The following is a 57,671-nucleotide window of genomic DNA, read 5'->3' as shown; positions in this document are numbered from 1 at the left end:
TGTCTCGCGGATAAGAGATGAGGCGATCGGGCAGAGTCGGCCGAAGGCGCATCGGCGTCCGGCGGCACAGGCCGCACCGATCGCGCGAGGCCGTTCTCGTAGTCAGGCTCGCCATCGTATAAGACATGTACTCGACGATGCGATGCGCAAAGCCGTTGCAAATCGTCGTCGTCCACGTCGGCGTTATGCTTCAGCGTGAGCAACAACCCTCGCCCGTCGTCGGCTGCCAGTCGAAAGCGATCTTCCTGCACGATCGTGATATAACCCGAAATCGTTTTCATGCAAGCGAACGGGAGAGCAAATCAGGTGCCATTGACGTCCCCGCGAGTGAAGCGACGAGGATTAGCCGATCGTCCGGGCCGGCACCGGCCGCGCTGCCGGAAACTGGCGGGCGCCGACCCATTCTGGCGTTGCATGCACCGGGATCCACATGCCGCGGAACAACCTTTGCGCGCCTGCCGAACCTGATACGAGGGATTGATGTTCAACCACGGCGCCGCTCCCTATATCACCACCGCCCTCTTCGCGCTGACGTACATCGGCTTGGCGATCGGCAAAGTGCCCGGGCTGCGGCTGGATCGAGCGGGGATCGCGCTGGTGGGCGCGATCTTGATGCTGATTACCGGCATGCTTTCGCTTTCTCAGGCGGTGGCCACCGATTCGATCGACTACAAAACGCTGGCGCTGCTGTTTGGCATGATGATCGTCATCGGGTCCTTGCGGCTTTCTGGCTTTTTTCAGCGGCTCGCGGCGACCGCGCTGGGGCACATCAGCACGCCAATGGGGCTGTTGGCCGCGACGGTGCTGCTCACGGGCGTCCTGTCGGCGTTTTTGATTAACGACATCGTTTGCCTCACGCTGACGCCGCTGGTGCTGCATCTCGCGCGGCGGCTGCGATTCGACCCAGTGCCGCATCTGGTGGCACTGGCCACCGCGGCGAATATCGGCTCGACCGGCACGATCACGGGGAATCCGCAAAACATTTTCATCGGTTCGCACTCTGGAATTTCGTATCTGCGCTTCACGGAGCGATTGCTGCCGGTCGCCTTGATCGGTTTGGTGTTGGATTTTCTCGTGATCGCGGTGGTCTATCGGCGGAGCTTGCGGGCGGGGATGCGGCCGGCGGTCCAAGGCCCGCCGGAGAACGGTGCGGTCGCCGGCAAGGGCCCGGCGGCGGAACTCCTTGCCGACGACGAACTCGACCCGGATTCGCCCACCGACCAGCGCGAGCGCCGCTGGCTGCAACGGAAGAGCGTCGTGGTAACGCTGGCGGCGGTCGTGCTCTTCTTTACCGGTTTGCCGCTGGAGATGGTCGCGCTCGGGGCCGCGGCCGTGATGCTCTTCGGCCGGATCGAACCGGAACAGGTATACCGGAAGATCGATTGGGGATTGCTGGTCATGTTCACCGGGTTGTTTATCGTCGTTCATGCCTTTCAGGTGCATGTCGTGGCAAGTTGGGGGATCGACGGCTGGAGTTGGCTGCTCCGCCGGCCGGTGGATTTGTTGAGTCTTGTGTCGGCCGGATTGTCGAATCTGGTGAGCAACGTGCCCGCGGTGCTTCTGATGCAGCCGATGATGAAGGCCGTTCCGGAAGCCGGCCGGGAGACGGCGTGGCTGGCCCTGGCGATGTCGAGCACATTTGCCGGCAATCTGACAGTGCTCGGTTCGGTGGCGAATCTGATCGTCGTCGAAAGCGCTCGACGCGAGGGGCTACACATCTCTTTCTGGGAATATTGCAAAGTCGGGCTGCCGACCACAGTGCTCACCCTGGCGCTGGGCATTGCGTGGCTCGAGTTCGTCCGCTACTGAAATGAGCCCCTGAATTCGCCCCCGCGCGAGCAGGCGTCCACTCGCCCGGGTCGCAAGATGCATGCCGCTGAGAATCCGAAAGCCCGTTGCTTGCCATTTCCCACGTCCGGGCACTACAATTAGTGCGTTCTCACTGGGCGACGGCGACGAGGCGCTGGTGGTTTCATGGATGCAATCTTGTGGATCTCGGCCGTAGGCCTATTGGCCTGCGCGTTTGTGGCAATTGCGGTATGGCGGCCGTTGCGGGCAGCGCACCGCGAGCGGCAGTTGGCGCGGGCGCGGCGCGAGTTTCATCGCCAGCGAGAATATCTCGAAGCCCGATTCATTCAACGGGCCGCGGCATGCGGAAAGCCGCGCGGGCTGCGTTGGGCCGATTGCAATTTCGAAGATGACGTGACCTACGCCCGTGATCGTCGCAGCGGCCAGCTTTCGGCGTTTGTCGCCGTGACGATCGGCTTCGAAGCGATCGAGGGGGGCGGTATGGAAGACAACGAGAATGTTGCCAACCTGCGCGCCGCCACGGCCGTGTTCAACTACGACCGCCGCCGCTGGTGGACCGAAGGCCGTTCGATCCAGAATCTCAATCCGACCGAGGCCGTGCAGTTTTATCAGGCGAACCTGGAACTTGTCGCCCAGGAATCGGCGCCGGAGCGGTAGCGAGATTTCAGTTCGGTAGCTGGCGAATGCGCGAAACCGCAAGCGCGCTGGCAAGCCGAGCGGCAATCGAAGCGCGCTTGCGGTTTCGCGCCTCGAAGATTTTTCGGCGTACCCGCCAGCCGCTTACGAATTATTGGCCGGATTTGGTGCGCTGCTAAGCTGCGCCAAGACTTGAATCACGCCATTCAAGTGGGCCAGCCGCGGGCCGAAACGATCGACGAATTCATTCAACAGAAATTCGCCGTCGAGCAATTCTTCGGCATTCTCATTGACCTCGGCCGTCAGCGATTCGAGAAACTGCGTCTGCACTTTGCTCAACGCATCGGCCGCCAGCCGGCAACTCCGCGCCAGCCGGGGATTGGCTTGCTTCCATTGACCCAGTTCGGTGTTCCGCTGCCGCTGCGCCGCGCTGAGCTGCGAAACCAGCTCCTCGAGCAACTCATTCTGCCGGTCTTGCGAGGCCACAAGATCGCGCAACAGCCGCGTCTGCTCATCAGCGGCGCACAGGGCCGCCATTGCGGGTTGCGATGCCGGACTGATGTCAACTTGCGTGAACAAAGGCGAGGCATGAGAGTCGTGCGCCATTTTCGCCGATCTCGCTTTCTGTCTGGATGCATCCATTCGTAGAAACGACCGCCGATTCCCTAGTGTAATCGAAGCCTGCAGGGAATGCTATTACTTCGCAAGCGGTTCTTCGGGCATCGGGAATGTCAAACCTTAACGACGATAGCAAGGCCGAATTGTCGGTCGGGCTTTTCCAAACCGCCCCGCCGCGATCGTCTTTGCCACGGCGTCGGCCTGCCTCTAAAGTCGCTTTGCCGCCGCGCCCGATGGCTGTTTTGTGAGTCGCAGCGCACAGCCATGCCAGCCGACACGCCCCACCCCTTCAAAGCGGTCGGACGGCGATTAGACCGGCGAGCGGCCCGAGCGATCCACACCCTCAGAATCCGCGCAATCGCATTCTTCGCACGAGTGTCCGTTCCACAGCAATTCTTGAAATCGCACCCCAGAGGAACCCGTGGATGGCAACCGGCCAGCGGAAATCGCCTACTGCCGTCGGATTTTTGACCGTGCTGGATCACAGCCAACATGGATTAATGGGAGGCTACCTCGTTCTGAACACTACCGGACGCCCGCTTGAATTTCATTGCACCGCGCCCCTAAAACCGAACCGTGCTCAGCAAATTCTTTACGGGCCGACGCTGGAACCGTATCTCTACGGCGAACAGATCGGGCATGCGCTGGTGAGCAAATCCTCGCTGGCGCCGCTGGTGATTTTTACCGATCGGCCGCCAGCCTTAGCGGTGCGCACGATGGTCGACGTTCCGTTGGCGCTTGTGTTGCTCCCGAATAATTCGCCGGCCGAACAGAATCAGCCGGACGATCGGCACAATTCCGATTTAAGCTCACCACGATCGGCGGACACGAACGCCGCGGATTATCGCATCGACGCGGCGCACGAGCCGTCGATGGCTGCCGGTGGCGCGCCGTTCCCACTGTTTATGTTTGGCCGAAACCGCTTGTCGGTTTCGCCGGATCGCGATTCCGATCGAGCGATGATCCAGGAGCGGCTGGCCGAGCTTAGCGAATCGTTCGACCTTGCGGAGCCATTCGACCGCATCCGGGAAGCCATCGAAGAAGCCCAACGCGTCGGCCGGTAGAAAAGCGTGAGCGAGGAGTGTGCCACTGGCAAGCACGGTCGCCGGCGTGTGTGCCACTGGCAAGCATCGTCTGCCAGTGTGTGTGCCACTGGCAAGCACCGTCTGCCAGTGTGTGTGCGAGTTAAGCCCGGCACCCAAATTCGTGCAGCCGGCCGGATCAAACGTGCGAATCAACATCAACTAGCCCCGCCACTGGCCGACTGCGCTGGCCAGTGGCACACGATTGCTACTGGCACACGGAGGGAACTGGAAATGCCGGATCGCGACCAAGCCGCCGGAGCAGCCATCGAACGGAGTTGGCAGTCCTCGGGAAATGTCGAAGTAGTTTCTGTTGCGCTTCCGGCAACAACGCTGGCAATTGCCTCGCGATCTCTTACCGAGCTGATTTCGGGCTTATCGCCCGAGTCGATCGGGATGTGCGTCGCGGCGGGGCAAGTGGAACTTATGTCGGTTCCAATTGCGCGCACGTTTGCGAAAGTCGCCAGTTTTCGGTTCGATAGAGCAGTCGAGAAGGAATCCGAGGCCACACCAGGAAACATTGCCGTCGATGGGCTGATCGCCAAATCGGAATCGGACGAAATTAAAGCGGCGACGGCAATCGCGCAAACGGCGCCATCGCCCGCAACCGATGCGAAAAAAACCGTCACCCGCATCAAGCCCCCGCGCGACGTGGTCAAGCTAGAGGATCGGCTGTTTTATGTGTTGCAGCCACCGCTGGAAACGCAGCTCGCGGGCAGTTCGCTCGAGTTTCCGTTTGTGCCGTTCCCCTATCAATTCGAGGGTGTGGCATTCCTCTACCCGCGAATCGCGGCCGTCTTGGCCGACGAAATGGGGCTCGGCAAGACGATGCAGGCCATCACTGCAATCCGCCTGCTGCTGCATTCGCGGCAGATCGAGCGCGTGCTGCTCGTGTGCCCCAAGCCGCTGGTGACCAACTGGCAGCGCGAATTTGCGCTGTGGGCGCCGGAAGTGCCGCTGACGGCCATCGAAGGCGACCAGGCCAAGCGACAATGGCAATGGCAGTTGCCCGATGTGCCGGTGAAGATTGCCAACTACGAACTTTTGAACCGCGATCGGCGGATGATTGCCGATCCGGCAATGCGTTTCGACTTGGTAGTGCTCGACGAATCGCAGCGGATCAAAAATCGAAATGGGGCCACAAGCCAGGTGGTGCGGTCGATTTCACGCACCCGAAGTTGGGCCCTGACCGGCACGCCGGTCGAAAACAGCCCTGAAGATTTAGTCGGGATTTTCGAATTCGTCGCCCCGGGACATCTTTCTTCCGATATGAAACCGCGAAGCATGGGCCGGGCGGCAAGCGATTTCGTTTTGCGGCGCACGAAAGACAAAGTGCTTGCCGATCTGCCGCCGAAGCTTTTTCGCGACGCCGATTTGGAACTGACCCCCGAGCAACGCTACTCCTACCAGTTAGCGGAAGACGAGGGCGTGCTGCGGCTCGCGGAAATGGGGCGCTCGGCGACGATCCAGCATGTGTTCGAACTGATCGTGCGGCTCAAGCAAATCTGCAATTTCGACCCGGCCACCTCCGAAAGCGCCAAACTAGAACGCCTCGATGCCGACTTGGAAGAAATCGCCACCAGCGGCAAGAAAGCGATTGTATTCAGCCAGTGGGTGGGAACGCTTTCGGCGCTCAGCCGGCAGTTGCGGCGATTCGGAACGCTCGAATACCACGGCCAGATCCCGTCCAAAAAGCGCGATGCCATCATCAACCAATTCCGCGACGACCCGCGACGGCGAGTGCTGTTGATGAGCTACGGCGCCGGCGGCGTCGGGCTGAACTTGCAGTTCGCCGAATATGTGTTTCTCTTCGATCGCTGGTGGAACCCGGCCGTCGAAGACCAGGCGATCAACCGTGCCCACCGCATCGGGGCGGCCGGGCCCGTTACCGTGTCGCGATTCCTCATGCTCGACACGATCGAGCAGCGAATCCACGAGATCCTGGAAGAGAAGCGCGCCCTGTTCGACACGATTTTTTCCGACGCGATGCCGCAAGCGCATCTCGGTCTCACGCAGCAAGAAATCTTCGGCCTGTTCAAACTGCGTTCGCCCCACGGCCCCATCCGCATGGCCGCGTGAATCAGGGGTCAGAGAGATCAGAAAGAACGCAACCCAAGCCCAGGGAAGGCCCACCCCGCGTCGTCCACTGCAACCCGCCCTCCAGGCCTTCCCTGGGCTTCGCCCCCCCGTTGCCACTTTCCGCGCCCCCTCCAGGCCTTCCCTGGGCTTCGCCCCCCATTGCCCCTTTCCGCGCCGCCGCCCCCCGGTTAGACCTCGAGCGGCGATCGCCCCAAATAGAGTTGCAAGATCTGGCTCTGCACTTTGATGGCCCGGATCAGCACCCAGATCTGCTCGGCCGTGAATGTTTTGATGTCGGTTTGGGCCAGTTGCTCGAGTTCCTCGGTCATCGCGGCGTGTTGATCGGTCGCAGCTTGCAGCCGGAGGCCCATCTCTTGCCAGGCGTTGGACAGTCGGCTGTCGTCTTGCAAGGTGTCGAGATTGTCGATCGAATTCGTCAACAGCAGGCAAAGCCGCGCCACATCGCGAGCCGGCGCCGTGGGTTGATATCGCTCGATCGCCTCGGCCAGATCATGACAATTCATCGAGCGACCTCATGGTGTTTGACGAACGCTGGAAAATCCGCCCGAAGCCGCGCCGCGCCAACGAACACACCCGGCCGCAATGGCATGCGCCAACGGCGGTTTGCTCGAAAAAATCGCGATGGAAAACCGATCGAGATACGACGCCGTGGCCGCGAACGCAGCCGTCGAAGGGCGGCAATCCCCTGTGAGCCCTGCAACGTCGATCGCTGCACCGGCCGTATTGGAAACATAGCCCAAAACGACGGACTTGGCGAGAAAATTTTCCGCTAGCGGAAGGTTCGAAGTTTCTCAAGGATTTAGGGACTTGAGGGCAGTGCGATCAGACGGAATCGTTTCGACGCTTCCAAGGCTCGAACGCAAGACAGAATGCAAGGCCCGCTTGCTCCGCCGCCGCGCTAACGCTTCGGGCTAGTGTTCGTAATTGTGATTGTCGCGCCGCGGCGGAGGCGGTCGCGAACGGCCTGCCATTCTTCCCCCGGCGGGGGCAGGTCGACGAGGATTCGCTCGACCCCCGCGGCGTCGAGTTCGTGCAAAGCGGCGTAAAGCCGCGCCGCATAAGCGACGGGATCGCGTGGCATTTTCACGACAACCGCTCCCCCCGGCACGTCGCGCGTGTCGCTATTCAGCGTTAGCCAGCCGGTCCGGCGTCCCTCCCGAGTCAAGTCTTCCAGCCGCGACCGGTTTGGCGACGGATGGCATTCCATCGGTGCGCGCGGCGCGTAATGCCGTGGCTGGGTGCCGGGAGACGGCAACGCCGCCGCCGAATCGGCGATCGCGAATTCCGGGCAATTGATCGGGCCGATCACGCGTTCGATTTCGCTCGGCCATACCAATCCTGGCCGAAGCAATCGCGGCGGATCGGTCGACAGGTCGAGCACAGTCGATTCCAATCCGCCGCTGGCCGCTCCGCCGTCGAGCAAAACATCGACAAGATTATCGGTCGCCGCACACAAACCGCGGATGACATGCTCGCCCGTGGTCGGAGAAACCTGATTGCTCCGATTCGCACTTGGGGCCGCGATCGGTCGATTTGCCGCCTCCAGCAATGCTCTCGCAACCGGATGCGCGGGAATTCGCAAAGCCACGGTCGCGGCCCCGGCCGTAACGATCGCCGGCACGATTGCTGCTCGCGGCACCACCAGCGTCAGCGGCCCGGGCCAAAATTCGGCGGCCAGTCGTTCGGCGGTTTCCGGCCAGTGCGCGGCAAGCTGCCGGGCCCGATCGATTCGGTCCACATGCACGATCAGCGGATTGTTCGCGGGCCTGCCCTTGGCCGTGAAAATGCGTGCAACCGCCGCCGGGTCCAACGCATTCGCTCCCAATCCGTAAACGGTCTCGGTCGGGAACGCGACCAGTCCGCCGCGTCGCACCACCTCGGCCGCGTGGCGTAGCGCAGCGACCGACGCAGCATCGGCGATGCTCGACGGTTCAAGGCGGTAAATGCTCGTTGATGACGCCATCGACATGCTTGGCTGCGTCGCTGGGAAGTGTGGCATTGGGGACTGGGGAGCGATTGCCAAGCCGGTTACAATCGCCGTTTCGTCAGTCCGTTTTCAAACACCCGAAATCTGAAGTTGCAACAGGGCCAAGACCATGGAAAACACGGTGCCGCTGGTACTGATTATGATGGGAAGCAAATCGGATTGGGAGGTCATGCGCCATTCGGCCGAGACACTTCGGCAATTCGACGTGCCCTGCGAATGCCGGGTTGCCTCGGCACATCGCACGCCGAAGCTCGTGGCCGATTTGGTCGCGGGGGCAGAAGAACGCGGGGCCGAGGTGATGATTGCAGCGGCGGGAGGGGCGGCACATCTGGCCGGCGTCGTGGCGGCGCATACGGTCTTGCCGGTGCTCGGCGTGCCGATGGAAAGCGCCTCGCTAAAGGGCTTGGATTCACTTCTTTCCACGGTGCAAATGCCGGGCGGAATTCCAGTCGGCACGCTCGCCATCGGCAAGCCAGGGGCCGTCAATGCGGCGCTACTGGCCGTTGCGATTCTCGGCAACTCGCGCCCCGAGCTGCGTGACAAACTGCGCCAATTCCGCGCCCAGCAAGCGGCGAAAATCGAAGCAGAGCGGCTCGAATAGAACCATCTCGATGCAATGTCCTGCCGCGGGGCGTCTCCCGCTGCCGCTTCGCCCCTAGTGTTTTGGGACACTAGCTGCCCCGAAGCGTTAGCGAGAACCGCGAGGCCGCATTCCGAAGCGATTTGTCCACAGCGCTGGACCGGGCGTCAACCGGTGGCGGCGGCCGGTCTTCGCACCTGCAGCCTGCAGCCTGCTACCAGCCTATTTTCCTACCCGGAACGAATCCAGAAACGCGTCGGTGTCGGCAGCGTTCACTTTGTCTTTCGGGCCGCTCACTTCGATCATGTAGAGCCGGTTGCCTGCGAGCGCCATGCGCACGCGGCGAATCGTTTTGCCGTCGATGTCGATATCCACCTCGCGGCCCGGCACTCCGCCGACGATCAGCGGCTTTCGGTCGCCCGTGTGCTTGCCCTCTTGCAGCGTGAGATACGTTTCTTCTTCGGCATCTAGCTGTTGCTCGGCCTGATCCGTGTCGGAGGTGCCGGGCGGAAGTTGCAGTTCCTGGTAGCTCACGCTATACGTCATGCCGTCGGAGCTTGAAGTCCACATCTTGCCGTTCGTGCCGAGCGGCGTTTCCGTAGGCGTGCCTGGCATGGCGACGGTGAATTTGCCGTTGTCGGGATTAAAGCCCGACCATCCCGGCGCGCTCGGCCCGGATTCGGCCTTCTTCCAACAGCCGAGCATCAGCATCAACCCCAACATTCCGCTGATCAGCAAAGCACGTTTCATCGTCGCGTACTCCCCACGAAGGGACCAAATATTCGGGAAACGCGGGGATGCCGACACTCGGCTCCACGCGGAAAACGGCGCTAAAAACACGGCTGCCACGAGCGCATTATAGGACAAATCTACATCATCATCTTGCGGGGATGAGGGTTTTTCATTGGGGGTTGCCGAAGCGAATTGCGATGGAGGAATTTTCGGCCGGATCCGGCCCAGGGAAGACTGGCAACCTCACTGCCAATTGCGGAATTCGGCTGGCGCCTTCCCTGGACTTGCGCCCCGGAGGAGATGCCCAGCCCTCACTTACCGCGACGCTATAGATGAGACATTCCGAAAAGATGCACCAACCGGCCTCCGACCCACGCACCCGCAACCTTTATTCTAATCCAATTCCTCCAGCCACAAGCGAATTTCGTTTTCATATTCGCTGGCCAGCCCGCCGACGATGAGCTGCCGATGGAACGCAGCCGCCCCATCTTTCACCAGGTCGGCCGCCTCGGCCGTCGGGTAGCGACGCATCGGGTCGGGCGCGATCAACGTGCGGCAGAAGTTCATCAGCAATTCGTTGCACACGACTTCTTGCGGCAAAATCAGCGGCAATCGCTGGGCCAAGAATCGCTTCGCTTCGAGCAACTCGCGATAGCTCGTCAGCCCGGCGAACGGCGGCCGGCCCGAGAGCATTTCGATCAGCACATAGCCCAAGCTGGCGAGGTCGGATCGCGGCGTGTAGTCGCCCCCTTCGAGCACTTCCGGCGCGGTGTAGACCGGCGTGCAGGTGCGCTGCGGCGGCACCGCATCCAGGGCAAACGCCGACCCGATGTCGACGATCTTGGCATTGCCTGTCCGCTTGAGCATGATGTTCGACGGCTTCACATCGCCATGCACGATGTCTTCGCGATGCAGCGCCGCGAGCGCCGCCAGGCATTCGCGCACGATCGCCACGGCGATGCCCGGCTTGAGCCGCGGCTGCGAGGGCCCCGCCGTCACGATCACGTTGTTCAAATATTCCCAGCGATGCGGCGTCATCCGATCGCGGAAGCGATCGAGCATGCTGTGCGTCAGCAATCGGCTCAGATCGTAGCCGTCGATCCATTCCATTTCCATGAGCCGGATGCGGCTGCGATCGACGAAGTTGTGCACGTCGAGCAGGTTGTCTTGCTGGATCTGCGCGACCCGGGCCGCGACGCGAGCGATCCGCCCCATCGCTTCATCATAGGCACGGGCGTCTTCGTAGCGTTCGGGCGAAAAAATCTTGAGCGCCACCGGCAGCGTGAATCCATCCGTGCCGCGGCGCTGCGAAAGATACACGACCCCCTGGCCCCCGGATCCGAGCAGCCGCAGCAGCCGATGATGCTCGGTCCAATTCATCCGCTGATCTTCGACCAGCGACGTGTAGCGGGCGAGCAATTCGTCGGGACAGCGCTTGGCCAATTGGCCGCCGAAGGTCAGCGTCGCCTTGCCGTCTTGGAATGTGGTCGTGTTGTTCATGGCGTGCAAATTCGGCTTGGCCTGGGGTGTCCGTGCCGATCGTCCTTCCGTTGACAGAGGTTCTATCTTAGGCACACGCCCTTTGAGCGGTAAAGGCCGTCAATCAAGCGGCAACCCGCATTCCTTGCAATTGCGGTGGGCGATTGACTGCGCGCCGATTGTGTGCCGGATCGGGCGACGTGTGGATAGTGAGCGGCAAGGCGCTTGGCCGCCGGTTCTTCGACCGTTGCGCCGCATTCGACCGGCGGGCTAGCGCCTTGCCGCTCACGGATCCCGACTTACGGACTGCCTTCGTGCGACTCACTCTTTCCCCGCAGCGTTTCGCACCGGGAAGCCCAGCCGCTTGTCCACTAAGTTTAACAACGGTTCGCCGGATTGATAGCGCCGCAAATTCTCGCAGAAGAAATCGGTCATGTCGTCGATGCGCCGCGCGCTCTGCCCGCCGACGTGCGGCGTGACGATCACATTCGGCAAATCCCACAGCCGGCTCGCGGCAGGCAACGGCTCTTCCGCGGCGACATCCAATCCCGCCCCGCTCAAATGCCCCGAATCCAGCGCCCCCACCAAATCGGCCTCGACAATCAATTGCCCCCGCGCGACATTCATCAGCACCGCGCCGGGCTTCAGCATCGCCAGCCGGCGGGCGTCGATCATCCATCGCGTCTGGTCCGTCAGCGGCACGCTCAGAATCAACACGTCGACCAGCCGCAACAGATCGTGCAGTCGATCGGCGGGCCACAGCGATTCCACATGCGGCGGCCGGTCGACCGGGAACATGTCGGTCGCCAGAATCCGCGTCTTGAACGGCGCGAGCACTTCCGCCACGCGCCGGCCAACGCCTCCCAAGCCGACGATGCCGATCGTCTTGCCGTGCAGATCGCTGGTCGGCCGGCGAATGTATTCCTTCTTTTGCTGGGCTCGAAAAAAGACCGGCAGGCTCCGCAACAGGCCGGTGAGCAGGGCCACGGTGTGCTCCGCCACCTGATCGGCCAACACGCCCGAGGCACTGGTCACGATGATCTCCGATTCGACCACCGACGGCACGAGGCAATGGTCCAACCCCGCGGCCGACGATTGAATCCACCGCAACCGACGGCCGCGCACGACCTCGTCCCACGGCACCGGCACTTTCGCATGCCCGCAAAAAAGATCGGCGGCCGGCAATTCCTCGGCCACGCGCTGTTGGCCGGCGTCGACAATTTCCGCCCCCGGCGCCGCGGCTTGAATCTGCGCGACATGCCGCTGTTCAACCGGATAGCAGAGAACGATTCGCATTGACGACTTTGATAATTCGATTGAATGAATGAATTTGAAAGGCCTGTTTCAGCCCGGTTCGCCGGGCTTCCAGCGAAGCGGTCGTAGGCCCGGCATTCATGCCGGGTACTCGGGAGACCAATTAAATTTCCCCCCCGTAGGGCCATGCTCGGGGCTCGGCGACAACGAATTCTCTAACCGCGAAACCCCCCGTAAACGGCGGGCCTAATATCAAGCGACCATACCAGCGGTGCATTTGCAGGATGTGCGGACGGATCGGTCCGTTTTCTCAGCAACGAAACCGATCGTAAAAAGCTCGCCGAAATGCTCGATCTCGACGGCTGTCCCGACTTGTCGGCGAATTGATGCGGCAGCGAAAGAAATTCGCACAGCCGGCGAATGCCTTCGCCGTATTCGCGTCGTTCGCGCATTTCGTGGTTTCCCTGCTTCGTCGCGCCGCTCAGCCGGTGACGGGCTTGCGCTCGAAGCGGTCCCAGCCGGCTTGCATCCAGTCGAGCAGTTTGCCGGCTTTGTTTTTGGGGCGGAATTTCCACACCACCGATTCGTAATTGAATTTCACCGTCTCTTCCGGATCTTCGCCGTCGGAAATGTCGACGCCGAATTCGCTGATGTAGACGTTCTTCATCTCGATCTTCAAATAGAACTCTTTTTCATCCGCGCGGCTGAAGACGAGATTCACGCCTTTGAGCAATTCGCCGCTGGAACACGTCGATTGCAAGAACAGCGAGCCGCGATCGAACGTACGCTTGACTTCCACATCCCCGGCTTCGGAATACGGAACATGCCGAGCCTTGCCGGACGCTTCGAATTTGCCGACCTCGGTGGTCACCGATTGGCTGATGCTCTTGACCGGCAGCCAGCCCTTGTCTTCGAAGGTGCCGGCGGGTAGATCGAGGATTTGCAGGAATGTAGGCATGGGGCAATAGGCTTGAGGCTGAAGGCTTGAGGCTTGAGGCTACATGGACGAAGACAATGAACGCGTGGGGCGGGGGCTTCCTCGCTGACGCTTCGGGCTAGTGTTGCGCCTCGCTGACGCTTCGGGCGCGTGGGGCGGGGGTTTCCTCGCTGACGCTTCGGGCTAGTGTTGCGAACGCTAGAGGTTCCTGCGCTGGCCGCGAAGCTGGCCATACTAGCCCGAAGCGTTAGCGAGGGACGAACCGCCGCAAGACAATGCTTGTTCTTGACTCTCTCAACGGCCGAAAAACTTATTCGATTTCGTAGGCGAAATTGCCCGATTTGTCGACGCCGATGTGTACGCCGCCGATCGAGCGGCCCTCGGCCATCCGGCTCAAAAATTCCGACGACAGCTCGGGCAGCAGCGTGCGCGAAATGATGTGGTCGATATTGCGGGCCCCGCTTTCGACTTCCTTGCAGCGCCCGGCGATCATCGTCACCACGTCGGGCGAATAGCTGAACTCGGCGTCGTAGTTGTCTTCCACCCGCCGCTGCACCTGCTTGAGCTTCAGCTCGATGATGTTGCGCAGGGCTTCGTCGGAAAGCGGGAAATAGGGGATGATCGAGATTCGGCCCAAGAACGCCGGCTTGAACACCTTCAATAGCTCCGGCCGCAGCGCCTCGGCCAGGCCGGCGGCGTCGGGCATCGTGTCGGGATCGGCGCAGAGCTTCATCACGGTGTCGGTGGCCGCGTTCGAGGTCATCAGGATCACGGTGTTCTTGAAATCGATGTCGCGCCCTTCGCCGTCGCGAAGCTGGCCCTTGTCGAACACCTGATAAAAGATTTCCTGCACGCCGGGATGCGATTTTTCCAACTCATCCAACAGCACCACGCTATACGGCCGGCGGCGGACCGCCTCAGTGAGCACGCCCCCCTCGCCATAGCCGACGTAGCCCGGCGGCGAGCCCATCAATAGCGACACTTTGTGCTCTTCCTTGAATTCCGACATGTTGATGACGGTCATATTCTGCACGCCGCCGTAGAGCAACTCGGCGAGCGTGATGGCCGTTTCCGTTTTGCCGGTGCCGCTGGGCCCGACGAGCATGAACACGCCGACAGGCCGGCGCGGATCCGTCAGCCCGGCCCGCGACGTGCGGATGCTTTGGGCGATGGCTTCGAGGGCATGCGATTGGCCGATGATCCGCTCTTCCATCTTTTGCTTGAGATTCAGCACGGTCTGAATTTCATTCGACACCATGCGGCCGACCGGGATGCCGGTCCAGGCGGCGACGACATCGGCCACAGCCTGGCCGTCAACGCACACCTGCAACAGCGGCGTTTCGCCTTGGATCTCGTGCAAATCGGCATTGAGCCTATCGAGCTCGTGGCGCAGCTTTTCGCGCTCGGCGGCCGTTAGCGGCGCGGCGCTAGCCGCCGGTTTTTCAAGCGTCGCCGTGGCGGCACCGCTGGACGCGCCCGCAGCGGCGCCGGCAGGGCCCGCGGCCGGTTTTCCGGCGTCCGGCTTGCTGATCGCCGGCTTGCTGATCGCCGGCTTAGCCACGAGCGGCCGGCCTTCGAGGCGGTCGCGGATTATGCGAATCTGCGTCACCAATTCCTTTTCTTTTTCCCAGCGCTTTTCCAAGGCATCGAGTTCGGTTTTCACTTCGGCGCGCTGCTCGGTGAGTTCGGCGACTTGCTCGGCGTGATCGCCGCCGGTGACATTCTCCCGCTCCAGCACGGCGATCGACACGCCGAGTTGCTCATAGCGGCGGCGCAAATCTTCGATCGCCGGCGGAATGGCCGCATGGCTCATCGCCACTCGGGCACAAGCCGTGTCCAAGAGGCTGACGGATTTGTCGGGCAATTGCCGGCCGGAGATGTAGCGATTCGAGAGCCGCACGGCTTCGACGACCGCTTCGTTCAAGATCCGCACGCCGTGATGTTTTTCGAGCGTATCGACCAGGCCGCGCATCATTTCGACCGCGGCTGCCTCGCCCGGCTCTTCGATTTTCACGACTTGGAATCGCCGCGTGAGGGCGGCGTCTTTTTCGAAGTATTTCTTGTACTCGGCCCAGGTGGTGGCGGCGATCGTGCGCAGCTCGCCGCGGGCGAGCGCGGGCTTGAGCAGGTTGGCGGCATCGCCTTGCCCGGCCGCGCCGCCGGCGCCGATCAGCGTGTGCGCTTCGTCGATGAAGATCACGATCGGCGTGGGCGAGGCCTTCACTTCGTCGATCACCGAACGGAGCCGATTCTCGAATTCCCCTTTGACCCCCGCGCCGGCTTGCAACAGGCCCAAGTCGAGCGTTCGCAGCGTGACGTTTTTCAAGGCATCGGGCACATCGCCGGCCGCGATCTTCAGTGCGAACCCTTCGACGACGGCCGTCTTGCCGACCCCCGCCTCGCCGGTGAGAATCGGGTTGTTTTGCCGGCGGCGCGTGAGGATGTCGATGATCTGGCGAACTTCCGTATCGCGGCCGAGCACCGGATCGATCTTCTTGCGGCGGGCCAGATCGGTGAGATTGGTGGTGAACTGATCGAGCGACGGGGTTTTGGAATCGGCCGCAACCGGCCGGCCATCGCCGCCCGCTGGCGCCGCGGCGCCGCTCGGTTGCGATCGGGCCAGTTCGGCTTCTTCCGCCGTGCCCGACGTGAGCGCAGCCAAATCCTTTTCCAATTGTTCGGCAGGAATCTTTGCCAACTCGGGCGAACTCGATCGCAGCCGCCCGGATAGATTGCGGTCGCTGAGCAATGTCACCAACAGATGGCCGGTGCGGATCATCGGGCTGCCATATTTCAGCGACGCGGTGACCCAGGCTTCGCGCGAGAGATCGACGATTTCGGGCGAAAGTTCCGGTGCCCGAGCGTTGCCGGTTTTCAGGCCGTCGAGCGATTTGGTCAATTCGCGATTGGCTCGCGAGGTGTCGACATCGTAGTGCTTCAGAATGCGCGTGAGGTCGGTGTCGGCCGGCTCGAGCAGCTTGAGGAGCCAATGCTCGATTTCGACGTTGTAGTTGGTGCGAGAAAGACAGAGCCCGGCCGCTCCTTCCAAAGCGCGGCGGGTGATGGGATTCAATTTTCCGACGAGCGACTTAAGATTGATTGCAGCCATGCCGATTCGCACCTGACGGGATGAGAAGTTAGAAATTGATGGTTCGAAAGCATCGAACAGACGCGTGCGCCGCAGCGGTGCGGGTCGCCGGCGCCGCGGTCCGTGCCATACTAGCCCGAAGCGTTAGCGAGGAAGAGATTCTGCGGCGGTTCGTCCTTGCTAGCGCTTCGGGCTAAAGGGGCACGCCCTTGCAGCGCAAGCGGTCTTGGAAGCCCGGCCAGCCGAGCGGCGCTATTTATCCGAATCGTCGTCCTTGCCGTTCAATGCGTTGCGATCTTTGTTCTTCTTATCGGCGCCGGTGACCGACGCCTCGCCCTTGTTGACGCCTTCGTCGGCTTTGTCCTGGACGTCGCCAGCGGTCTTGCTCAATGCGTGCTCGAATGTTCCTCGGCCCGTTTCCACGATCTTGCGTTTCACGTCGTTGCAGCCTGCAACCACCAAGATGCCCAGGCCGAGCGATAACAATAATGTAATGCGTTTCATAACCGATCCTCTCACGTAAGAACATGTTGCGCCTGCGGCGCCATGCGGGCGAGTTTACCACGCTCGCCGAGCGGCACGCAAGGAGCCGCGCCCGGCACATTGCTTAGCAACCCGTTGAAGTATTGCTTACGGCTGATTGTTTGGGCGCCATTGGCTCTGCCGATGCGCGAAATTGTCGGTGGTCCAAAACAGTGCCCGCAGGCAAATCTGCGACCAAGTTTCGAATTGGCTCAGATCGGCCAGCATTTCCTCGACCGGCCGGAACCCGGCCTTGATGATTTCGCTCTCGCGCGGAAAGACGGCCGGCCGCTCGACGTCGACCAAATGCACGACGCCCAAATGGACTTGGCCGACGGGGGACTCATCGTCGTTGATCAACCCGACGCATCGCTCGGTCGACGGCGAATCGACGATCACCTCTTCGCTCAATTCGCGGCGCATTCCTTCGAAATAGGGCGCCGCGGCGTCGCTGGTGCGATCGTCGGCCGAGATATGCCCGCCGACGCCGACGCTTCGCTTGCTGTGCAGCCGGGCCTCGCCCATGCCGCTGCCCCGCGTGTACTGAAACAGCGCCGTGCGGCCTGCGGCATCGCGATGCCGAAAGATGACGTAGGGGATCAACTGCTTGAAGCTCGGGTTCTGCTCCACCTCCGGCCGCGGCCGATAGCTGGTGTGCTCCGGGCTCAGCAGTTCGGCAAGATAGCGCTCGACATCGGGCGAGAAGCCCTGAAAATGCCCGAGCCGGTGAAACAACTCCGTGGGCACGACCAACACGTGTTCGGTTTGCGCTTCCAGCACGAAAAAGCCTCCATGGCAGATGGTCGGAGCGATTGCCGCAGCGACTCAATCGCCACGGCGCCGCCGCAGTATACGCGGAGACGCCGCAGTCGTGCTAGCGGCCTCGGGAGGAGGAGAGACCACGAATGAAACGAATCACGCGAATCGAGAACGAGGACCAACGCGCTGTTTGCCTCGTCTCTTCTTCGCGTAATTCGTGTAATTCGTGGTTTCGATCTGCTCTTCAAACGATCAGCATTGCGTCGCCATAGCTGTAGAAGCGGTAGCCGTGGGCGATTGCTTCGGCGTAGGCTCGCTTCAATAGCCTATCGCCGCCAAAGGTGTGGACTAGCACCAAGAGCGTGGTGCGCGGGAGGTGAAAATTCGTCAGCAGCGCGTCGACCAATCGGAAACGATACGGGGGCCGAATGAACAAGTCGGTCAACCCGCTCCAGGGGGAAACCGATTCGGCCGAACCGCTGTTTCCTTGAGCGGCGGTTTCGAGCACACGGACCGACGTAGTCCCAACGGCTACCGCTCGGCCGCCGTGGGCGCGGCAAACGTTGATTTTTTCGGCCGTGGCTTCGCCGAGCTCGCCCCATTCGCGGTGCATCGAATGGTCGGCGAGCCGCTCGGCGGTGACCGGCCGAAACGTGTCGAGGCCGACGTGGAGCGTGACGAAACAAGTGCCGATTCCGGCCGCTTCGGCGCGGCGAAGCAGTTCGTCGGTAAAATGCAGACCGGCGGTTGGGGCGGCGACGGCTCCCGGTTGCCGGGCGAACACGGTTTGATAACGCTCGCGATCGGCCGGCGCCATTTCGCCATGCCGGATGTAGGGCGGCAGCGGCACCCGGCCGACGCGATCGAGCACCTCGAGCGCTGGCCGATCGGATTCGGCATGCATGATCCAAACGCCGCCCTCGGCCCGCTCGACCAAGCGGAGGCGAATATCGTCGCGGCCCTCGGCATTGACGAGCGTGATGGTTTCGCCGATGGCCATTTTTCCCCGTCCGCGAGCCAACAGACGCCACAACCCTTGCTCGTCGACGCTCAGAAACAGGCCTTCCCAGCGGCCGCCCGTCATCGTGCGATGGCCCACCAGCCGGGCGGGAACGACCCGCGTGTCGTTCAGCACCATCAAATCGCCGGCCCGCAGAATTTCCGGCAGATCGCGGACATGGCGGTGCGATAGCTCGTCCCGCGCGCGGTCGACGACCAGCAGCCGCGCATCGGCCCGATGCGCGAGCGGCTCCTGGGCGATCAATTCATGCGGCAGTTCGTAGTCGTAGGCATCGAGTTCAGACATTTTCAAGGTTCAGGCAATTCCCAGGTTCTGACACTTTCCCGCCGGCAATCGGGCATGCCCGAATTCCGTTACGGCTGTGGTTCGAGTATAAGGCATTGGGCTCGTGCTTCGATATTGCAGCAAGCGGGCGAACGGACGGCCGATGGCAGGCGCAAAACATCCAGCGAGCGAAGGCCGCAACAGTGAACCTTTCGACCGCGAACGCCTTCCCAATCGCATCGCTTTTTGCATCACCGACCTGGATGTTGGCGGGGCCGAGCGATTTCTCGTCGAACTGGCGACGCGAATCGATCGCCGCTTCTTCGAGCCGATGGTTTTTTGCCTCGAACCGCGACCGGTCGGAGCGGGCGAATCGCTTGTCGCGCGTCTTGGGGTTGCGAATGTGCCCGTATGTTTCTTGGGCGCTCGCAGAATTGTGGACGCATGCCGCGTGCTCGGCCGATTGCGGAGCGAATTGCGTCGGCAACGGCCAGCGTTAGTGCAAACGTTTCTGTGGCACGCCAATGTTTGGGGGCCGATCGCGGCCCGAAGACTCGCCGCACAGCACGCGCCGATGTCTTACGTGCCGATCGTCACCGGTTTGCGCGTCGCGGAGCCACGGCGCCGTTGGCGACGGCCTTTGGAGCGATGGGCCGGGCGCTGGGCGGCGCGGCATGTCGCTGTGAGCGAGGGAGTGGCTCGGTTCGCGCGGGAACAGGTCGGCCTCGCCGCGGAAAAAATCCTGGTGATCCCCAACGGCATCGATGTCAAACGGATTCCTGCACTCCCGATCGATCCACCGCGGCTCGGATTGCGGGCCGGCAGACGGTTCTTGCTGTTTGTCGGCCGGTTGGACAGCGACGATCAGAAAGGGGCCGCGCGGCTTCTCGAAGATGCGCGGTCGCTACTGAACAGGCTCGAAGAACACGATCTGGTTTTCGTCGGCGACGGGCCGCGGCTCGATGCGCTGCGCCGGCGGGCGGGCGAACTCGGTGTGCAGGATCGCATCCATTGGCTCGGTTGGCGGAGCGATTTGCCTGCGATTATCGCGGCTGCGGAGATGCTCGTCGCCCCATCGCGATGGGAAGGAATGTCGAACACCGTGCTCGAGGCGATGGCCGGCGGCAAACCGGTCGTCGCCCTACAGAGTGAAGGAATCGCGGAACTCCTCGGTGATCTCGTGCAACAACACTCCGCCGCGCCGCAGGTCGTTTCCGCCGGCGATTGGCTCGGTTTCATCGATCGGATCGCAGCAATTGCCGGCGATGCGGAGCTTTGCAAACGGCTCGGAGCGGCGAACCGCGCTCGGGCGGAAAGCAAGTTTCGGTTGGCCGACGTGGTGATCGCCTACGAGCGGTTGTATTGGCAGCTGATCGGTGGCTCTGCCGCGTCATTTGGAGCGAAATAAAAAGATCAAAGAATTTTCGTAACCCTTTCCAGCGGTGCAATTAATGACGGCGATCGCCGCTTTGCGGCAAGCCACGTGGGAACAAATGCTTGACGCACGTCGAGATGTCGTTATGCTTTGGGGACATTTGGGACGGAATGGGGAGAAGTGGTGTCCAGCAACGAAGATTTCGATTGATTCCCCGCTCCGCAGGTCACCATGCTTCTCACCGGGACATTCGTCCGGTCGATCGATGAGAAGATGAGGCTGGCCGTCCCGAAGCAGCTCCGCGAGGCATTGGGCACCGCGGCGGAAGGAACGTTGTACGTCACGCCGCACACCGACGGATCGTTGGCGATTTATACGGAGGACTCGCTTTCGCAAGTGGCGGATCACCTGTCGGCCGCTTCTCCCGCTGGACAAGACGTGCGCGATTTCAATCGATTGTTCTATGCCCGGGCCCAGCGGGTGGAGATCGACGATCAGGGGCGGATTCGCATTCCCGCCGAATTGAGCACACTGGCCGGCTTGGGCCGCGAGGCGGTTTTACTCGGCGTGCAGGATCACATGGAGCTGTGGGACAAGAAGCACTGGGAAGAATATCTAGCGAAGCGGCAGCAGCGATTCGATCAGATTGCCGAGGCGGCGTTTACGGCCCGCGGTCAAGTGTAAACGAACCAAGCGGCGTTTGAGTCGAGTGGCGTTGAATCAAGCGGGCAGGGGGCATACTTCGAGCTCGCAGATCGGAAGCATCCGGAATTCGCACAAGTTAGCCCTCGGAAGTGTAGCGATGGGAGCAGTTGCCCGGGAGAACGGATTCGAACGGGATTGTCGTGTCGTGTCGTGTTGAAATATGTTCGTCGGCGATGGGGTCATTTTGCCGTCAGCCGTCGGCCACGGGCTGCCGGACCCGACCTGATCTACTCCTTGGCTACGATGGCCGAGGGCCGCGAACATCTGGATGCTGGACGGCTTGCCGCCGATCAGTCATCTGGAAGCGTCCGACCTGGCAGGGCTTCAAGGATCGAGGCCCCAGGTCGGCCGCTTTTTTTGGTTGCCGCATTTGACCGCACACTAACCCGAAGCGTAAGCGAGGGAACGCTCCAGGGCGGTTCGTCCCTCGCTAACGCTTCGGGCTAGTGTCGTATCCGTCGCGGTTCGTCCCTCGCTAACGCTTCGGGCTAGTGTGGTGTCCGTCGCGGTTCGTCCTCGCTTACGCTTCGGGCTAGTGTCGTATCCGTCGCGGTTCGTCCTCGCTAACGCTTCGGGCTAGTGTGGTGTCCGTCGCGGTTCGTTCTCGCTAACGCTTCGGGCTAGTGTCGTATCCGTCGCGGTTCGTCCCTCGCTAACGCTTCGGGTTGGTATTTCGGGGGCGATCGGGAATTGCCGCTAACGGCGAAGGTTGGCATCGGCGGCCGGTGCACTTCGCGGCGGATCGCCGGCGAACGACACGACGACGGCTTCGTTCAGCTTCCAATCGAACGGAAAATCGGCGCCGCTGCCGAGCGATTTGCCGCTCCGCTCGTCGCGGGCATCGCGAATCGGGGCGGCGAAGTGAAGCGTGATCGGCTGGGTCGCGGTTTTCAGTCCAACGGCGTTGCCGCCGCCGACGCCGCTGACGGCGATTTCCGGCTCCATCACGACGAATGCGAACGTGCGGCCCGCGATAGACCAATAGGTGATTTCGTAGCCGAATTCCTCGTCGCCGGGGTTCTTGATTTCCACCCAGCGGCGGATGCCGGCATCGTGGAGCGGCTTCATGAACACGGATCGCTTCGCCGCGGCAGCGGATCCGGCGACGCGGTAGGCGTTGTACCATTGCGGCGACAGGTTCATCAGCACGGCGGTTCCCTTGCCGAAGCGCGTCGCGTGCGCCACGCCCATCGAGCGCACCGCCTTGTCGAATCCGCTCGCGTCTTTGATCGACGTGTTGCCACGCGTCAATAGTTCGTCGTAGGTCTTGTAGCCGAAGTTGGCGTCTTGATCGGTTTCACACCAAAGCCGGTTGCCGAAGATATCGCCGGCGGTCATTTTCGGATCATGGCGGACGCCGAACATCTCGTCGAGCACGCCGCCCCCGGCCCGCCCCTTGCCATGCTGATCCCACAGGCCCGGCAGATAATCGGCGATCACGGTGCCGCCGCCGGCGCAGAATTTCTTGATCTCTCGCGCCTCGGCATCGGAAAGGCATAACGTCGCCGGCAGAATCAGCACTTTGTATTTCGCGGGAACGCCATGCTGGATCAGATCGACGTAGCTGAGCCAGCCGAACTGAATCCCTTCATCGCGGAGCATGTTGATCCAAGCGTGGCGCACGAGATGCGAGCCGCCGAGGCGATCGTCGCCATTGCGGTTGATCCATGTTTTGCCGTGCGATTCGGCATCCATGATCCAGCCCAATTGGATTGAGGCGTGGTTGTAATAGAGTGCCACGCCGTCGTCGATCCATTCGGCCCCGGAGAGCTTCTGGCTCACCTTTTCCGCTTCTTTCCAGTGCGGGCCGACTTCCGCGATCCAGGGCCGTGGCGTTTTGCCGTCGAACCAATGCTCGACCCAGCAAATGAAGCCCTTGTTGCCATTGGCCAGGTATTTCCACGTTTGCCAAATGCTGTCGGCCGAGGAAGTGTAGAAAAACGTGGTGACGGCGGGCAGAGCGTTGTGCGGATTCAGACCGCGAATGATCGATTGCGAATCGCCGGCGTTGTACGACTCGAGATATTGCACCTTGCGCATCAGCTTGGCGTAGTCGTAGCCGCCGAACGCGCTCGGGGCTTGTCCGCCGACGAAGCCGCACGGCGTGGCCGGGTCGAGCGTGTTCGAATAAGCGACAAGATCGCCGATGAAATTGAGCCAATACGAATCGTTGAAGGTCCATTGATCCATGAGTTGGCTGGCATCGAAATGGGCGATATCCCATTGGCGGAGCTTGGGCAGGATATCGTTGTAGCCGATCCACGAGGTCCATTTCGGCGCGCTCGTGCCGTAGATTTCCGTCTGCCATTTGGCGTACGCGGTGCCGTCGTCGGTGAGCCGCCACATCGATGGATGCGTGAAATGCCCCCACGAGATTTCGTCGTCGAGGGCATAGGCTCCGCGAAACGGCGAACGCTCGACTTCGCCGATGTTGCCCCGCATGATCTTCTCGAGCCGCGCGAGCATCGCATCGTTCACCGGCTGAACGCGAACGCCTGTCCCCTCGATGCGGCTTTTGTAGCGGCGGATGAATTCGTCGGCCCCTTGGTGCAAATCTCCCTTGCCGGCCGTGTGGTCCATGTAGAAGCGGAGCTGGAATTTATCGATCCAATCGAGCCGGCCGTCGCTGCCACGGTCGCAAAACGAGCCGTTCATTCCATTTTCGATCTGAAACCGGCCAGACGCATCGTTGAAGCCGATATTCCACTGGTAATACCAGGGCATCACAGTCCAACTGGGAAATGCCTTTAGCGCCCAAGCCTTGTCTTGTTTCACCGGCTGAAAATCGCGAGACGTCGTTACGTACTTCGCATATGCGTCGTCTTGCGCGAACGATCGAACCGGGGCGAGAAACAATACCATGAAGCAAATCGCACGGATCATCTTATTTCCTCCCATGTAATCGAAGGGTTATCGCAAATGGCCCGACGCCCACATTGCCCAGGAGCCCGCAGCGCTCGCATGAGAGCATTGCCAATTTTCCTTGCTAGCGCGGCGGGCTGCTGGGCATCGAACGTTCGTTCGCTTAAATCCCCGGTTGCAAGGGGTAGCCGGGCTGAGTACGGAAGTGAGATTCGAGCGCGGCCATCAGCGCCAACACCAGGTCTTCTCGCCACGGCAACCCGATTACTTGCACGCCCATCGGCAGCCCGACGCTGGATCGCTCGGCAGCGATCGCGGCTCGATCGCAGCGGTCGCGGCGTGCCGGGCGATCGCTCTCCTCGTGCTCGCGAACCCGGGTGGCCGCGACAACGCCGGCCGGCAGATCGAGCAGGTTGGGCAACAGCGCATAGCTGGCCGCCGGAAGCATGACGAGCGACGAACCATGCGGCACTGCCGCGGTCGCATAGGGGGGCGTGAGGATCGCATCGAATCGGCCGAGCCGCATGCGGTTCAAAAATTGCCGCAAATAACGTTGCCGCTCCGCCACCAGCCGCCAATACGTGCGGGCGGAAATCGCCCCGGCCGCGCGCACCAATTGGGCCGTACGCCCTTCGCCGATCAATTCCAATAGCGAACAAACCATCGGCCGTAGCGAACGTGGCAATCGAGCCCAGCGCAGCAAGCGGCGAAGGCGCCAATCGACGCGGCTCGAGCCGAGCAACTCGCGAATTCCTCGGCCGCCATCCGCGCCGGTTAATCCGAAATACAACCGCATCGCCTCGCCGACATCGGGCGGATCGAATGGTTCGACCGTGGCCCCGTGCGACCGCACCGCCGCCGCCGCTTCGACCACCGCGCGGCGCGCTGCCGGCGCCGCCGGGAAATAACCATCCTCCGTCCAATACGCGACGCGCAGCGATCCGACTTCCACATCCGCCGGATCGCGCCATGCCACCGGTGGCACGTCCGTGTCGATCCAACCCGACTTGCCACGGCTGGAGAATTCAAATCCATCGGTCGCATCGGCCGAGCGACTGTCGGCCGAGCCACTATCGGCCCCGGTCAGCACGCGCATCGCTAGCGCCAAATCCTCGACATGCCGCGCCATCGGGCCGGGTTGGATTGGAAAGGCATTGAAACCCTCGAGTGCATTCGAGCTGCCAGCGCAAGTGATGCGGCCGCCGGTGGGCTTCAGGCCATGAATTCCGCAAACATGGGCCGGTTGGCGGATGCTGCCGCCGAGATCGCTCCCCAAGCCAAGCGGCACGCCGCCGGCAGCAATAATGGCCGCCTCGCCGCCGCTCGAACCGCCTGCCGCACGGCCAATATCCCAGGGATTGTTCGTTCGGCCGAAGAGCGGATTGTCCGTCTCGTAGAGCAACATGAGCTGCGGCACATTCGTCTTGCCGACGACGATCGCGCCGGCAGCCCGCAATCGGGCGACGAGCGTTCCATCGGTGCGGGCGGTGGAGTTCGTGCGGCGGCGAACGCCCAGCGTTGTCGCCGTGCCCGCGAGTTGGAAACATTCCTTGACGGTGATCGGCACTCCGGCCAACGGCCCAAGAGGCGAGCCGCGGCGGCGGCAATCGTCGACCGCCCGCGCTTCGGCCCGCGCCGCGTCGAACCGCCGCACGACAACGGCATTCAGCTTCCGATCGACATCTTCGATTCGCGTGAGATGCGGCTCGAGCACTTCGACGGCGGATAGCTCGCCGGCGGCGATATGCCGAGCGATGGTCGCGGCGCTCGGCGGATGCTTCCAGACGGATGAAACAATCGCCGTGCGACCGTCGGGCATGGAGGGAGCACAGGTGAGGGCGAGGGGTGAGGAATGCAACGAGCCCGCGGCGCTAGCAAGGAAGTTTCGGTATTCCCTTGCGAGCGCAGCAGGCTCCAAGAGCGCTATTGAGCCGCCGGTTTATCCGCTGCCGCTTTATCCGCTGCCGGTTTATCCGCTGCCGGTTTTACGGGCGCCGCGTTGTCTGTGGCTGGTTTATCGGTCGCGGATTTATCGGTCGCGGGTTTATCGGTCGCGGGTTTATCGGCGGGCGGCGGAGCGGCGGATTTGTCGTCGGACGAGGGTAGGATTTCGATCGCCGTGCCGCCGTCGTCGGCGTTGAGCAGGCCGAGCACGACAACCGGCGAACCCTCGGCCGCCTCGGGCTTCTTCGCCGTCGTGAAGGCCAGCTCCTTGGAATCGCTCGGCATCTTGATATGCGCTACGAAGCCTTTGTCGGCCGGCTCGATCTTGACGAGCGTGCCGACGATCACCGCGCCCCCTTCCTTGCGCGATGGCGATGCGATCCATTTGCCGGCGAGCATGGCAGTCGTGTCGCGCTCGGCGGGCGAGCCCATCGTTTCGGCCAGCGCCGCGGCTTTCTTCCGCAACGCCTCGATGCGGGCGGCGAATGCCGGGTCGGCCGACGGGCTGCCGAGGGCCCCGAGTTCGGTGGCCAAGTGGCTCATCGCCTTGTAGTTGGCCACGCTGGCCTTGATCCTGCTCGAGCGATCGGCGCCCGGCGCAGCCGATTTGAGATTCTCCGAGGTTTGCTCGCTAAGCGTCAGTGCAACATCGACTTTGGCGAGTTGATCGGCAGCCGGCGGCTGTGCTTCGGCTGTGGGAGCCGGATGTTCGTCCGGTTTTTCCGGAACCGGCACGACCGGCTTTTCGACGGTCTTTTCGGGCGGCGCTTCAGGCGTTTTATCGGGCGTCTTTCCGGTGGGTGGAATGCCGGCCGGCAGAGTTGTTTCGGGTGGAACTGCCGGCGTTTCCGGCTTGGCCGGGATGGCAGCCGGTTTGTCTGGCGTCGTGGCGGGTTTTTCCGGTGTCACGGCCGGCTTATCCGGCTTTGCGGTCGGGTCTTCGAAGGCCGGAGCAACTTTTTCAGGAACGGCTGGCGTGGTCAATTTTTCCGGCGTTTTGTCTGCTGTCTTATCGGGCGTTTTGTCAGGCGTTTTACCTTGGGTCTTGTCGCCGAAGGGCAATGCCGGTTCCTCGAATTTCGGCGACGCGACGCTCGGCACATCGGGCTTAGAAAGATCGGGCTTCGACGAATTGGGTTTTTCTAAGTCGCTGGGAGGAGCCTTCGTCGGATCTTCGAACGTCTCCAGCGGCGTCGAAGTCTTGTCGGGCTGCTGCGCCAGAGCGTTCGCTGCCGGCGTGCCGGGGGTTGCCGGCGGACCCCCATTGTCGGGCGAAGCGGGCGGGGCTACGGGATTCGCCACCGGCGTCGATCCGGCAGTCAGCTTTTCGGGCGTTTTTGCATGGTGGGCCGGCGGCGTCGGCTCGTCGGCAATATGCTTGCTGACGAACGTCGGATAGATCGATTTCAAATGGAATTGCTGTCCCCACATCGAAGCCTCGTGGTTGCCGATCAGCAAGAACACGCCGAACACGAGGTAGCAGCCGATCACGCCAAATCCCAAGCCCACCAGAACGCCGACGACCTTCACCATCAGCGGCGCTTGCCGCCGTTTTTTCGGCGGCGGGGCGGTTTTCACCATCGTCGCGATTCCGCCCATCGCCTGCTGCTCGTCGCCTCCATCTTCTTCCGCCCCGGCTTCGGCATCCGCAAATTGGAATTCCGGATCGCCATCGGTCGCGTCGCTGGGCTGGATCACGTGTTCGCCATTTGGTCCGATCGCGTGCTCGTGTTCGCCACCGGCCCTATCGTTCGTGCCCTCATGCACCTCGCCGAACAGGGCCTCCGACGGATCGTGTTCCAACAGACCTTCTTCGCCGGCATGCTCGGGGTGTTCGGCCACCTCGTGCGCGGCCAACTCGTGCGCAGCCAATCCGCCGTGCCCGATAAAAGCGCCCTCGGGATTCAGTCCATTGTGCTCGGTTGCATCAAGATCGAAATCGCCGAGATGTTCGCCAAGATCGTGCGGCTCGCTGCCTACCTGGTCCAATCCCAGCGGCTGGGCGGCGGCATGGTCCGACGGAGCGCCCGACGCGAGCTGGGCCGTGTGTTCGCCGTTGGCGCCTTGATCGGCATGCAGAAAATGCTCGTCGGCGAGCGGGGCCAACATTGCGCCGTGTTCGGGATGTGCGAGCGTGTCGGCGGGCGTGCCCATTTCGCCATGGGCTTGAAGTTCGTGGCCGGCCAATTCATGGACCGGCATTTCGCCCGCCGGCATGTTTGGAGCATGCATTTCGCCGAATGCCGCCATTCCCGCCGCGGCGGCCATGCCACCCGATTCAACCATTTCGCCAGCCGCGGCCGTCGAAGCAGCGGCGGCTGGACCGAGGATTTCCAGCGACGGCGGAACATGGTCGAGGGCCGTGCGGAGCGAGTATTGCCCGCCGCACAACGGACAGCGGACCCAAACCGTGTGGTCGTCGGTATTTGGCAGGGAAACCTGCAGATGACATTTGGGACAGGTGGCGGTGGCCATGCGAAATACTCCGGTGGAAGTGCAACGTAACCGTTAGTTTACCATCGCTGTTCGCCAAGTTGCTAGTGGGCGGCGGGGCAAGCGGTGCAAGGGGAAGCGGGGGCTGCGGCCGGACGCGCGAAATCGCAAGCGAGCCTCAAGCCGCCGCTAGGGAAAGCAGCTCGCTTGCGGTTTCGCGCGTCGGGCCGGCGTTGACGCCTCCCCTGCCGCCCCGGCTCGTGCTTCCCCCCTTCATCTTGACCGGCGACGGACGGTTCCCTATCCTTCGGCCCACCATTGCCCAATACTCCCGGCCGTTTTGTCTTGTCATTTGGCCGGTCTTTTTCGCCCACCGCCGGCGCGAGCATGTTCATCCTCTACCGATACCTGCTCCGCCAATTCTTGCAGATTTTCTTGATCTGCTTTTGCAGCATGGATGGGCTGTATATCGTGATCGATGCGTTCACGAATTTGGAAGAGTTTATTAGCTATGGGGAAAGACACGGCGGCGTGTTCGCGGTGATCGGGAAATACTACGTCTACCGAAGCCTGTCGTTTTTCGACGCCACCAGCGGAATCGTGGCCTTGATCGCGGCGATGTTTACGCTGGCGATGTTCCAGCGATTCAACGAACTGACGGCCCTTTTGGCGGCGGGTATTTCCCAGCGGCGGATCATCAAGCCGATCGTGTATGCGGCGCTAGTGATTAGTCTGCTTGCGGCCGCGAGCCGCGAACTGGTGATTCCACGCGTGCGCGACAAGTTGGCTCTCGATTCGCACGATCTGGGCGGCGAGCGGGCCAAAGAACTCCGCCCCAAGCGCGACGATTCGACCGACATCCTCCTCCGCGGCAAGCAGACCGTCGCCAAAGCCCGGCAAATCATCGAGCCAAATTTCATGCTCCCCCAGTCGCTCGATGCCCCTTACAAACAGCTTCAAGCGGCCGACGCCTATTACCTTCCGGCCGATGCCAAGCATCCGAGCGGCTATCTTATGACTGGGCTCACGCAGCCGAAGGATTTGGCCAAGCGGCCGTCGCTGTTGGACAAAAACGGCAAGCCGCTCGTGCTGTCGCCGCACGACTATCATTGGCTGAAGGAGGACCAATGCTTTGTGCCGAGCGATATCACGTTCGAACAACTCGTCGGGGCCGACGATTGGCTGCGCTACGCCTCGTTCCTAGAATTAGTAGCCGGGTTGCGTAATCGGAGCTTGGCGCTGGGGGCCGACGTGGCGGTGGCAATCCATGCTCGGCCGCTACAGCCGCTGTTGGATATGACACTGTTGTTTCTCGGTTTGCCGTTGATGTTGCAGCGGGGGAAGAATGTTTTCGCGGCGATTGGAATGTGCGTCGGATTGGTGGTGGCGTTTCTGATGTTGGTGATGGGGGCGCAATATTTGGGGTCGAGCTATTGGATCAGCCCGTCGCTGGCGGCGTGGCTGCCGCTGATGGTGTTTGTGCCGCTGGCGATCGCGATGTCGGACCCACTGCGCGAATAACGGGGTCTGGCTCATTTTTCGGCACATCGGCGGCCGGCATTGTCGAAAAAGCGCAACGCCGAAAAATGTGCCTGACCCCTTTGGCGCGGCCGACCCCTTTTGGCGCACCAACCGAAGTCATCCTTGCTAGCGCTGCAGGCGTCCGGGCCCCCGGAGGAGACGGTATCGCATGGCGGATTCAGACACTCCTTGGGTCGAAGGGCTGACGATCGGCCAGGCGCTCGCGGCGACCGCCGGCCGCTTTGCCGACCGCGATGCGCTCGTGTTTCCGCAATTGAATCTGCGGCTCTCGTGGCGGGAGTTTTTGGAGCGCGTCGACGATGCGGCCCGCGGGTTGTTGGCTCTCGGGATCCGCAGCGGCGAGCATGTGGCCGTTTGGGCCACGAACGTTCCGGAATGGGTCCTCTTGCAATTCGCCACCGCGCGAATCGGGGCGGTGCTAGTGACGATCAACCCGGCTTATCGGCCGTTCGAACTGAAATATGTTTTGAACCAATGCGATGCGACGGCCCTGTTTCTGATCGACGGCTTTAAGAAGTCGGACTATTTCGCGATGCTCGCGGAAGTTTGCCCGGAAATGGCGGCCGCCGAACCAGGCCAATTGCAGACAGCGGCGTTTCCACGCTTGCGCTGGGCGGTCGCCATGCGCGGCACACCGCGGTCCGGAATGATCTCGTGGGACGAAATGTACCGCCGTGGCCAAACAACTCCGCATTCGGCGATCGACGCGTCCGCCGCCACGCTCCGCCCGAACGACGCGATCAACATTCAATACACCTCCGGCACGACCGGCTTTCCAAAGGCCGCCACGCTCAGCCATCGCAACCTGCTGCTGAACACGTTTTATTTCGGCAATTGCCTGAAGCTTACCGAGCGCGATCGGATCTGCATTCCGGTGCCGTTCTACCATTGTTTCGGCTGCGTGCTCGGGACCACGAGCGCGGTCGTCCACGGCGCGGCGATGATCATCCCGGCCGAATCGTTCGACCCCACCGCCACACTCGACGCGATCGAGCGCGAACGGGCCACGGCGATCTACGGCGTACCGACGATGTTCATCGCCGAATTGAACGACCCGAGCCGGCCCGGTCGCGATCTTTCCTCGCTCCGCACCGGCATCATGTCGGGCAGCCCTTGTCCGATCGAAACCATGCGGGCCGTGGTCGGCGATCTCGGCTGCAGCGAGATCACGATCGGCTACGGCCAAACCGAAGCGTCGCCGATCATCACGCAAACTCGCACCGACGATCCGCTGGAAATGCGCGTGGAAACCGTGGGCCGGCCGATTCCGAACATCGAAGTGAAAATCGCCGATCCCGTCAGCGGCGCCACGCTCGGCGACAACGAGCAAGGGGAACTCTGCGCCCGCGGCCATGTTGTGATGCTCGGCTATTACAGGAATCCCGAGGCCACACGCGCCGCCATCGATGCCGACGGCTGGCTGCACACGGGCGACATCGCCCTGCGGCTTCCGAACGGTTATTACAAAATCACCGGCCGAATCAAGGACATGGTGATCCGCGGCGGCGAAAACATCTATCCGCGCGAGATCGAAGAATTTCTGTTCACGCACCCGGCCGTCGAGCAGGCGGCGGTCGTCGGCGTGCCCGATCCAAAATACGGCGAAGAAGTCTGCGCATGGATCAAGCTCAAAACGGGCCAAACCGCCACCGAGCAAGAACTCCGCGACTTTTGCCGTGCCCGATTGGCATTCTTCAAAGTGCCGAAATATGTCCGCTTCGTCGAAGCGTTTCCAGAAACGGTCACCGGCAAGATCCAAAAGTTCAAGATCCGCGACACGATGCGGCAGGAACTCGGCTTGAGCGAACAAGCGACCGCATAGCGGCCGGGGAAATCATTGCCTTTCCGCCGCGTATTTCGCCGCGTCAAATTCCAAACGCGGAACTGTCGGCTAACCGCCCGAGTGTGTATGCTGCTCGATGCCCGATGATTATCGGATCTTGCAACGCATCGTGATTGGGGCGTGTCTTGTGACCGCAAAACTTCTCGACGGCAAAGCGCTCGCCGCGACGATCCAGCAGGAAATGGCTGCGCAAGTGGCTGAATTTGTCGATGCGCACGGCGTCGCGCCTTGCCTGGCTGCGGTGCTCGTTGGCAATGATCCGGCGAGCGAAGTCTATGTTCGCAACAAGCAATTGGCTTGTGGGCGAGTCGGAATGGTGAGCCAGCTCTATCGGCTTCCGACCTCGACAACGACCGATGAACTGCTCGATCTCATCGCCACGTTGAATATCGCCGGAAATAGCGGCACCGGAAACAATGGTGCTCCGGTGCATGGCATTCTGGTGCAAACGCCGTTGCCGCCGCAGATCGACGCGGCTCGAGTGTTGCGAGCCGTCAGCCCGCTCAAAGACGTGGACGCGTTTCATCCTGAAAACGTCGGGCTTATCGCGCAAGGCCATCCGCGATTTTTGCCCTGCACGCCTTACGGCATCCAACAACTGCTCGTGCGAAACCAAATCCCAATTGCCGGCCGGCATGCGGTGATCGTCGGGCGAAGCGATATCGTCGGCAAACCGATGGCGTTGCTGCTGGTGCAGCGCGGAGCAGGGGCCGATGCGACCGTGACGGTCTGCCATAGCCGCACGTCCAATCTTGCCGACATCACTCGGCAAGCCGATATCTTGATCGTGGCGATCGGCCGGGCAAGATTCATCACGGCCGACATGGTGAAGCCGGGAGCGGCGGTGATCGATGTTGGAATGAACCGCCTCGATGGAAAAATGTTCGGCGACGTCGATTTTCCATCGGTCCGCGAAGTGGCCGGCTACATCACGCCGGTGCCGGGCGGCGTCGGCCCGCTGACGGTGACCATGCTCCTGCACAACACGCTCCTCGCGGCGCACCAGAGCCCGCAGCAACCGGAGCCCGCAGCGCAAGCAAGGAAGTAACGAAGCGTGATGGCAATTGCCCAATCACCATTTCGGCCGGAGCAAAACGATTCCCTTGCTCGCGCTTCGGCCTCCTGGCTCAATTCGGCGGCGGGGAGGTAGCTACGGTCAACTCATCACGCGGTTGCGGCCCGACTGTTTCGCGGCGTAAAGCTGCTGATCGACGCGGTGCAGAAATTCGCAGGCCGTCGCCCTTTCCTCGCCGTGCGTCCGAGCAATGCCGATGCTGACGGTAACCCGAATCTCGCCTTGCTCGGTGTGCACCGGATGATCGGCGATTGTTTGGCGAAGCCGTTCGGCGACCTCGTGTGCCGCGGAGAGCGGAGTGTCGCTCATCACCAGCGCAAATTCCTCGCCGCCGCAACGGGCAAACACCTCGTCGCTGCGAAGCTGCGTTTTCGCTCGGCGGCAAATCTCCACCAGCACTTCGTCGCCCGTCATATGGCCGTGGGTGTCGTTGATTTCTTTGAAGCGATCGACGTCGAGCATCAGTACCGAAAGCGGGCGGCGGGTGCGGTGCGTGCGGTGCAGCTCGCGCTCGATGACATCCATCAGATATCGCTTGCTATAAGCCTGCGTCAAACCGTCGGTGATCATCATGCCGTAGACGGTCTCGTAATAGTCGGCTTCGATCCGGTCGGCCGAAAGAAATTTGAAAATCTGGTTGCCGAATCGCACGCGATCGCCGGGGCAAAGCCGCTGGGAATCGATCCGCCGTTCGTTGACATACGTGCCATTGGTGCTGCCGAGGTCGGAGAGCACGAATTCGCCGTCGAGGCATTCGAGCGTCGCATGAGAACGCGACACCGAATCGTCGGCCAGCTCGAGACTCGACGACGGGTCGCGGCCGATCAGCAGCATCGGATCGCCGAGTTGAATAAACTCGCCGATTCCTTCCGCCGGATAAAGCCGCACAAAGCAACTGGTGCGTTCGACGGCGGCACGGTTCTGTATCCGTCCGTTCAAACTATTCGAAAATCGAGTGGGAGCGAAATCTTGCATGGAAAAACTGCTTTCGAAATGGCCGCGATTCAAGGATGCTCGGCCGGACCGGGGCCGATTCGGAAGTAATGAACATCGGCCGGCGGCGGTCCGCCGCCAGCGCCGCGCGACTTGCCCGGCATCAGGCGGCTGATGCAAGAACATCGCGAGAGAATCAGCGCGATCAAGATCAGGCCGACCACGCCGCTCACGGAAAGGAGCGGTTCGTGCTTGGCTGGGCTACGGAAAGGCGTGCGACGGCCGAACATCTGCCGCAGCATCCAGCCGGCGGTCGCCGGGATCGATCCGGCGACGCGTTGCATACTGCTCCACATCGGCTCCGCGGCAGCCCGGCTCGCCGAAATCGAACCGGCATCCGCGCCGCGCGATGCCAGTTTCGGCAAATCCGCTCCGCGGGCATGCGCCGCGAGCGCCCTGGCCACTTCGGCGGGCGCCGGATAGCGCTCGGCCGGCGACTTCGCCATCATGCGATCCAAGCATGCGACAACGGCTAGCGGAATCCGCCCAGTCCCGCGCTTCGGCGACGGTGGCGAATCCGCCAGATGCGCTTTGATCTTGCTGGCCGGCGTGGCGTATTCCGGTCCGCTGAATGGAGCCTGGCCGGTCAGCAGAAAATAGAGCGTGCAGCCAAGGCTGTAAATGTCGCTGCGAATATCGACTTGCCGGGCATCGGCGGCTTGCTCGGGAGCAAGAAAATCGAGCGTGCCGATCATCTGGCCGGTCGTGGTAAGCGCGGTTTGATTCGAGTCGATCCTGGCTAGGCCGAAATCGAGCAGCTTGACCATGCCCAAGCGGCTCAACAGCAAATTCGACGGCTTCACGTCGCGATGCACCAACTGCTGCTCGTGCAAATGTTGAAGACCAAGCGCCGCTTGGCGAACGATTTCGCACGCGTCGGAAATTCGCAACGGTCCGACCGTCTTTACAAGCCGGGCCAAATCGCAGCCGTCGACGAATTCGGTCACGAGGAAATGCGTGCCGCCGACGCATCCGGCATCCATCGCCCGGACGATATTCGGATGGTCAAGCCTGCCGATGGCGCGGCTTTCGTGTGCGAAGCGAGCGACTGCCTCTGGATCGCCAAGCACTTCTTTGGCGATGAATTTGACCGCAACCGTTCGGCCAAGCCAGGTGTGGACGGCCTTGTAAACCGTTCCCATGCCGCCCGAGCCGATCGGTTCACCGAGTTCGTAGCTCAATAGCCGGCGGCGCGGGCTGCGCTGCGCCGGCGGCTCATCCGCGGGCGCAATCGCGACGCCCGCCATTCCCGCTGCCGGATGGCGCAGCGCTCGGGTCGGCGTGTCGTCGATGTCGATGGCGTCTGCGGCGGACATGTGAGATCGACAAAATTTGCTTGGCGATTGCAAGGGGGATCGTCGGCGACATCGGCCGCGCAAAGCGCGCCGCACGCCAAGCAAATATAGGACAATCCGCGCCGCCAGAAGCGCGGCAAAAGCGGAATAGCCGGCAAACTCGGACCAGCGTGGGCCATGGAAGCGCCGGCGGCTCAAGGGAACGATCGGTTCGCGGCGATTCCTCGCTGACGCTTCGGGCCAGCATCCGTTCGACGCACGCACGCTAGCCCGAAGCGTTAGCGAAGACGGCCGTCCGAAACGCCCAGGCCGTCCTTCGACGGCTTAGCAGTCTATTGAAAAAGGGGCAGGCACCTCGCGGCAAATGTCCGATAAGCCCGCCCGGGCGCTCGAAGCCAATCCCCTTTTTCAACGGGCTGTTAGAACGCCGAGAATTCCTTGCCGAGCAAGGCGGCCGCGATCTTCAACTTCAGGATCTCGTCGGTACCTTCGTAGATGCGGCACACGCGAACGTCTTGCAGATGCCTGCCGACGCGATAGAGATTCGACCAGCCGCGGCCGCCAAAGACTTGCACCGCCCGGTCGGCGGCGTCCCAGGCCGCGTTCGATGCGAACAGCTTGGCCTGCGCCACCTGCAGGTCGGCCGCCGCGGTGAGCGCCGCATCTGCCGGGTTCTCTTCCGCCAATTGCTTCGCTGCCGCGGCTTGCTCGATCATCAGCCCGCTGGAATTGCGGGCCAATTCAATCGCCGCCACATGTTCCTGCACCAACTGATGCCGGCCGATCGGCTTGCCGTGTTGATGCCGGGTGCGGCAATATTCCAACACCTCGGCCAGGCAATCTTCGATCACGCCCAAGCATCCCGCCGCCACGCTCAGGCGGCCGGAAATCAGCGTCGCCATTGCAATGCGAAATCCTTCCCCTTCGCCCCCCAGAAGATTTTCGACGGGCACCGGATGGTCGATCATTTCGAACATCCCGGTGTTCACCGTCGGCATGCCGAGTTTGGCCGGCAAGTCTTCGCGCTCGAAGGTGGCGCCGGCCGTGTCGACGATAAACGCGCTGATGCGGCGGCCGGCACCGCTACGTTCTGGATCACTGCCGTCGGCCGGATAGGCAAACGCGATCACCGTGTCGGCGATGCCGCCGTTCGAGATCAGATACTTCACGCCGCTCAACAAGAACCGCCCGCCATCGCGGCGATAGGTGCTCGTCATTTCCAGCGGATTGCTGCCGGCCTCGGGCTCGGTCAGGGCGAAGGCCATGATCCGCTCGCCGCGAGTCGAAGAGGCGAGATACGCTTGCTTCTGCTCGGCGGTTCCGAATCGCAGGATCGGATATTGGCCGATCGACGTGTGGCCGGAAAAAAAAGTTCGCACTCCGGTTCCTTCGCGGCCGATCCGCACCAGCGCCCTCGCGTAGGTCACAGCATCGGCCCCGCGCCCGCCATATTCGTTCGGCACCGGCATTCCGAGCAAATTGTATTTCAACGCCAGCGGCACCAACTGTTCGTTCTGCCGGCGTTCGAGATAGTGCAAATCTTCGATCGGACGCAACTCACGGCAGAAGGCGTCGACATCGGCGAGGAGGGACATACGAAACAGGGGTCAGGGGCCAGTGGTCAGGAGTCGCTATCGACGAACGGAGCGACCAACGTAGTAGGCACATTCCGTGTGCCGTCGGCACCGCTCGGTGCGCGGCGCGGCGTTAAGTAAGTAGCGCGCCGCGACGGGCGGACGGCACACGGCGTGTGCCTGCTACATGGGAAGGTTTACTCCAGCGATAGCAATTCGCTCAGGTGGATCGCGACGCATTCAGCGAGCACTGGTGGATTATATCCCCCTTCCAAAACGCTGACGATTCGGCCGCCGGCGTGGGCGTCGGCCACGGCACGAACCGCTCGCGTCAACGTGGCAAAATCTTCGACTTCCAATCCGAGCGAACCGATCGGATCGGCGCGATGGCTGTCGAAACCCGCGCTGACGAGCACCAACTGCGGCTGGATGCGATCGGCGAAGCGGTCGAGTTCATCGGTAAATCGGGCCAGGTAATCCGCTCGCGAAGTGCCGAGGGCGACCGGCAGGTTCAACGTCGCGCCGAGGCCCGGGCCGCCGCCGGTTTCGTCTGCCGCGCCGCTGCCGGGGTAAAACGGATACCGATGAATCGACATGAATCCGACTTGCTCGTCGCTCCAAAACGATTCTTGCGTGCCATTGCCATGGTGGACATCCCAGTCGACCACGAGCACTCGGTCGAGTTGCAATTCGTCGATGGCCATCCGCGCCCCGACGGCCACGTTGTTGAAGAGGCAGAAGCCCATCACGGCAGCGGGCCGGGCATGATGCCCCGGCGGCCGCACCAAGCAAAGCGCTGTCGCATCTTCCCCGGCAACGACGCGGCCGACCGCATCGCGCACGGCTCCGACCGCCAGTTGGGCCGCTTCCAGCGAGCCGGGGCTGACGACCGTATCGGCTTCGATCTGCCCGCCGCCGCGGCCGATGAATTCCACGACCGCCTCGATATATGCCGGCTGGTGAACGCCGGTAATTTCGTTCGGCGACGCGGGCCGCCATTCCGCTCGCCGGCAGCGATCGGCCAATTTGCTAGCATCGAGCAGCCGGACGATGTGTTCGAGCCGCGAGGGATTTTCCGGATGATCGCCGGTGCGATGGTTGAGAAACCGCGGATCGGAATAGAGGAGTGTCATACGGCGATGAGTGGTACCACGTGTTTCGAACCAACGCAAGCACCACCGCCGCTATCGCTGTAAGCCCAGGGAAGGCCGCCGCGCCGTCCTCAATCGCCGAGCGATTCTTCCGGTCCTTGCCTGGGCGCGCCGCGCGCGCCGACGCCTCCCGCCTGTCCTTCCCCGCGTCGCGCCCCTCGCTCGAACCCCCCGTTTCGCTTGACATCGCCATTGCGCCACGAGTAGTCTTGATTACGGAGCAGGCTTGTCTAAAGATTCCGGAACGGATCTCTTCATCGGAACGAGCGGGGGAGGCATTGTCTATGGTCGCGCAAACGATCTTTATCAGGCGAGCGGCGATTCGATTTTGGCTGCCCGCGTTGGGCAGCTTGGTGGGCTTGGCGCTTGTGTTCGGTTGGTGGACGACGGCGGCAAGGGTCGCTCGGGCCGCCGACCCTGCGGCGCCGTATCTCGAAATGCCGGTCGACCCGCCATCGCTGCGCGGTTGGAACAAGGCTAGCAATGCGTCGCAGAACAAGGATCCGCGCGCGATGCTGCGGGGCGATCTGGATTGGAACGTCGTCGTGTTCGATGCGTACTTCAATAACATCCTGTTCCCGCAATTCACGCTTTACAAAGAGCCCGGCGCCAATGTGCTGACGATGACCGAGGATCCGAAAAACAAGGCGGTGAAGTGGCGGCATAGTATGTTGCCGACCTGCCGCGACGAATTCACCAAGTTTTTCATCCTTCAAGCCGGCAAGAATTCCAATCAAGAGCCCTTCAACCATTTGACGCAAATAACGATCCAAGCGATGCGCACGATCGCACTAGGCAACTACCATCCCTTGGCCCGCTACAATGCCGCGCTCTTGATCGCCAGCTTACAGGAATCGGGCTCGGAAAAGCCGCTTCGGACCACGATACCCGCGCTCCTGGCCTGCCTCGATTCGATCGATGTGGTTCGGGTCGCAGCGCTCGACGGATTGCTGAAGCACGCCGAGGCGGGAACGGAGGGAGCGGCGCGGCCTCAATTCATCGCCGCGATGCTAAAAATCGTCAACGAGAAAACGCCACCGAAAGGCCGAACCGCCGACGGGCACGATTGGATTCGCCGCCGCGCGATCGACGTGCTGGCCGCGCTCGGCGATGCCGGGCCGAATCTCACGGTGGTCGCCGCGCTTGACGGAATCTTGAAAGACAGTCAATCGTCGCCTGAATTGTCGTGTTCGGCCGCCAAGGCGCTCGGCAGCATTTCATTCCACGCCCCCGAATCGATGAACGCATCGGCCACGGCGGCAAGCATCGGCCAGGTCGCCGTCGATGCCTACAAAGCCGAACTGGCGCGGGCCGACGAGCGCCGAGACGCAGCCGGAGTTCCGGCGCCGACCAACGCCGCATCCGCAACCGCCGGCGGATTGCTCGGCGCCGCGGCCCAGCCCGGAGCCGCCGGCGCTGGCCTTGCCGGCGCAACGAACCGTGAACTGTTCGTTTCCATTCCTCTGCTGCGCAGCCAGTTGTACGCCTTGGATCGCGGCCTTAAGGGGCTCAGCACAGCCACGGCCGGCACGAAGCACCAGCAGTTTGTCGAAAGCGTGGAAAAAAATCTGGCCCTATTGATGGCGGCCTGCGATCCGAAGGCCGCCGATTACGACGTGCTCAAAACGGGAATTTCGAAGGCCGGCGCCGGGCTCGAAGCCGCATTGGCGGGTGGGGCAGCGGGTGCGCAAGGCCGGGCTCCGGCGCCGGAAAAAGCCACCGGCGCAAGCAAGGAAGATTCGTTCGACGCGGAACCGGAGAAACCCGCCGCAGCGCCGGCGGCCACCGCTCCGCGAGCCGGAAAATAGGGCAGGCTTCCCAGCCCGCGAGAAGAGTCGATTCGACAACCGCCCCAGGATGGGGCGGCGACGTTTGGCCAGGCAAAAGGATTTGCAATCGTGGCTGTTCCGTCGAAACATCTCGCTGTTTCCCATCGCGATGGGTTCCACCGTCGCGCTGGGCGCCACGGCCGGCTTGCCCAGCAGTGGCTCGCCGCGAGCAGTTTGGCCGCAATTCTGCTTTGCGTTTTCACCGGCTGCCGTGCTTGGTGGACCGCGTCGAGCGTTCGCGGCACGACCGATGCTCCGCAGTGGAATCCACCGGCGGCTGCGGCCCCCTCTGTGCCGCCACCGCATCCGTCTGCCGCGACGACCCAAAAACCGCCGCCCATCGACAAACCCGGCGCGCTGGCCGATCCACGCTGGCTGTTCGTGGCCAACGATTCAGCAAACCCGCTCGCGGCCTCGCCGGTCGCTGATGCGACCCAAGAAACTTCCGCCTCGACGCCGAACAACCGCATGGGCGGCCGATGGCATCCGGCATCATCGCAATCCGATACCGATCGCGCTCCGCCCCCCGACCTTTCGCATCGCTGGCGGCATCCTGGTCTCGAAAAGCTGATGGCGCGGCCGGCCGACAATCGTCCCGATTTACGCATCGCGGTCGGGTCGAGCGATCCGGTCGTTGCCACGAATGCAGCAATTTTGCTAGCCCGGCAACACGATTCGGCCGCTTATGAGCCGCTGCTGCGCGCGATCCGTTCCAATGACACCAACACGTGGCAACGCTGTGCGGCCGCGGAAGCATTCGGCGAATTGGGATGGGAAAAGATCGGCGGGGAATTGCGGCGGCTCGTGGATGAGCATGGCCGGTTTTCCGGCGCAGCAGCGCGCACGTATCGCGCCGAATTGCACACGGAATTGTTGTGCGCCCTCGAGCATGCCGAGGATTCGAGATTTGCGCAGAATTCCGATGCAAGCGGCGAACCGCGGTTTGCGGCGGCGCTCTCAAGTCCCGCGGCAAGCGTTCGTCGCGAAGCTTTGTTAGCGCTAGCCGGCTTTGCCTCCGGCCCGCTGCCGCCGAACATCTCGCGCTACGTCGGCGACCCCGACACAAGCGTCCGCCGGGCCGCGCTTCATACGCTCGCGGTGCGGCAGCATCCAGAAGCATTTGAATTGCTGCGCCAATCGCTCTTGGATCAGGATCTGTTGGTGCGGCTCGCCGCGACGGCGGAGTTGGGCCGGCTCGGCGGTCCGCAGGCCGTCGCCGAATTGCGGCGAATTGCGGAGACAGGGACCGAACTCATGCGGGCCGCGGCCGTCGGAGCGCTCGTTGCCGCCGGCGATGATCAAATCGGCCCGACCGCGGTCGGCGACAAATCGTGGCGCGTCCGCCGGGCACTGGTGCCGATTCTCGATCGAAAATCGGCTCAGCCGCCAAAGGATTTGGCCGAACGATTGGTCGCGGATGCAAACACCGATGTCGCGACGGCTGCCGTCGAAGCTGTCGGTCATTGGCCGCTCGAACTGTCCGCACCAATTCTCTTGTCCGGCATGGAGGGCCGGGCATACCTGACGCGAAAGGCGGCGGCCCTGCAGCTTGCCAAGATGTGGCCGCCGGCGGCGGATTTCGAAATCGAAGCCGCTTCGCCGCGCCGGGCCGCCGAAATGGAGCAGTTGCGCGCCAAATGGCGATCCGACAGCATGGCATCCGGCACTACCCCAGCCACGACCAGACCGCCAAAGGAAAAGATTCAAACCAAATCGGCGTCGAATGCATCGAACGCAAAGCAATTCGAAGCGAATGCGAGAGAGGTCGGCCGGTTGATCTCTCAACTTCAGTCGCCGACGACCGCCGAGGCTCGCGCTGCGGCGATGCAGGCTCTGGTCGCGTTCGGGCCCGAGTTGCCCGATCTGCTGGGCGAGGCGAGCCTGACGCTTTCGGCGCCAATGCCCGACGACATTTTCACCGTGGCCCTTCCCGCGGCAAGCCCGGAGTTTGCCCAGATCGCGCGGCTCAGATCGTCCGACGTGCGCGAGCGGCGGAATGCGGCGGCGGCGATCGAAAGCGAGACGCGAAATCCATCCGCCGCGAACGGCCCACGAAAGCCGCTCAGTCGCTTGGCTCTCCAGCGGCTAGCTGAATTGATGATCGGCGAATCGGATTCGTTGGTTTGGTCGAGCATCTTTCAGGCGTTGGCCGACGACAATCGCGAGCCGGCAGTCCAGCTTGCTTATGCCGCATTGAGCCACCCGGCGCCCGAAGTGCGTCGCCGGGCGTGCGAATATTTGGCAGCGCATCCGTATTCGTGGCACGCCGCGCTGCTAACGCAATCGCTGGCCGATTCGAGTCAGGCGGTTGTTGAAGCGGCGGTTCGCGCCATCGGGCGACTACCGGCGCTCGAAGATCCCAAGCCGTTGGAGGCGATCTTGGCGGCGGAGGATCATGCGCTTCGCGTCGAGGCCGGAGAATCGCTGGCTCGGCTTGGCTATCCATCGGGAGTCGCGGCATTGGAGCGGCTGGGCTACGATCCGGCGCCGAAGGTCCGCCGGCTTGCGGCGGCGGCGATGGGCCGAGTCGGCGATCGATCCTTCGTGCCGGTGCTCGTTCATCTGCTCGACGATCGACCGGACGTGAAGCAAGCAGCGCTTGCAGCGATGCCGCATGCCGCCGGCCGCGATCTTCCGCCTCCCAATACGCTTTCCGCTGGAACCGAGCCCGGCAGCGAATCGCGGGCCGTGGCCGAAACCGATCAAAGCCGCATCCAGCGCTGGAAAGATTGGTACGCCGCCGGACAATGACGCCGGATTCTGACATAACCTCAATCGTAATGCATCCGCGAGATAGGCCCCGATCCGTTTTCCGCGATTTGAGGATGCTTTTGATGATCGGCGGCTAAACCGCACCGGTGCCGCTCGGAGATTCCTCGTGAAAAAAGTCGCGTGCCTTTCGTTCCGCGGCGGATCTTTTGACGAAGAACGCAAGTCATGTATTCACGAATGCTTGCGGCAAAACCTGTGCGGCCATTGTACCGCGATACGCCGGTGAACCCGGAAAATGCGATTATTGACTTAAACGTGTGGTAATCGATAATAGTTATGAACGAAATTTAGAGCGCTACACGTGCCTATGGACCCCTCGGGGTCTCTGCGCAGGAAGTAGGACGCCACTTAGAGCAATCGACTGGCTATCTGAAAGGCGGGGGCTGCCCCCGCTTGTCCTGATGTGGAGCCGCGACTAGCGCTCTTAGAATCCACAGAGAGGCGGCTCTTTTGAGCTGCCTCTCATTTTTTACCACTCAAGATGTTTTGCCTTATGGGCGATAATGTCGTCATGACGCCGGTGAATAACTGCACCGCAAATCATATCTGCCAATTGAAGCAGGTTCTCGCCGGTCGAACGGTGTGCCTGCACTCGCCCTACGAGTGATCGCCCTTCGTGGTCCTTGATGGATCGAAGGTGGGTTTCCATTGCTCGTTTGGTAGACATCGTCATTGTTCTGATCGAGGACGACCAAACAGTTCAAATGCCCGTCTGATTTGCGCACCTGAACTAAACGCAGCCACTCTTCTATTCCCTTTGCAAGTTGCTGCGCGACTCGATTGTAGAACGCCTTTTTTCCAAAGCGTCGCTGCGTGGAGCGTCGCTTGTTAAGAGTCTGTACGATGTAGTGAAATCTCTCTTGGGCAATGCATTCGAGAAAACGCTTGCGTTCATCGTCGGTCCGATCAACCCAATGGAATTCATCTACGCCTGAGCTCTCCTTCAGTTCGGCAATCTTTTGCCGGCATGATGCCGCTGCCTCGACGGTCTCGAACATCGCTATGCCAAGGCTAAAGATGGCGGACGCTCCGGGTCTCGTCCCGCAATCACCTGATTCATCACCGTAGATCGGCATTCCCTTCCGCCCAATGCTTTCCGCCATCAAGTTGCACGCTTTTTGCAGAATGCTAGCGTCTGCTGCAAAAAACTACAACGTCCCCCGTCAGGCATCGCTCTTCGTTTTCAAAGAACGTTGTGTTCGAAGAATCGCCACGTCATATCTTGGTGAACGATCTCGCTGGGTCGCCGCCAGTCCCTCCTGCCAATTATGAGCGCACCAATGCATGTCGTCCGCGAATGCGTGGCAAGCCAAGTAATCCGTTGCTACCTACGATGAATCTAGCCAAGTATTCGGCTTCCGCTGCCCGATTTCAAATGCGCTGCCTGATTTGGATCGGACAGAAAGACAAGCTAATTTGAATTCAATTTAGGGCGTGGCCACGTCTCCGGCCGTTTTGCGTTCGGCAGACGGGGTGGTATATCATACAGACTTGCATGCCAAAGCCGGTTTGGTCGGAGGTTGCGGAGAAGCACTGGTGGTCGGATGCGAAGGCGGCATCGAACGAGATCGAGCGACTGCGCGGCCGCGTGGCAGCCGTCGTGCAGCCTGGCGGCGCGGCGGCTTCACGCTCGTCGAGTTGCTGGTGGTGATTACGATCATCGGTATCCTGATTTCGCTGCTGCTCCCCGCGGTGCAGGGGGCGCGGGAATCGGCCCGGCGCAACGCATGCGCCAACAATTTGAAGCAGATCGGCGTGGCCGCGCTGGCGCATGAATCGCAGATGGGATTTTTTCCCACCGGCGGATGGGGCTGGTATTGGGCCGGCGATCCGGATCAGGGGTTTGCCGCCCAGCAGCCCGGCGGGTTCTTCTACAATATTCTCCCGTTCATCGAGCAGAAATCGTTGCACGATTTGGGGACCGGCCTATCGCCCTCGCAAAAGCCGGCCGTTCTGGGGCAGGCGGCGGCCGTGGCGCTTTCGGTCTTTCAATGCCCATCGCGCCGTGCCGTCGCGCCGTATACGCACATGTCGAATGTTTCGGGCTTCTCGCCTTTGTATATGAACATGACCCAAGACGATTTGCAGGGAAAGAGCGACTACGCCGCTAATGCCGGCGACACGCCCGCCGACTTCTACTACTCCGGACCCTGGTCGCTCTCCGAGGGGCTGATGGAGGTGCCGATCGCGTTGGCAAATCCGAAGTTCGGAAGCGGTGATTTTCCGCCCGATGCGCTCGGCTGCACCGGGGTCTGCTTCACGCTCAGCACGATCAAGACCGCCCATATCACCGACGGCGCGAGCAACACGATTTTGGCCGGGGAGAAGAGTCTCTGCCCCGATCTCTACACCAACGGCCAGTCGCTCGGTGATTTTCAAGGCTGGGACGTGGGGGCGACCGGCGACACCTACCGCTGGGGCGACGCGACGCAGCCGCTGCAGCAAGACACGTATGCGGTCGATTCGAACGATTGCTTCGGCAGCGCCCATTTCGACGTGTCCGGCTTCGTATTTTGCGATGGCAGCGTTCACAATCTCAGCTACCAGATCAGCATCCCCGTCCTGGCCGCCCTCTGCAACCGCAGCGACGGAATCCCCATCGACAATTCCGTTCTGCATTAGGATTCGTCATTTCATTTGCAGCGTGCCGCGCGTCACGCCGAGTTGATTGAGCACCTGCAATTGCCGCCATGTGTTGCGCGAGGTTTCCAAGCCGGCCAACACTCGGGCATAGCGATCTACCAGAGCCACGGCGTCGGCGGCCGTTTCCCGCAGCAGTTCGACGCGGAAATGGCGCACGCCGAGCGACAGCATTCGCGGAACGAATTCGGCGGCCGATTGGGCCACCGAGTTGAACACCGTGTTGCGGCAGCCGGTGTCGGCCGTCAACGGAAATTCGGCGCCGACGCGATCGCGCAGCGCCACCTGATGCGTGTCGCAGGGCCGGCCGCAATCGCGCCAGTCTTTGCCGTCGGACAACAGCGCCGCAAACACGCAATGCTCCATATGAAACATCGGCATGTGCTGGTGGACGACCACCTCGAACCGGCTCGGCGAGCAGCGCGCGAGCAGCGCCGCCAATTGCTCCCAATTCAGGTCATAACTCGGCACGAGCCGATGCGCATTGCGGTCGAAAAACAGCCGAGCCGACAGTTCGTTGGCCACGTTCAGCGAAAAATCGCCGATCCACGACGTGTGCGGCGATCGATCTTGAAAATAGGCGAGCGCCGCCAAATTGCGAACTAGCACGGCATCGGCTCCGGCCTGGGCCACGCGGGCCAGCAGTCCTTCTTCGCCCGGCTTGAGAACCCGCAACGTCGCCAAACCGATCGACTGCCCAGCGGCATGCGCCAGCGCGACCGCTTGCGAGTAGCGCCGCACATCTTCGAAATCGCAATAGACGAGCGCGGGGCGAAGCAGCGGTTCCGCCGGCCGCCAATCGATAATCGCCTCCAACTGCTGCTGCGTGCGCACGAGAACATGGAGCCGCGGCACATCGATCGACGGGTCGCCGTTTCGATCGGCAGCGCTCCGTGCGGCGGCGCGCATTTCGTCGAGCACTGCCGAGATTTCGAGCGATTCGATTTTCGGGCGGCGGTTGGCCAGCCGATCGGCGATCAGTGTTTCGACTGCTTCGCGGCGCAATTGGTTGAGTACGCTTTTCGGCACCATTGCGCCGGGCGGCACCTCGATCTGCACTTCACCGATCGCAAAAGGCGTATCTCCCAGCCGGCCAAGTTGCTCCCGAGCTGCCTCGGCGGCAAACGGTTGCCTGCGCGCGATTTCCAACGGGCCCGGCCATTCGGCGGTGGCCTCGCGCCCTTCTGGATCGCGGATCGAGAGGTGCAGTACTCCGCCGATGGCGCCCGACAAACGGAATTCCAGCGGCACGCGGCGAACGCAATCTTCTTGGGCCGCCAACTGCTCGGTTCGCTTGCGCAGAGCCGGATCGTCGGTTTTCCAGACGATGGCTTTAGGGGCAATCGCGGCCGTGTTCACTTGCCCGCGGCCGAAGGTTAGTTCGACACGCCGATCGCCGAGCGACATCACGGCGTACACCCGGCCCCCTTGTTCCTCCTGCTCCGGATGGCCTTCGTCGAACACGACGCCATCGCCGGGCTTCACGGGCAGTTCGGCGTCGCACATGGCCGCGGGATGTTCGGCGGATAGCTCGATAACGACGCGATCGGCCGATTGCCGCACGAGCGTTCCCAACCGCACGCCGCGGCTTTTGGGAAACCGCCCTTCGACAAGCTGCTGATGGTTCACTCCGCCGAGAAAGCCAGGCGAAAAGCCGCGCGAAAAACTTTGCTGCAAAGCGAGCTGTTGTTCGCGCGGCAAGGCAAACGGCTGCCGGGCCGCCGCCGCGTCGATCGCGGCGCGATACGTTTGCGATGCGACGGCCACATATTGCGGGCTCTTCAATCGCCCTTCGATCTTGAAGCACCGCACGCCCAGTCCCACCAGCGGCTCGATCAAATCGTAGGCGGCCAGATCTTGCGGGCTGAGCAGATACGCCTTTTCGCCCAACTCCTTGATCGCACCATCGACAACGAGTTCGTAAGGCAAGCGGCATGCCTGGGCGCACTGGCCGCGATTGGCGCTGCGGCCGCCGAGCGCTTCGCTCGTCAGGCATTGGCCGCTATAGGCGATGCACAGCGCCCCGTGGACGAACACCTCGAGCGGCATATCGGTGCGGGCGACGATCTTGCGGATGTCTTCGATCGAAAGTTCCCGAGCCAGGATCACCCGCTCGACGCCAAGCTCGCGAACGAACTCGATGCCGCGCGGCTCGGTGAGCGTCATTTGGGTCGAGCCGTGGATCGGCAACTGCGGGGCCAGCCGATGCACAAGCTGTGCGAGCCCCAGATCTTGCACGATCACGGCATCGGCCCCGGATTCCGAAACGATCGCCACCAGTCGCGCGGCTTCGGCCAACTCGTCGGTAAAGATCAGCGTGTTCAACGCGATGTAGCCGAGCACGTTGCGGCGATGCAAGTACTCCATCACTTGCGGCAATTCCTTGGGCAAGAAATTGGTGGCGCGATGCCGGGCGTTGAATGCCGACAGCCCGAAGTAGACCGCATCGGCCCCGCCGGCCACCGCCGCGCGCAGCGCCTCCCAATCCCCCGCCGGGGCAAGCAACTCGGGCGTCGACTTACGAAGAGGATTTACCATGGAACAATCAACCACGGATCACACGGATGACACGGATACGAATGCGGACGGAGGCAAAACAATCAAAATCAGATAACGATGCGCTCGTATTCGAGCTTGGGGTAATGCCCAAAGTTGGCCAATAGACCAAGCCGAAAGGATGTCGCCCTGAGGTAGTCATGAACTTGCGCGCGGTGCTCCGCCGTCAATTCCTTGACGGCCTTTAACTCGAGCACGATCTTGTCGAAGAGGATAAAGTCCGGGACATGCCGTTGCTTTAGGGGCCGCCCCTTGTAGCTAAGTGCCAGGTCGGATTGCGATCTGAATATCAGCGCACGGTCATGGAATTCAAGCTCCAAGCACTCTTGATAAACTGCCTCCAAAAAGCCGCACCCCATCTCATTGTAAACCTCAAAACAAGCGCCCAATATCCGGTAGCTATCCGCTTCGTATAGCAGTTCGGCCGGTCGGTTTTCGCCCGATCGTATCTGTGTCATCGGTGTAATCCGTGGTTTGTGCTGCTTATTTGGCGGTAGACGCAGGTGGTTCGAGCGGTTTGCCGTGGGTGTCGATGGCGCCGGCGGCTACTAGGATCATGTGCGAGGGGTCGATGTACTTGTGAGCGACCGCCTGCACGTCGTCGGGCGTCACGGCCTCGACCGCGTGGCGATAGTCGGCCAGATAGTCGAAGCCGAGATGGAACCGCTCGACCAACAGCAGCTTGGCGGCAATCGCCTCGTTCGTGGTGAACTGAAACGGCAGCGATCCGAGCAGGTATTTCTTCACATCGTCGACTTCCTGCGTCTTCGGCGGCACCGTGCGAATCCGCTCGAGCTCTTCGAGAAACTCCTTCTTCGCGCGGTCGAGATTCTTGGCCTCGGTGCCGATGTAGCATGAAAACGTGCCCGGCTCTTCGCCGGCCGAGGAAGTGATATTTGCCGTGACGGTGTAGGCCAGGCCTTCGCGGTCGCGCAAGCGGCTCGAAAGCCGATCGGTGAAGCCGGTGCCCGTGCCGAGCACGTAGTCCAGCACCAGCAGCTTGTAGTAATCCGGGTTCGCCCGGCGGATGCCCACCTGGCCCATGAAAAACTGCAATTGGGCCGCCTCGGGCATCGAAAGAAATCGTTCGACGAATTCCTTCGGCTTCGCGATCTTCGGAAGATCGAGCGGCGGCAAATGGCCGGGCTTCCAATCCGACGTGAGTTGCTTGATTTCGTCGACCACCTCGTCGGGATTGAAATCTCCGGCGACGGCCATGAGCATGTTGTCGGGCACGAACAGTCGATCGCGCAGCGCCGCGCAATCGGCAGAGGTCAGTTTTTCGACGCTGGCTTTCGTGCCCAAGGCGGGGCGGCCCAGCGGATGCTTGCCGTAGACGAGCTTGCGGAACAGAATTCCGCCGCGCTCCATCGGCTCGCGCTGGGCATCGTCGATCGCGGCTAGTTGATGCTGTTGCTCGCGGGCAAACGCTTCGGCGGGAAAATTTGCCGTCCGCAGGCAATCGATCAACAGCGACAGCCCGATCGAGCGATCGCCCGACAGCACCTTGACCGAGCCTCCGGCCGAATTGAAGGAAAGCGCGCCCCCGACGTTTTCAATTGCTTCGGCAATCTGCGGGCCGGATTGTTTTGGCGTTCCTTCGTCGAGCAGGTCGCCCATGAGCGCGGAAAGCCCCGCTTTGTCGCCTGGAGCGCGGAGCGAAACATCGTCGACAAAGGCTTCGGCAACCACGATCGGCAGCCGATGGTTTTCCCACAGCAATAGCACCAAGCCATTGGGCAGCTTTACTCGTCGGGCCGTCTTGAGCGAGAAATCGCCGGCGATCGGCACCGCCGCGGCCGTCGCATCGGAGGCCGCGTCAAACGCTTTGCCGGCGCCGCGCCGCGCCGCCAAACCGCTTGGCGAATGGCCAAACGAAGCCAATCGGCCAATGCCGCTTGGGCGATGGGCCGGCGATTTGCCGCCGAGCGCCAAATCCGACACCGATTGCGGACTGTGGATCGACGAGCTTTCCTCCTGTTGCGGCTTGGGAACCGACCACACCACCACCCGATGCTGCGGATCCAAATACTTTTTGGCCACGCGCTGCACATCGGCCGCCGTGACGCCGGCGATCCGCGGCAGCAGCGTTTTGAGCCAATCGAGCGAGTTCACCGAAACTCCTTGAGCGATGTTGTCGGCCAATTGATGAACCGCTTCGCGATCGAACACGGCCCCGGCGACAAGCAATTGCCGAACGCGATCCATCTCGGCCTGCGGCACGGGATGGCCGGCGAGCTCTTGCAACTCGGCCACGACCAATTGCTCGGCCTTTTGGCGATCCTTGCCCGGCAGCAGCTCCACCTGAATGCCGAACCAACCGGGATAGCGTCCCCAGCTATGAAAGGCGTCGGCCGAGGTGGCGATTTCCGCCCCCTCGACCAAGTCCTTATAGAAGCGGCTCGTCTTGCCGCCGCTGAGAATCGCTTGCGTGAACTCGAGCGCCGGCAGATCGGGATCGTTGCTGTCGACGGTGTTGAACCCCATCAGCATCCGCGGCACATCGAATTTCGAAGTGAATTCCTTATGGACCGGTTCCTTGTGCTCGACCGGCACATTCGGCTTCCGTGACGGCAATTCGGCCGACGGTATCGGGCCGAACAGCTCTTTCACCCGCGCCAGCGCTTGATCCGGATCGAACCCGCCGCAAATGATGAGCGAGGCGTTGTTGGGGTGATACCATTTGTCGTAATGGGCTTTGATGATGGCGGCCGTCGCAGCGCGAACTTGCGCCTTCTGCCCGATCACCGGATGGCCATACGGATTGTCGGGGCCGAACAACAGGGGCAGGATCGTTTTTTGTTCGAGATCCCAGGGCTCGTCTTCATCGCGCTCGAGTTCAGAGATGACGGCCCCTTTTTCTTCCTGGAATTCGTGTTTTTCATCGATCCGCAAATTCTGCATCCGGTCGGCTTCGATGCGCAGCGCGAGATCCCAGCGATCGGCGGCAAAATCGAAGTGAAAGATCGTGTAGTCGTTCGTGGTGTAGGCGTTGTTTTGCCCGCCGTTGATTTGCGTCATGCGATCGATATCGCCGGGCTTCAGTTTGTCGGTGCCTTTGAACATGAGATGTTCGAGATAGTGCGAAAGGCCCGTGTTGTCGAGATCTTCATCGGCCGATCCGACGCGATAGGCGACCATCGTGGTAACGACCGGCGACCCGGCGACCGGCTTGAGATAGACGCGCAAACCGTTGTCGAGCTTTTCCGCGCGGATACCGTCGTAGAGCGCGTCGGCGGCCTTGAGAGCGGTGTCGTTCGACGCATCTTTGGCCGGGGCCGGCTTGGAAGTGGCCGAGGTCTCGGCGGATGGGTCGGCGGCAACGGTCGGCCACGCGAGCAGGGCGGAAAACAAGACCGCGAACAGTCCGAGCAAAATAGGAGCCCGTAGGTCAGGCTTCCCAGCCTGACAGCACACACGCAAAATCCGCGGTTTTGCAGGAAGCGATTGCATAAAGAGTTGCCTCTCATGATGGAATTGGGTCCGACGCATAGTTGTTTATGGTATGAATGTGCGCTCTTTGCGACTAGTAGCACCGACAGGCTGGCGTGCGCGCACAAGCTAGCCCTTCAACACAAAACAGGATGGCGCGGATTCGCGGCGCGGCCGATCGACCGCGGAGTGCGGGCTCGCGAATCTCGGGAAGGCCATTCGGCCCGCTCGCGATTGGCCGGATCGGTCGCGACGGAATGTGCTTTTGAGGGACAGTGCCGATTCTGCGGAGGCGTGCGGCATACGCAGGATGCCTGCTCCATTGCTCACACTAGTCCCCATTTCTTTCTGAGATACCACTCACCGCTGAGCAATCCGACGACGAGCAGGAAAAACCAGGGCGAATCCCACGGCGTGCGTTTCGTTTCGACGGCCACTTCCAGATCGCGCGGCTTGCGGCGCAGTTCGTCGCAAAGCTTCGACAATTCTTCGGGCACGACTGGCCGTCCGCCGGCCGCTTTCGTGGTCAGCGCCAGATTGGCCATCAATGTCGGGCGCGGCGTGGAATTCTCCAACTCCAGGTCTTGATCGTAGACGGTAAACCTGGCTCGCGATTCCCCAATGGCCGCCCCCTCGGCAGTTGCGCTTACCACCAGCGTGTAGTCGCCCGGCAAATCGGTTTGCTTGAACTGCCCGATATTCTGGTTGCCTTGCCGCGCGAGATGTACCGGCCGGCGATTGCCGTCGGGCAAAACCGCGCTGGCTTCGAATTGGGCGTCGCGGATCGGTTCGCCTTGCGGGGTGGTAGCGCCGACGGAGAATTCGATCGATCGGCCGGGCGTGTATTGCCGCTGCACCAACTTGATCCACACGCCCGATTTCTCCGTGTCTTCCTTCTTCGCCAGCCACAGAATCACTTGCCGCCAGAATTGCTTGTGTTCTTTTCCGAAGCCGGCCATTGCCCATCGCCAGGTCGAGTCGCCGGCAAAAGCCAACACGCGGCCCTCGCCCGGTTCCACCGCAACCAAGAGCGGTTTGCCGTCGGGCGTGACGGCCAATGGCTTCGCGGCGGGCTTCAATTGCTGAAACAGGTTTGCGCCGTCGAGCCCAGGCAATCGCTGCCAGATCGCTCGATTCTCGTCGCGGCTGCCGAGCCGCATGATCGAAATGTCGCCGAAATGCTTGTCGGGGAGCATCTTGATTCCGACGTTCGGATCTTGCGGGAAGAGATGCAGATCGGTGCGAATTTTGTCGTCGAAGTTTTGCCGATCCAATCGGTCGTCAGCCGTAACCGCTAGCGGCAAGATTCCGGCCAGGGCCGTATCCTGATAGCCGCCTCCCCAAAAACTGTGAAACCCGCCGAGCATGATCAGGCCGGCGCCGTGTTCGACCAATTGCCGCAGGCTCGCCAAATCCTGCGGCCGAAACGCCGCCGAATCCAAATCGCCGATGATGTACACATCGTATTTGCCGGGCTGGAATCGGTCCGATAAATCGATTGGCCATTCCTTTCGCAGCCGATGGTCGATCCACTGGAAATCGACTTTGATATCCGGCGACGACGCCAGAGCCCTGCGCAAAAACCGCTGCTCGACGCGCAATTCCCCTTCGAGATAGAACACGTTCAGCCCGCCCGGCAACACTTTGACGAAGTTGCTCTGCTCGTTGTTGGTCGTGTCTTGTTCGCCGGGCATCGGCAATACGCGGAGCGTCACTTTGCGCTCGCCGGCGGTCTGCGGCACATAGCTGAATTCGACGGGGATTTCCTCGCCGTCGTGCGTCGAGCGAACGGTGGTCGTGCCGACGACCTCAAGCGGTTTGCCCGGCACGGTTTCGAACAGTGCTTGCACGGCCACGTCGCGGTTGACATAGGCATTGATCCGCACGGTGCCGCGGATCGCCAATTCGTTTTTCACGAACACGCTTGGGCTGACATCGAGCCCCGTCACCGCCACGTCGGGCCGCGACGTCGCCGACGATTCCTTGCCGCAAGTGATCGTATAGAGCGGCACGCCCAGGTCGGCCATTCGCCGGGCCACCGATTGCGGCGATTCATCGCGCGGATAGAGCGCGTTTTGTGCCCCGTCGCTGAACAGGATCATGCCGGCGAGCCGGTGGCCCGTCTCGCGGCGGAGGGCATCATCCATCGCGGCGCCGATGGCCGTTTCGCGCCCCGCGGCCGTCGCCCCGAGATCGAAATTCGGCCCCATATCGATCTGCGAAATGGCCGAATCGAAGGTGTAAAATTTCACGTCGAGATCATCGCCGAGCGCTCGGAAGTCGGGCAGCGCATCGGCGATCGTTTTTCGCAACGCCTCCCAACGGCTTACGCCCCCCTCGTCGGCGATCGACATGCTCTTCGAGCGATCCACGAGCACGATCAACGTGGCCCGATGGTGCCGCATTTCGGTGAACACGTGGGTCGGCCGAAGCATGCAGGCCACCACCGCGAGAAACACCGCGACCCGCAATCCAACCAGCGCCATCCGCTTTCGCCGCGACAACCGCCGCACATCGGGACCAATCCAAATCGCGAGCGCAAGGAACACCGCGCACACGGCGACCACGAGCTCGTAGCTCCCAACCGGATTGAAATGCCAACTGCTGCTCATGGTCAGGCGGATACGACTGGCGGTGGATCGGTGGATCGGGCGGATGGAATCGGCGGGATGCTTCCGGCCTTCGGTGCCCCAGTTGGCAGACTCGATGGTTCCGAACCTTCTTCGCCCGCGACACTATGGGGTTCGGTCGCGAGCGACTTGCGCAGCGGCGGCAGATCTGTGCGGCGATAGAAACGATTCGCCAATAGGTGCTCCAGGCCCAAGGCGAGCGCCACCAGAACGATCAATAGCGGAAACAGCTCACGCCCCACCCGGCCGACTGCGATGCTGCGATCGATCTCCTCGCGGCCGTGGCTCAGGTGATAGCGCCCAGGGCCCAGTAGCGCATCGAGCGCTTCGGGCTTCAGCCGCTCGAGATCGGTAGCGGCCAGCGGCGTGTTGGCGCTGAAGCCGCGGTCGACGCCGCCGACCGTGCCCCCCGCCCGGATGCGGTAGTTTCCCGCGGTCGAAGTCGCCGGCACGCTCACTACGTGGTTCATCTGGTCGGCGGTGAGAGAGGCGGATTCATTGCCATCGGGCGTCGTCAGCGCGAACACCGATTGCGTCTGAGTGTCTTCAAGCCGAATCGCGGCCCGCTGGCCGACGAGATAGTTCAATCGCTCCTCGCCGCTGCCCGCCAAATAAAGCAGCGACTCATTCGAGAGCATCACGAAAGGCCAGGGTTTGAAGCCGGTCGCCAACTCGTTCCACGCGTTCGGATCCGATGCGGCATCCGAGATCGGCGTCGTCATCATCAACACGTGGCCGCGGTCCAACGGCCGCTCCAAAAGCGCGGGCTGGCCATCGCTATACGCGATCACGACATTTGCATTCTTGTCGATCTCCGACAAACCCCAGTATTCCCAAACCGGAAACGATTGCCACGGCACGGCTCCGCCCAATGGCCGAAATGCCGCCAACAGCGGATGTTGCAAATCGCGTGGCGCGAGGATCACCCCCGCATCGGGCGCATGCCGCCGGATCACCGGCCTGGCGGGCAACAGCGCCAGTGCCTCGGGACTGTCGAATGCATCGATCGGCTGCGCATCGCGGCCGAGCCAGACGGCCACGCCGCCGCCTTGCTTGACGTAGCCGGTCAACTGCTGCCACACCGCCGGATCGAGCGGCGTCGGATCGAGTAGGCAAACGGCCGAGTAGTTGTCCAAATTGCGGTCGAGCAATTGGTCGAACCCGATCGTCTCACATACGAACCGTGCCCGGCCGTTTTTGAGCAACAGCGACGGCGAGAGCGCTTGCGTCAAGAATAATGCCCGCTGGTCGATCGGCTTGGCCGCTGCGACGAGCACTCGAAACGGCGGCCGCACGTCGAATGTGAAGTAGCGAGTGTCGTCGGCCGGGAGATTATCCTCCCCCTCGATGCGGATGTAGCCTTGGTGGCTGCCGAGATCTTCGCCGGTGAGGGTGAAATCAATCGCCTGTGGTTCACCCGGGCGCCAATGGACCGTTTTTTGCCCGCGGAGCTGCGGCGTTCCCTTCGAGTCGATGACATAGATCGCCACGCCCCGATCTTCCTCGGGCCCGGTGCGCACCGCTTCGCTTTCGATTTGCACCTGCCCATTTTTGGCAAACACCTCGGGGCTGACGCGCATGTCCCCCAGCGAAAAATCGTGCGGCTCTTTCACTCCCACGTCGATCAGATAGATCGCGACATCGCTGGCGTCGTCCAAAAGTGCCTTGAGCCGCCCGGAAACGTCGGTCGGCCATGCGCTTCGTGAAAGATCGGTGAACAGGTAGATTTCTTTCCGCTGCTGCTCTTTCTTGCGCAGCATCGGCAGCGCTTTTTCGATCGATTCCGGCAGGGACGTGGCGGTTGCGGCCGGCTTGAGTTGCCGAATCCGCTGTTCGGCGGCCCCCAAATCGACGGCGAAATCGCCCGCCGGCTGCTCCGATTCGAGCACGGCCACTTCGCTTTCGGCGGGCAATTGCCCCAACAGCCAATGGGCCGTGGCTTGGGCCACCTCGAGCCGAGTCTGGTTATCTTCGCGATAGGCCATTCGCGGCGATGTGTCGAAGACGAGTGCGGCAGCGACTGGCGCTTCCTGGCTACCAAGCGCCCCTTTGGCTTTCAGGCTCGGCCGGGCCAACGCCAGGGCCAACATTGCGATCGCGCCAGCCCGCAACAGCAGCAACAGCAAATGCCGCAGTTGCAACCGCCGCCGATTGGCCTGTTGGCGGCGCACGATGAACCGCATGGCCGGAAACAGCAAATGCTTCGGCACCTGCCGCATCACCAAATGCAACACGATCGGCACCGCCACAAGCGCGGCGCCGATCAGCATCGCAGGTGTTAAGAAACTCAAAGCCATGCCGAGGAAGGGTGAGGGGTGAGGGTGAGGGGGGCGGGGTGGGGGTCAGGGATTGGCGATCTTACTATTGTACGCAAATCGAACCGCAGGAGCCCGCCGCGCTAGCAAGGGAGTTAGCGTGAGCTTGCCGCGCGACGCGCGAAACCGCAAGCGAGCTCCAATATCAAAAGCAATTATGAGGCTCGCTTGCGGTTTCGCGCGTCTGCCCCGTCCCCTCACCCTCACCCTCACCCATCCTCCGCTACCCCCTCGCCCGCCGGCTGATCAAATATTCCGCCAGCGCCTTGTCGAACTGCATGCTGGTGTCGAGGCCGACGTAGTCGATGCCGCTCTGGAAGCACTGGCGGCGGAAGTGATCGCAGAATTTGCGCACCTCGCTGACGTAGTCGGCTTGAAAATGGCTCGCGTCGACCTGAATCTTGTCGTGCGTTTCCGGGTCTTCGAATTCCACGGTGCCGTCGAAGGGGAACCGCACTTCCGCTTCGTCGAGGATGTGAAACAGGATCACGTCGTGCCCACCGTGCCGCAGCCGCCGCAGCGATTGCAACACCGCCTCCGGCTCCGCCAGCAAATCGCTAAACAGCATCACCAAGCTGCGGTGCTTCAGCATGGCTGTGATCTGGTGCAGGCTGCGGGCAATGTCGGTTTTGCCGGTCGGCTTCAGGTTGGCCAGCAGCGAGAGAATGTGCCCGATCTGCGTGCGCTTCGATCGCGCGGGAAGGCTTTGGCGGATTTTTTCATCGAACGTGATCAGGCCCACCGGGTCTTGCTGGTGGACCATCAGGTAGCACAGCGCCGCGGCGAGGCAGATGCCGTATTCGAATTTGGTCAATTCTTGCCGATACGTGTAGCCCATCGAGCTGCTGAGGTCCATCACCAGATAGCCGGTGATATTGGTTTCGGCCTCGAATTTTTTGATGTAGTACTTGTCGGTTTTGGCGTAGACGAGCCAATCGATATCCTGCGGATCGTCGCCGGCGGTGTATTTGCGATGCTCGCTGAACTCGACCGAAAACCCATGAAACGGGCTGGCATGCATCCCCTGCAAGAATCCCTTGACGATAAACTGCGCGCGCAAATCCAGCCGCGAAATTTGCCGAATAACCTCCGGCCGCAAGTATTTTTCAACGGTGGACATATGGTTCACCCAAATCGGTGCGATTCAGAGACCCCGCCTATAGGCCGGCCGCTTTTGCCATGTCCAGCATCACATCGAGCATTTCACGCAGCTTCGGGCACTTGTCGCGGGCAATTTCAGGATCGAGTTTTGCAAACAGTTTCCGGCCGTCGATGGCCTTTCGATAGGCGGCCTTGCCGTAGCGGCGGTAGAGTTCATTCAGCAGCTTGGAGGGCGGCGTGTTGGTGTTTACTGCTTCCGGAATCGCGATCTTCCATTGGGCAGTGCATCGCTAATCGCCCACGGCATTATCTCCGGTTGGCTGAGCAACCAAGCCTCCGATTCATGCACCGCGTAAAACATGCGAAATCGCTTGTCATCGACTTCCTTCTCCATGAGTCGAGCATCAAGGGCGGCCGTCGGGCATCCGTAAAAATCAAGCAGGCCGATCACGCCGATCGTCCCGGTAAGCGAGGCCGCGGCGAGGTGATCGCGTGCCTGCATTGCGTATTCCTTTACAAAGTGGCCGCTACCGCCCAGATCGATTGTAGCCAAGCCGACGTAGTTCGGTTTGAGCTTTGTGTCGAGCCAGCGTTTTAGGTAAGCGTTCACGGATTTTTGGGTAAATCGGTATTCGAGGTTTTGTAGGTGATCGGGTAAGTTGGCGGCGCTATGACGCAGCCCGCCGACAAGCCGTGCCCGAATTGCGAAGTCCTTCAGCGACGCGTTGAAGGCCTG

At 61.9% G+C, this 57,671-nt stretch carries 40 protein-coding genes (1 of these 40 running past the window's edge); 13 read left to right on the top strand and 27 right to left on the bottom strand.

Annotation, left to right across the window (positions count from 1 at the left end):
• Positions 1-281, bottom strand: partial view of a hypothetical protein gene (locus VHX65_08690; protein ID HEX3998611.1) — the 5' portion only. 4 nt of this gene lie to the left of the window's left edge; 281 of the gene's 285 nt are visible here — the first part of the coding sequence; its start codon is at positions 279-281; the stop codon falls past the left edge of the window.
• Positions 282-480: 199 nt separating this feature from the next.
• Here VHX65_08690 and VHX65_08685 point away from each other — a divergent pair, with 199 nt between their 5' ends.
• Complete coding sequence (locus VHX65_08685) at positions 481-1,809, top strand: anion transporter (protein HEX3998610.1); 1,329 nt, start codon at positions 481-483, stop codon at positions 1,807-1,809.
• Between the two features lie 165 nt (positions 1,810-1,974).
• Positions 1,975-2,466, top strand: coding sequence for a hypothetical protein (locus VHX65_08680; GenBank protein ID HEX3998609.1), 492 nt, complete (start codon positions 1,975-1,977; stop codon positions 2,464-2,466).
• 123 nt (positions 2,467-2,589) lie between these two features.
• On the opposite strand, the gene VHX65_08675 is transcribed toward VHX65_08680, so the two are convergent.
• A complete protein-coding gene (locus tag VHX65_08675; GenBank protein ID HEX3998608.1) occupies positions 2,590-3,024 on the bottom strand; it encodes a hypothetical protein in 435 nt (144 codons plus the stop codon).
• A 464-nt stretch (positions 3,025-3,488) separates the two neighbouring features.
• On the opposite strand from VHX65_08675, the gene VHX65_08670 reads away from it, so the two are divergent.
• Positions 3,489-4,127 carry a hypothetical protein gene (locus VHX65_08670; protein HEX3998607.1) on the top strand — a complete coding sequence of 213 codons (639 nt, stop codon included), beginning with the start codon at positions 3,489-3,491 and terminating at the stop codon, positions 4,125-4,127.
• 252 nt (positions 4,128-4,379) lie between these two features.
• Positions 4,380-6,224 carry a DEAD/DEAH box helicase gene (locus VHX65_08665; protein HEX3998606.1) on the top strand — a complete coding sequence of 615 codons (1,845 nt, stop codon included), beginning with the start codon at positions 4,380-4,382 and terminating at the stop codon, positions 6,222-6,224.
• A 188-nt stretch (positions 6,225-6,412) separates the two neighbouring features.
• Here the strand turns inward: VHX65_08665 and VHX65_08660 are convergent, their stop codons facing one another.
• Both VHX65_08660 and VHX65_08655 read right to left on the bottom strand, forming a co-directional pair.
• Positions 6,413-6,748: a hypothetical protein gene (locus VHX65_08660; GenBank protein ID HEX3998605.1), complete on the bottom strand. Its 336-nt coding sequence runs from the start codon at positions 6,746-6,748 to the stop codon at positions 6,413-6,415.
• 395 nt (positions 6,749-7,143) lie between these two features.
• On the bottom strand, positions 7,144-8,208 hold the full coding sequence (locus VHX65_08655; GenBank protein ID HEX3998604.1) for an L-threonylcarbamoyladenylate synthase: 1,065 nt from the start codon (positions 8,206-8,208) through the stop codon (positions 7,144-7,146).
• Between the two features lie 133 nt (positions 8,209-8,341).
• Here VHX65_08655 and purE point away from each other — a divergent pair, with 133 nt between their 5' ends.
• On the top strand, positions 8,342-8,833 hold the full coding sequence (gene purE, locus VHX65_08650) for a 5-(carboxyamino)imidazole ribonucleotide mutase (protein ID HEX3998603.1): 492 nt from the start codon (positions 8,342-8,344) through the stop codon (positions 8,831-8,833).
• Between the two features lie 201 nt (positions 8,834-9,034).
• On the opposite strand, the gene VHX65_08645 is transcribed toward purE, so the two are convergent.
• The 8 genes from VHX65_08645 to queA all read right to left on the bottom strand — a co-directional run bounded on the left by VHX65_08645 (position 9,035) and on the right by queA (position 18,889).
• On the bottom strand, positions 9,035-9,562 hold the full coding sequence (locus VHX65_08645; protein HEX3998602.1) for a hypothetical protein: 528 nt from the start codon (positions 9,560-9,562) through the stop codon (positions 9,035-9,037).
• 375 nt (positions 9,563-9,937) lie between these two features.
• Positions 9,938-11,044 carry a serine/threonine-protein kinase gene (locus VHX65_08640; GenBank protein ID HEX3998601.1) on the bottom strand — a complete coding sequence of 369 codons (1,107 nt, stop codon included), beginning with the start codon at positions 11,042-11,044 and terminating at the stop codon, positions 9,938-9,940.
• A gap of 300 nt (positions 11,045-11,344) precedes the next feature.
• Positions 11,345-12,319 (bottom strand): D-2-hydroxyacid dehydrogenase, encoded by a 975-nt coding sequence (locus tag VHX65_08635; GenBank protein ID HEX3998600.1) that lies wholly within the window; start codon positions 12,317-12,319, stop codon positions 11,345-11,347.
• Positions 12,320-12,758: 439 nt separating this feature from the next.
• Positions 12,759-13,235, bottom strand: a complete 477-nt coding sequence (locus tag VHX65_08630; GenBank protein HEX3998599.1) for a type VI secretion system tube protein Hcp — start codon at positions 13,233-13,235, stop codon at positions 12,759-12,761.
• A 289-nt stretch (positions 13,236-13,524) separates the two neighbouring features.
• A complete protein-coding gene (tssH, locus tag VHX65_08625) occupies positions 13,525-16,323 on the bottom strand; it encodes a type VI secretion system ATPase TssH (protein HEX3998598.1) in 2,799 nt (932 codons plus the stop codon).
• 231 nt (positions 16,324-16,554) lie between these two features.
• A complete protein-coding gene (locus VHX65_08620; protein ID HEX3998597.1) occupies positions 16,555-16,806 on the bottom strand; it encodes a hypothetical protein in 252 nt (83 codons plus the stop codon).
• Between the two features lie 126 nt (positions 16,807-16,932).
• A complete protein-coding gene (locus VHX65_08615; GenBank protein ID HEX3998596.1) occupies positions 16,933-17,604 on the bottom strand; it encodes a phosphoesterase in 672 nt (223 codons plus the stop codon).
• 223 nt (positions 17,605-17,827) lie between these two features.
• Positions 17,828-18,889 carry a tRNA preQ1(34) S-adenosylmethionine ribosyltransferase-isomerase QueA gene (gene queA / locus VHX65_08610; protein ID HEX3998595.1) on the bottom strand — a complete coding sequence of 354 codons (1,062 nt, stop codon included), beginning with the start codon at positions 18,887-18,889 and terminating at the stop codon, positions 17,828-17,830.
• A gap of 142 nt (positions 18,890-19,031) precedes the next feature.
• Between queA and VHX65_08605 the strand changes: the two genes are divergently transcribed.
• Positions 19,032-20,276 carry a glycosyltransferase gene (locus tag VHX65_08605; protein ID HEX3998594.1) on the top strand — a complete coding sequence of 415 codons (1,245 nt, stop codon included), beginning with the start codon at positions 19,032-19,034 and terminating at the stop codon, positions 20,274-20,276.
• A 198-nt stretch (positions 20,277-20,474) separates the two neighbouring features.
• Positions 20,475-20,927, top strand: coding sequence for a division/cell wall cluster transcriptional repressor MraZ (gene mraZ, locus VHX65_08600; protein ID HEX3998593.1), 453 nt, complete (start codon positions 20,475-20,477; stop codon positions 20,925-20,927).
• A gap of 717 nt (positions 20,928-21,644) precedes the next feature.
• Here mraZ and VHX65_08595 read toward each other — a convergent pair.
• The 3 genes from VHX65_08595 to VHX65_08585 form a co-directional block, all read right to left on the bottom strand.
• A complete protein-coding gene (locus tag VHX65_08595) occupies positions 21,645-23,831 on the bottom strand; it encodes a beta-galactosidase trimerization domain-containing protein (protein ID HEX3998592.1) in 2,187 nt (728 codons plus the stop codon).
• 142 nt (positions 23,832-23,973) lie between these two features.
• Complete coding sequence (locus VHX65_08590; GenBank protein ID HEX3998591.1) at positions 23,974-25,629, bottom strand: amidase family protein; 1,656 nt, start codon at positions 25,627-25,629, stop codon at positions 23,974-23,976.
• 104 nt (positions 25,630-25,733) lie between these two features.
• Positions 25,734-28,229 (bottom strand): hypothetical protein, encoded by a 2,496-nt coding sequence (locus tag VHX65_08585; protein HEX3998590.1) that lies wholly within the window; start codon positions 28,227-28,229, stop codon positions 25,734-25,736.
• 276 nt (positions 28,230-28,505) lie between these two features.
• On the opposite strand from VHX65_08585, the gene VHX65_08580 reads away from it, so the two are divergent.
• The 3 genes from VHX65_08580 (at position 28,506) to VHX65_08570 (ending at position 32,620) form a co-directional block, all read left to right on the top strand.
• A complete protein-coding gene (locus tag VHX65_08580; protein ID HEX3998589.1) occupies positions 28,506-29,708 on the top strand; it encodes an LptF/LptG family permease in 1,203 nt (400 codons plus the stop codon).
• A gap of 169 nt (positions 29,709-29,877) precedes the next feature.
• Positions 29,878-31,551, top strand: coding sequence for an AMP-binding protein (locus VHX65_08575; protein HEX3998588.1), 1,674 nt, complete (start codon positions 29,878-29,880; stop codon positions 31,549-31,551).
• Between the two features lie 148 nt (positions 31,552-31,699).
• On the top strand, positions 31,700-32,620 hold the full coding sequence (locus tag VHX65_08570) for a bifunctional 5,10-methylenetetrahydrofolate dehydrogenase/5,10-methenyltetrahydrofolate cyclohydrolase (protein ID HEX3998587.1): 921 nt from the start codon (positions 31,700-31,702) through the stop codon (positions 32,618-32,620).
• Between the two features lie 108 nt (positions 32,621-32,728).
• Here VHX65_08570 and VHX65_08565 read toward each other — a convergent pair whose 3' ends face one another.
• From VHX65_08565 to VHX65_08550, 4 genes are all read right to left on the bottom strand, one after another.
• Positions 32,729-33,622, bottom strand: coding sequence for a GGDEF domain-containing protein (locus VHX65_08565; GenBank protein ID HEX3998586.1), 894 nt, complete (start codon positions 33,620-33,622; stop codon positions 32,729-32,731).
• Between the two features lie 29 nt (positions 33,623-33,651).
• On the bottom strand, positions 33,652-34,956 hold the full coding sequence (locus tag VHX65_08560; GenBank protein HEX3998585.1) for a serine/threonine-protein kinase: 1,305 nt from the start codon (positions 34,954-34,956) through the stop codon (positions 33,652-33,654).
• 398 nt (positions 34,957-35,354) lie between these two features.
• On the bottom strand, positions 35,355-36,530 hold the full coding sequence (locus VHX65_08555) for an acyl-CoA dehydrogenase family protein (protein ID HEX3998584.1): 1,176 nt from the start codon (positions 36,528-36,530) through the stop codon (positions 35,355-35,357).
• 176 nt (positions 36,531-36,706) lie between these two features.
• Positions 36,707-37,642 carry a histone deacetylase gene (locus tag VHX65_08550; GenBank protein ID HEX3998583.1) on the bottom strand — a complete coding sequence of 312 codons (936 nt, stop codon included), beginning with the start codon at positions 37,640-37,642 and terminating at the stop codon, positions 36,707-36,709.
• Positions 37,643-37,944: 302 nt separating this feature from the next.
• On the opposite strand from VHX65_08550, the gene VHX65_08545 reads away from it, so the two are divergent.
• Both VHX65_08545 and VHX65_08540 read left to right on the top strand, forming a co-directional pair.
• Positions 37,945-39,468, top strand: coding sequence for a hypothetical protein (locus tag VHX65_08545; protein ID HEX3998582.1), 1,524 nt, complete (start codon positions 37,945-37,947; stop codon positions 39,466-39,468).
• Positions 39,469-39,558: 90 nt separating this feature from the next.
• Positions 39,559-42,240, top strand: coding sequence for a HEAT repeat domain-containing protein (locus tag VHX65_08540; GenBank protein ID HEX3998581.1), 2,682 nt, complete (start codon positions 39,559-39,561; stop codon positions 42,238-42,240).
• 530 nt (positions 42,241-42,770) lie between these two features.
• Here the strand turns inward: VHX65_08540 and VHX65_08535 are convergent.
• A complete protein-coding gene (locus VHX65_08535; GenBank protein ID HEX3998580.1) occupies positions 42,771-43,364 on the bottom strand; it encodes a DUF3800 domain-containing protein in 594 nt (197 codons plus the stop codon).
• A gap of 433 nt (positions 43,365-43,797) precedes the next feature.
• Between VHX65_08535 and VHX65_08530 the strand changes: the two genes are divergently transcribed.
• Positions 43,798-44,883, top strand: coding sequence for a DUF1559 domain-containing protein (locus tag VHX65_08530; protein ID HEX3998579.1), 1,086 nt, complete (start codon positions 43,798-43,800; stop codon positions 44,881-44,883).
• A 6-nt stretch (positions 44,884-44,889) separates the two neighbouring features.
• On the opposite strand, the gene VHX65_08525 is transcribed toward VHX65_08530, so the two are convergent.
• From VHX65_08525 to VHX65_08495, 7 genes are all read right to left on the bottom strand, one after another.
• A complete protein-coding gene (locus tag VHX65_08525) occupies positions 44,890-47,439 on the bottom strand; it encodes a U32 family peptidase (protein ID HEX3998578.1) in 2,550 nt (849 codons plus the stop codon).
• A gap of 68 nt (positions 47,440-47,507) precedes the next feature.
• Positions 47,508-47,915, bottom strand: coding sequence for a GxxExxY protein (locus VHX65_08520; protein HEX3998577.1), 408 nt, complete (start codon positions 47,913-47,915; stop codon positions 47,508-47,510).
• Between the two features lie 25 nt (positions 47,916-47,940).
• Positions 47,941-50,832, bottom strand: a complete 2,892-nt coding sequence (locus tag VHX65_08515) for a pitrilysin family protein (GenBank protein HEX3998576.1) — start codon at positions 50,830-50,832, stop codon at positions 47,941-47,943.
• A gap of 383 nt (positions 50,833-51,215) precedes the next feature.
• Positions 51,216-53,501, bottom strand: coding sequence for a hypothetical protein (locus VHX65_08510; protein ID HEX3998575.1), 2,286 nt, complete (start codon positions 53,499-53,501; stop codon positions 51,216-51,218).
• A gap of 2 nt (positions 53,502-53,503) precedes the next feature.
• The gene (locus VHX65_08505) at positions 53,504-55,810 is read right to left on the bottom strand and encodes a BatA domain-containing protein (protein ID HEX3998574.1); all 2,307 of its coding nucleotides are present in this window, start codon (positions 55,808-55,810) and stop codon (positions 53,504-53,506) included.
• 247 nt (positions 55,811-56,057) lie between these two features.
• Positions 56,058-56,954, bottom strand: a complete 897-nt coding sequence (locus VHX65_08500; GenBank protein HEX3998573.1) for a DUF58 domain-containing protein — start codon at positions 56,952-56,954, stop codon at positions 56,058-56,060.
• A 228-nt stretch (positions 56,955-57,182) separates the two neighbouring features.
• Positions 57,183-57,671, bottom strand: a 489-nt coding sequence (locus tag VHX65_08495) for a hypothetical protein (protein ID HEX3998572.1), incomplete at its 5' end; no start/stop codon positions are given.

The organism is Pirellulales bacterium (genome assembly GCA_036267355.1).
Classification (GTDB): Bacteria; Planctomycetota; Planctomycetia; order Pirellulales; family DATAWG01; genus DATAWG01.
The sequence above is the reverse complement of the archived record's forward strand: the minus strand, read 5'-3'. Positions and strand labels throughout refer to the sequence as shown.

What these genes read in the sequence shown, in the direction of transcription:
- VHX65_08670 (HEX3998607.1), top strand. Translation starts at nt 3,489, where the DNA reads ATGGCAACCGGCCAGCGGAAATCGCCTACTGCCGTCGGATTTTTGACC.
- purE (HEX3998603.1), top strand. Translation starts at nt 8,342, where the DNA reads ATGGAAAACACGGTGCCGCTGGTACTGATTATGATGGGAAGCAAATCG.
- VHX65_08680 (HEX3998609.1), top strand. Translation starts at nt 1,975, where the DNA reads ATGGATGCAATCTTGTGGATCTCGGCCGTAGGCCTATTGGCCTGCGCG.
- VHX65_08665 (HEX3998606.1), top strand. Translation starts at nt 4,380, where the DNA reads ATGCCGGATCGCGACCAAGCCGCCGGAGCAGCCATCGAACGGAGTTGG.
- VHX65_08585 (HEX3998590.1), bottom strand. Translation starts at nt 28,229, where the DNA reads ATGGCCACCGCCACCTGTCCCAAATGTCATCTGCAGGTTTCCCTGCCA.
- VHX65_08590 (HEX3998591.1), bottom strand. Translation starts at nt 25,629, where the DNA reads ATGCCCGACGGTCGCACGGCGATTGTTTCATCCGTCTGGAAGCATCCG.
- VHX65_08510 (HEX3998575.1), bottom strand. Translation starts at nt 53,501, where the DNA reads ATGAGCAGCAGTTGGCATTTCAATCCGGTTGGGAGCTACGAGCTCGTG.
- VHX65_08535 (HEX3998580.1), bottom strand. Translation starts at nt 43,364, where the DNA reads ATGGCGGAAAGCATTGGGCGGAAGGGAATGCCGATCTACGGTGATGAA.
- VHX65_08545 (HEX3998582.1), top strand. Translation starts at nt 37,945, where the DNA reads ATGGTCGCGCAAACGATCTTTATCAGGCGAGCGGCGATTCGATTTTGG.
- mraZ (HEX3998593.1), top strand. Translation starts at nt 20,475, where the DNA reads ATGCTTCTCACCGGGACATTCGTCCGGTCGATCGATGAGAAGATGAGG.
- VHX65_08660 (HEX3998605.1), bottom strand. Translation starts at nt 6,748, where the DNA reads ATGAATTGTCATGATCTGGCCGAGGCGATCGAGCGATATCAACCCACG.
- VHX65_08565 (HEX3998586.1), bottom strand. Translation starts at nt 33,622, where the DNA reads ATGCAAGATTTCGCTCCCACTCGATTTTCGAATAGTTTGAACGGACGG.
- VHX65_08525 (HEX3998578.1), bottom strand. Translation starts at nt 47,439, where the DNA reads ATGGTAAATCCTCTTCGTAAGTCGACGCCCGAGTTGCTTGCCCCGGCG.
- VHX65_08605 (HEX3998594.1), top strand. Translation starts at nt 19,032, where the DNA reads ATGGCAGGCGCAAAACATCCAGCGAGCGAAGGCCGCAACAGTGAACCT.
- VHX65_08595 (HEX3998592.1), bottom strand. Translation starts at nt 23,831, where the DNA reads ATGATCCGTGCGATTTGCTTCATGGTATTGTTTCTCGCCCCGGTTCGA.
- VHX65_08500 (HEX3998573.1), bottom strand. Translation starts at nt 56,954, where the DNA reads ATGTCCACCGTTGAAAAATACTTGCGGCCGGAGGTTATTCGGCAAATT.
- VHX65_08555 (HEX3998584.1), bottom strand. Translation starts at nt 36,530, where the DNA reads ATGTCCCTCCTCGCCGATGTCGACGCCTTCTGCCGTGAGTTGCGTCCG.
- VHX65_08620 (HEX3998597.1), bottom strand. Translation starts at nt 16,806, where the DNA reads ATGAAACGCATTACATTATTGTTATCGCTCGGCCTGGGCATCTTGGTG.
- VHX65_08655 (HEX3998604.1), bottom strand. Translation starts at nt 8,208, where the DNA reads ATGGCGTCATCAACGAGCATTTACCGCCTTGAACCGTCGAGCATCGCC.
- VHX65_08635 (HEX3998600.1), bottom strand. Translation starts at nt 12,319, where the DNA reads ATGCGAATCGTTCTCTGCTATCCGGTTGAACAGCGGCATGTCGCGCAG.
- VHX65_08685 (HEX3998610.1), top strand. Translation starts at nt 481, where the DNA reads ATGTTCAACCACGGCGCCGCTCCCTATATCACCACCGCCCTCTTCGCG.
- VHX65_08550 (HEX3998583.1), bottom strand. Translation starts at nt 37,642, where the DNA reads ATGACACTCCTCTATTCCGATCCGCGGTTTCTCAACCATCGCACCGGC.
- VHX65_08575 (HEX3998588.1), top strand. Translation starts at nt 29,878, where the DNA reads ATGGCGGATTCAGACACTCCTTGGGTCGAAGGGCTGACGATCGGCCAG.
- VHX65_08560 (HEX3998585.1), bottom strand. Translation starts at nt 34,956, where the DNA reads ATGTCCGCCGCAGACGCCATCGACATCGACGACACGCCGACCCGAGCG.
- VHX65_08640 (HEX3998601.1), bottom strand. Translation starts at nt 11,044, where the DNA reads ATGAACAACACGACCACATTCCAAGACGGCAAGGCGACGCTGACCTTC.
- tssH (HEX3998598.1), bottom strand. Translation starts at nt 16,323, where the DNA reads ATGGCTGCAATCAATCTTAAGTCGCTCGTCGGAAAATTGAATCCCATC.
- VHX65_08630 (HEX3998599.1), bottom strand. Translation starts at nt 13,235, where the DNA reads ATGCCTACATTCCTGCAAATCCTCGATCTACCCGCCGGCACCTTCGAA.
- VHX65_08645 (HEX3998602.1), bottom strand. Translation starts at nt 9,562, where the DNA reads ATGAAACGTGCTTTGCTGATCAGCGGAATGTTGGGGTTGATGCTGATG.
- queA (HEX3998595.1), bottom strand. Translation starts at nt 18,889, where the DNA reads ATGTCTGAACTCGATGCCTACGACTACGAACTGCCGCATGAATTGATC.
- VHX65_08520 (HEX3998577.1), bottom strand. Translation starts at nt 47,915, where the DNA reads ATGACACAGATACGATCGGGCGAAAACCGACCGGCCGAACTGCTATAC.